The 55,050-nt window shown below is 67.3% G+C and carries 58 protein-coding genes, 1 tRNA gene and 1 pseudogene (1 of these 60 only partly in view); 37 read left to right on the top strand and 23 right to left on the bottom strand.

Features of this window, described 5'->3' with window-relative positions; translation table 11 throughout:
• From fusA to rplR, 20 genes are all read left to right on the top strand, one after another.
• Positions 1-351 carry the end of an elongation factor G gene (gene fusA, locus P7D22_RS07495; protein ID WP_319933600.1) on the top strand. It extends 1,725 nt beyond the left edge of the window, so the window shows 351 of its 2,076 coding nt (coding positions 1,726-2,076); its start codon lies off the left edge, out of view; the stop codon is at positions 349-351.
• Between the two features lie 55 nt (positions 352-406).
• On the top strand, positions 407-1,597 hold the full coding sequence (tuf, locus tag P7D22_RS07490) for an elongation factor Tu (protein ID WP_319933599.1): 1,191 nt from the start codon (positions 407-409) through the stop codon (positions 1,595-1,597).
• 60 nt (positions 1,598-1,657) lie between these two features.
• Positions 1,658-1,966, top strand: coding sequence for a 30S ribosomal protein S10 (rpsJ, locus tag P7D22_RS07485; protein WP_131118053.1), 309 nt, complete (start codon positions 1,658-1,660; stop codon positions 1,964-1,966).
• Between the two features lie 55 nt (positions 1,967-2,021).
• Entirely contained in the window at positions 2,022-2,744 is a 723-nt protein-coding gene (rplC, locus tag P7D22_RS07480) for a 50S ribosomal protein L3 (protein WP_319933598.1), read from the top strand.
• Positions 2,745-2,749: 5 nt separating this feature from the next.
• Positions 2,750-3,370 (top strand): 50S ribosomal protein L4, encoded by a 621-nt coding sequence (rplD, locus tag P7D22_RS07475; protein ID WP_319933597.1) that lies wholly within the window; start codon positions 2,750-2,752, stop codon positions 3,368-3,370.
• Positions 3,367-3,663, top strand: a complete 297-nt coding sequence (locus P7D22_RS07470; RefSeq protein WP_319933596.1) for a 50S ribosomal protein L23 — start codon at positions 3,367-3,369, stop codon at positions 3,661-3,663. The genes rplD and P7D22_RS07470 overlap by 4 nt, the downstream gene beginning before the upstream one ends.
• A 22-nt stretch (positions 3,664-3,685) precedes the next feature.
• Positions 3,686-4,522: a 50S ribosomal protein L2 gene (rplB, locus tag P7D22_RS07465; protein WP_319933595.1), complete on the top strand. Its 837-nt coding sequence runs from the start codon at positions 3,686-3,688 to the stop codon at positions 4,520-4,522.
• A 3-nt stretch (positions 4,523-4,525) separates the two neighbouring features.
• Positions 4,526-4,804 (top strand): 30S ribosomal protein S19, encoded by a 279-nt coding sequence (gene rpsS / locus P7D22_RS07460; protein ID WP_319933594.1) that lies wholly within the window; start codon positions 4,526-4,528, stop codon positions 4,802-4,804.
• A 2-nt stretch (positions 4,805-4,806) separates the two neighbouring features.
• A complete protein-coding gene (gene rplV, locus P7D22_RS07455; RefSeq protein WP_319933593.1) occupies positions 4,807-5,193 on the top strand; it encodes a 50S ribosomal protein L22 in 387 nt (128 codons plus the stop codon).
• An 11-nt stretch (positions 5,194-5,204) separates the two neighbouring features.
• On the top strand, positions 5,205-5,936 hold the full coding sequence (gene rpsC / locus P7D22_RS07450; protein ID WP_319933592.1) for a 30S ribosomal protein S3: 732 nt from the start codon (positions 5,205-5,207) through the stop codon (positions 5,934-5,936).
• A gap of 29 nt (positions 5,937-5,965) precedes the next feature.
• The gene (gene rplP, locus P7D22_RS07445) at positions 5,966-6,379 is read left to right on the top strand and encodes a 50S ribosomal protein L16 (RefSeq protein ID WP_319933591.1); all 414 of its coding nucleotides are present in this window, start codon (positions 5,966-5,968) and stop codon (positions 6,377-6,379) included.
• 13 nt (positions 6,380-6,392) lie between these two features.
• Complete coding sequence (gene rpmC / locus P7D22_RS07440) at positions 6,393-6,599, top strand: 50S ribosomal protein L29 (protein WP_319933590.1); 207 nt, start codon at positions 6,393-6,395, stop codon at positions 6,597-6,599.
• A 13-nt stretch (positions 6,600-6,612) separates the two neighbouring features.
• Positions 6,613-6,876 (top strand): 30S ribosomal protein S17, encoded by a 264-nt coding sequence (gene rpsQ, locus P7D22_RS07435; protein ID WP_319933589.1) that lies wholly within the window; start codon positions 6,613-6,615, stop codon positions 6,874-6,876.
• Between the two features lie 277 nt (positions 6,877-7,153).
• The gene (rplN, locus tag P7D22_RS07430) at positions 7,154-7,522 is read left to right on the top strand and encodes a 50S ribosomal protein L14 (RefSeq protein WP_319933588.1); all 369 of its coding nucleotides are present in this window, start codon (positions 7,154-7,156) and stop codon (positions 7,520-7,522) included.
• Positions 7,522-7,836, top strand: a complete 315-nt coding sequence (gene rplX, locus P7D22_RS07425) for a 50S ribosomal protein L24 (protein ID WP_319933587.1) — start codon at positions 7,522-7,524, stop codon at positions 7,834-7,836. The genes rplN and rplX overlap by 1 nt, the downstream gene beginning before the upstream one ends.
• Complete coding sequence (rplE, locus tag P7D22_RS07420) at positions 7,829-8,476, top strand: 50S ribosomal protein L5 (RefSeq protein WP_319933586.1); 648 nt, start codon at positions 7,829-7,831, stop codon at positions 8,474-8,476. Before rplX ends, rplE begins: the two co-directional genes overlap by 8 nt.
• Before the next feature lie 56 nt (positions 8,477-8,532).
• Positions 8,533-8,838: a 30S ribosomal protein S14 gene (gene rpsN, locus P7D22_RS07415; RefSeq protein ID WP_319933585.1), complete on the top strand. Its 306-nt coding sequence runs from the start codon at positions 8,533-8,535 to the stop codon at positions 8,836-8,838.
• Between the two features lie 12 nt (positions 8,839-8,850).
• Positions 8,851-9,246, top strand: a complete 396-nt coding sequence (rpsH, locus tag P7D22_RS07410) for a 30S ribosomal protein S8 (RefSeq protein ID WP_319933584.1) — start codon at positions 8,851-8,853, stop codon at positions 9,244-9,246.
• Positions 9,247-9,271: 25 nt separating this feature from the next.
• Positions 9,272-9,805, top strand: coding sequence for a 50S ribosomal protein L6 (rplF, locus tag P7D22_RS07405; protein ID WP_319933583.1), 534 nt, complete (start codon positions 9,272-9,274; stop codon positions 9,803-9,805).
• A gap of 11 nt (positions 9,806-9,816) precedes the next feature.
• Positions 9,817-10,170, top strand: coding sequence for a 50S ribosomal protein L18 (gene rplR, locus P7D22_RS07400; RefSeq protein ID WP_319933582.1), 354 nt, complete (start codon positions 9,817-9,819; stop codon positions 10,168-10,170).
• 159 nt (positions 10,171-10,329) lie between these two features.
• On the opposite strand, the gene P7D22_RS07395 is transcribed toward rplR, so the two are convergent.
• Positions 10,330-10,833: a YciE/YciF ferroxidase family protein gene (locus P7D22_RS07395; protein ID WP_319933581.1), complete on the bottom strand. Its 504-nt coding sequence runs from the start codon at positions 10,831-10,833 to the stop codon at positions 10,330-10,332.
• A 101-nt stretch (positions 10,834-10,934) separates the two neighbouring features.
• Between P7D22_RS07395 and P7D22_RS07390 the strand changes: the two are divergent.
• Positions 10,935-12,241: pseudogene (locus P7D22_RS07390) on the top strand (MFS family transporter).
• Between the two features lie 148 nt (positions 12,242-12,389).
• A tRNA-Ala gene (locus P7D22_RS07385) sits at positions 12,390-12,465 on the top strand.
• Between the two features lie 179 nt (positions 12,466-12,644).
• On the opposite strand, the gene P7D22_RS07380 is transcribed toward P7D22_RS07385, so the two are convergent.
• Entirely contained in the window at positions 12,645-13,328 is a 684-nt protein-coding gene (locus P7D22_RS07380) for a DsbA family oxidoreductase (protein ID WP_319933580.1), read from the bottom strand.
• Positions 13,325-15,115: an extracellular solute-binding protein gene (locus tag P7D22_RS07375; protein WP_442916046.1), complete on the bottom strand. Its 1,791-nt coding sequence runs from the start codon at positions 15,113-15,115 to the stop codon at positions 13,325-13,327. Before P7D22_RS07375 ends, P7D22_RS07380 begins: the two co-directional genes overlap by 4 nt.
• Before the next feature lie 222 nt (positions 15,116-15,337).
• Here P7D22_RS07375 and P7D22_RS07370 point away from each other — a divergent pair, with 222 nt between their 5' ends.
• Positions 15,338-16,078 (top strand): invasion associated locus B family protein, encoded by a 741-nt coding sequence (locus tag P7D22_RS07370; protein WP_319933578.1) that lies wholly within the window; start codon positions 15,338-15,340, stop codon positions 16,076-16,078.
• 35 nt (positions 16,079-16,113) lie between these two features.
• On the opposite strand, the gene hspQ is transcribed toward P7D22_RS07370, so the two are convergent.
• Entirely contained in the window at positions 16,114-16,443 is a 330-nt protein-coding gene (gene hspQ / locus P7D22_RS07365) for a heat shock protein HspQ (protein ID WP_319933635.1), read from the bottom strand.
• 238 nt (positions 16,444-16,681) lie between these two features.
• Between hspQ and sufA the strand changes: the two genes are divergently transcribed.
• On the top strand, positions 16,682-17,068 hold the full coding sequence (gene sufA, locus P7D22_RS07360) for a Fe-S cluster assembly scaffold SufA (protein ID WP_319933577.1): 387 nt from the start codon (positions 16,682-16,684) through the stop codon (positions 17,066-17,068).
• 24 nt (positions 17,069-17,092) lie between these two features.
• Entirely contained in the window at positions 17,093-17,707 is a 615-nt protein-coding gene (locus P7D22_RS07355) for a LysE family translocator (protein ID WP_319933576.1), read from the top strand.
• Positions 17,708-17,823: 116 nt separating this feature from the next.
• Here the strand turns inward: P7D22_RS07355 and P7D22_RS07350 are convergent, their stop codons facing one another.
• Positions 17,824-19,416, bottom strand: coding sequence for a DEAD/DEAH box helicase (locus P7D22_RS07350; RefSeq protein WP_319933575.1), 1,593 nt, complete (start codon positions 19,414-19,416; stop codon positions 17,824-17,826).
• Positions 19,417-19,703: 287 nt separating this feature from the next.
• Positions 19,704-21,758, bottom strand: coding sequence for a DNA topoisomerase IV subunit B (gene parE, locus P7D22_RS07345; RefSeq protein WP_442916044.1), 2,055 nt, complete (start codon positions 21,756-21,758; stop codon positions 19,704-19,706).
• 212 nt (positions 21,759-21,970) lie between these two features.
• Here parE and recJ point away from each other — a divergent pair, with 212 nt between their 5' ends.
• Positions 21,971-23,758: a single-stranded-DNA-specific exonuclease RecJ gene (gene recJ / locus P7D22_RS07340; protein WP_319933573.1), complete on the top strand. Its 1,788-nt coding sequence runs from the start codon at positions 21,971-21,973 to the stop codon at positions 23,756-23,758.
• Positions 23,759-23,764: 6 nt separating this feature from the next.
• On the opposite strand, the gene dctA is transcribed toward recJ, so the two are convergent.
• The 4 genes from dctA to P7D22_RS07320 all read right to left on the bottom strand — a co-directional run bounded on the left by dctA (position 23,765) and on the right by P7D22_RS07320 (position 29,470).
• Positions 23,765-25,111, bottom strand: coding sequence for a C4-dicarboxylate transporter DctA (gene dctA / locus P7D22_RS07335; protein ID WP_319933572.1), 1,347 nt, complete (start codon positions 25,109-25,111; stop codon positions 23,765-23,767).
• 183 nt (positions 25,112-25,294) lie between these two features.
• On the bottom strand, positions 25,295-26,434 hold the full coding sequence (locus P7D22_RS07330) for a Gfo/Idh/MocA family protein (RefSeq protein ID WP_319933571.1): 1,140 nt from the start codon (positions 26,432-26,434) through the stop codon (positions 25,295-25,297).
• Between the two features lie 64 nt (positions 26,435-26,498).
• On the bottom strand, positions 26,499-28,052 hold the full coding sequence (locus P7D22_RS07325) for a GMC family oxidoreductase (RefSeq protein WP_319933570.1): 1,554 nt from the start codon (positions 28,050-28,052) through the stop codon (positions 26,499-26,501).
• Positions 28,049-29,470 carry an alpha/beta hydrolase gene (locus P7D22_RS07320; RefSeq protein ID WP_319933569.1) on the bottom strand — a complete coding sequence of 474 codons (1,422 nt, stop codon included), beginning with the start codon at positions 29,468-29,470 and terminating at the stop codon, positions 28,049-28,051. The genes P7D22_RS07325 and P7D22_RS07320 overlap by 4 nt, the downstream gene beginning before the upstream one ends.
• Positions 29,471-29,961: 491 nt before the next feature.
• Between P7D22_RS07320 and trxA the strand changes: the two genes are divergently transcribed.
• Entirely contained in the window at positions 29,962-30,297 is a 336-nt protein-coding gene (trxA, locus tag P7D22_RS07315; protein WP_319933568.1) for a thioredoxin, read from the top strand.
• A 60-nt stretch (positions 30,298-30,357) separates the two neighbouring features.
• Here the strand turns inward: trxA and P7D22_RS07310 are convergent, their stop codons facing one another.
• On the bottom strand, positions 30,358-31,254 hold the full coding sequence (locus P7D22_RS07310; protein WP_319933567.1) for a bestrophin family protein: 897 nt from the start codon (positions 31,252-31,254) through the stop codon (positions 30,358-30,360).
• A gap of 3 nt (positions 31,255-31,257) precedes the next feature.
• Positions 31,258-31,947, bottom strand: a complete 690-nt coding sequence (locus P7D22_RS07305; RefSeq protein WP_319933566.1) for a carbonic anhydrase — start codon at positions 31,945-31,947, stop codon at positions 31,258-31,260.
• 159 nt (positions 31,948-32,106) lie between these two features.
• Here P7D22_RS07305 and P7D22_RS07300 point away from each other — a divergent pair, with 159 nt between their 5' ends.
• Entirely contained in the window at positions 32,107-32,502 is a 396-nt protein-coding gene (locus P7D22_RS07300) for a YbaK/EbsC family protein (RefSeq protein WP_319933565.1), read from the top strand.
• A 91-nt stretch (positions 32,503-32,593) separates the two neighbouring features.
• On the opposite strand, the gene acnA is transcribed toward P7D22_RS07300, so the two are convergent.
• On the bottom strand, positions 32,594-35,290 hold the full coding sequence (gene acnA, locus P7D22_RS07295) for an aconitate hydratase AcnA (RefSeq protein WP_319933564.1): 2,697 nt from the start codon (positions 35,288-35,290) through the stop codon (positions 32,594-32,596).
• Between the two features lie 114 nt (positions 35,291-35,404).
• Here acnA and ccmA point away from each other — a divergent pair, with 114 nt between their 5' ends.
• Together ccmA and ccmB are read left to right on the top strand one after the other, a co-directional pair.
• Positions 35,405-36,010, top strand: a complete 606-nt coding sequence (gene ccmA / locus P7D22_RS07290) for a heme ABC exporter ATP-binding protein CcmA (protein ID WP_319933563.1) — start codon at positions 35,405-35,407, stop codon at positions 36,008-36,010.
• On the top strand, positions 36,007-36,681 hold the full coding sequence (gene ccmB, locus P7D22_RS07285) for a heme exporter protein CcmB (RefSeq protein ID WP_319933562.1): 675 nt from the start codon (positions 36,007-36,009) through the stop codon (positions 36,679-36,681). Before ccmA ends, ccmB begins: the two co-directional genes overlap by 4 nt.
• A 24-nt stretch (positions 36,682-36,705) precedes the next feature.
• Here the strand turns inward: ccmB and maiA are convergent, their stop codons facing one another.
• The 8 genes from maiA to gatC all read right to left on the bottom strand — a co-directional run bounded on the left by maiA (position 36,706) and on the right by gatC (position 45,372).
• On the bottom strand, positions 36,706-37,380 hold the full coding sequence (gene maiA, locus P7D22_RS07280; protein WP_319933561.1) for a maleylacetoacetate isomerase: 675 nt from the start codon (positions 37,378-37,380) through the stop codon (positions 36,706-36,708).
• A gap of 51 nt (positions 37,381-37,431) precedes the next feature.
• Positions 37,432-39,687 (bottom strand): xanthine dehydrogenase family protein molybdopterin-binding subunit, encoded by a 2,256-nt coding sequence (locus tag P7D22_RS07275; RefSeq protein ID WP_319933634.1) that lies wholly within the window; start codon positions 39,685-39,687, stop codon positions 37,432-37,434.
• A gap of 16 nt (positions 39,688-39,703) precedes the next feature.
• Positions 39,704-40,690: an FAD binding domain-containing protein gene (locus P7D22_RS07270; RefSeq protein ID WP_319933560.1), complete on the bottom strand. Its 987-nt coding sequence runs from the start codon at positions 40,688-40,690 to the stop codon at positions 39,704-39,706.
• Positions 40,690-41,349 carry a 2Fe-2S iron-sulfur cluster-binding protein gene (locus P7D22_RS07265; protein WP_319933559.1) on the bottom strand — a complete coding sequence of 220 codons (660 nt, stop codon included), beginning with the start codon at positions 41,347-41,349 and terminating at the stop codon, positions 40,690-40,692. The genes P7D22_RS07270 and P7D22_RS07265 overlap by 1 nt, the downstream gene beginning before the upstream one ends.
• Positions 41,350-41,730: 381 nt before the next feature.
• Positions 41,731-43,221, bottom strand: coding sequence for an Asp-tRNA(Asn)/Glu-tRNA(Gln) amidotransferase subunit GatB (gene gatB, locus P7D22_RS07260; RefSeq protein WP_319933558.1), 1,491 nt, complete (start codon positions 43,219-43,221; stop codon positions 41,731-41,733).
• A gap of 30 nt (positions 43,222-43,251) precedes the next feature.
• A complete protein-coding gene (locus P7D22_RS07255; RefSeq protein ID WP_319933557.1) occupies positions 43,252-43,566 on the bottom strand; it encodes a chorismate mutase in 315 nt (104 codons plus the stop codon).
• Positions 43,563-45,044, bottom strand: a complete 1,482-nt coding sequence (gatA, locus tag P7D22_RS07250) for an Asp-tRNA(Asn)/Glu-tRNA(Gln) amidotransferase subunit GatA (RefSeq protein ID WP_319933556.1) — start codon at positions 45,042-45,044, stop codon at positions 43,563-43,565. The genes P7D22_RS07255 and gatA overlap by 4 nt, the downstream gene beginning before the upstream one ends.
• A gap of 40 nt (positions 45,045-45,084) precedes the next feature.
• Positions 45,085-45,372 (bottom strand): Asp-tRNA(Asn)/Glu-tRNA(Gln) amidotransferase subunit GatC, encoded by a 288-nt coding sequence (gatC, locus tag P7D22_RS07245; protein WP_319933555.1) that lies wholly within the window; start codon positions 45,370-45,372, stop codon positions 45,085-45,087.
• A gap of 150 nt (positions 45,373-45,522) precedes the next feature.
• On the opposite strand from gatC, the gene ruvX reads away from it, so the two are divergent.
• Positions 45,523-46,014: a Holliday junction resolvase RuvX gene (gene ruvX / locus P7D22_RS07240; RefSeq protein ID WP_319933554.1), complete on the top strand. Its 492-nt coding sequence runs from the start codon at positions 45,523-45,525 to the stop codon at positions 46,012-46,014.
• A gap of 7 nt (positions 46,015-46,021) precedes the next feature.
• On the opposite strand, the gene P7D22_RS07235 is transcribed toward ruvX, so the two are convergent.
• Entirely contained in the window at positions 46,022-46,186 is a 165-nt protein-coding gene (locus P7D22_RS07235; RefSeq protein ID WP_319933553.1) for a DUF3309 family protein, read from the bottom strand.
• A gap of 181 nt (positions 46,187-46,367) precedes the next feature.
• Here P7D22_RS07235 and P7D22_RS07230 point away from each other — a divergent pair, with 181 nt between their 5' ends.
• The 6 genes from P7D22_RS07230 (at position 46,368) to P7D22_RS07205 (ending at position 54,434) form a co-directional block, all read left to right on the top strand.
• The gene (locus tag P7D22_RS07230) at positions 46,368-46,652 is read left to right on the top strand and encodes a hypothetical protein (RefSeq protein ID WP_319933552.1); all 285 of its coding nucleotides are present in this window, start codon (positions 46,368-46,370) and stop codon (positions 46,650-46,652) included.
• A gap of 99 nt (positions 46,653-46,751) precedes the next feature.
• Positions 46,752-47,441 carry a TenA family protein gene (locus P7D22_RS07225; RefSeq protein WP_319933551.1) on the top strand — a complete coding sequence of 230 codons (690 nt, stop codon included), beginning with the start codon at positions 46,752-46,754 and terminating at the stop codon, positions 47,439-47,441.
• 112 nt (positions 47,442-47,553) lie between these two features.
• Positions 47,554-48,618, top strand: coding sequence for an alpha/beta fold hydrolase (locus P7D22_RS07220; RefSeq protein ID WP_319933550.1), 1,065 nt, complete (start codon positions 47,554-47,556; stop codon positions 48,616-48,618).
• A 94-nt stretch (positions 48,619-48,712) separates the two neighbouring features.
• Positions 48,713-49,450, top strand: coding sequence for a YoaK family protein (locus P7D22_RS07215; RefSeq protein WP_319933549.1), 738 nt, complete (start codon positions 48,713-48,715; stop codon positions 49,448-49,450).
• 93 nt (positions 49,451-49,543) lie between these two features.
• A complete protein-coding gene (gene glgX, locus P7D22_RS07210) occupies positions 49,544-53,749 on the top strand; it encodes a glycogen debranching protein GlgX (RefSeq protein ID WP_319933548.1) in 4,206 nt (1,401 codons plus the stop codon).
• Positions 53,750-53,840: 91 nt separating this feature from the next.
• Complete coding sequence (locus P7D22_RS07205) at positions 53,841-54,434, top strand: phosphatase PAP2 family protein (protein WP_319933547.1); 594 nt, start codon at positions 53,841-53,843, stop codon at positions 54,432-54,434.
• On the opposite strand, the gene P7D22_RS07200 is transcribed toward P7D22_RS07205, so the two are convergent.
• Complete coding sequence (locus P7D22_RS07200; protein ID WP_319933546.1) at positions 54,431-54,946, bottom strand: A24 family peptidase; 516 nt, start codon at positions 54,944-54,946, stop codon at positions 54,431-54,433. The genes P7D22_RS07205 and P7D22_RS07200 overlap by 4 nt on opposite strands.
• Between the last annotated feature and the right edge of the window lie 104 nt (positions 54,947-55,050).

Raw genomic sequence — 55,050 nt, 5'->3', positions numbered from 1 at the left:
TCGTCGGTTCTGGCCTTCGAAATCGCGTCGCGTGCGGCCTTCCGTGAGGCTCTCCAGAAGGGTGGCTCCGTGCTGCTCGAGCCGATCATGAAGGTTGAGGTCGTGACGCCGGAAGACTACACGGGTTCGGTCATCGGCGATCTGAACTCGCGTCGCGGGCAGATCCAGGGCCAGGACATGCGCGGCAACGCGAATGTCATCAACGCGATGGTGCCGCTCGCCAATATGTTTGGCTACGTCAACCAGTTGCGCTCCTTCTCGCAGGGCCGCGCTAACTACACGATGCAGTTCGACCATTACGAGCAGGTGCCGGCGGGTGAGGCCGCCAAGGTTCAGGCGAAATACGCCTGAGCCACCCGACCCCATCATCCAGCTGAGCCTGTTCAAGGTTTAAGAGGAGCCATTCATGGCTAAGGAAAAGTTCTCCCGTAATAAGCCGCATTGCAACATTGGCACCATCGGTCACGTCGACCATGGCAAGACGTCGTTGACCGCGGCCATCACCAAGGTGCTGGCTGAAAAGGGCGGCGCCACCTTCACGGCCTACGACCAGATCGACAAGGCCCCGGAAGAGAAGGCCCGTGGTATCACCATCTCGACGGCTCACGTCGAATACGAGACCGCAAACCGCCATTACGCCCACGTCGATTGCCCCGGCCACGCCGATTATGTGAAGAACATGATCACCGGCGCCGCGCAGATGGACGGCGCCATTCTGGTGGTGTCAGCCGCCGACGGCCCGATGCCGCAGACCCGCGAGCACATTCTTCTCGCCCGTCAGGTCGGTGTGCCGGCGCTCGTCGTGTTCCTCAACAAGGTCGACATGGTCGACGACGAGGAGCTCCTGGAGCTCGTCGAGCTCGAGGTTCGCGAGCTGTTGTCGAAGTACGAGTTCCCCGGCGACGACATTCCGATCACCAAGGGCTCGGCACTGTGCGCGCTCGAGAACAAGCAGCCCGAGATCGGCCACGACGCCATCCTGAAGCTGATGGAAACCGTCGACGCCTACATTCCGCAGCCTGAGCGCCCGAAGAACCTGCCCTTCCTGATGCCGGTAGAGGACGTGTTCTCGATCTCGGGTCGCGGCACGGTGGTGACGGGCCGCATCGAGCGCGGCATCATCAAGGTTGGTGAGGAAATCGAGATCGTCGGTATTCGTCCGACCGTGAAGTCGACCGTCACCGGCGTCGAGATGTTCCGCAAGCTGCTCGACCAGGGCGAGGCTGGCGACAACGTCGGTTGCCTGCTGCGCGGCACGAAGCGCGAAGACGTCGAGCGCGGCCAGATCCTGTGCAAGCCCGGCTCCGTGAAGCCCCACACCAAGTTCAAGGCCGAGGCCTACATTCTCACCAAGGACGAAGGTGGCCGTCACACGCCGTTCTTCACCAACTATCGTCCGCAGTTCTACTTCCGCACCACGGACGTGACCGGCATCGTGACGCTTCCCGAGGGCACCGAGATGGTGATGCCGGGTGACAACATTTCCATGGACGTGGCGCTGATCGTGCCGATCGCCATGGAGGAGAAGCTGCGCTTCGCTATCCGCGAGGGTGGCCGCACGGTTGGCGCCGGCGTCGTCGCGACGATCATCGAGTAAGAGGCGATCTAGGGGAGCGGGAGCCCTGCTCCCGCTCCACCTTGATCAAAGGATGAGAACATGAACGGTCAAAACATCCGTATCCGCCTCAAAGCCTTCGACCATCGCGTCCTCGACGCGTCCACGAAGGAGATCGTGTCGACTGCGCGTCGCACGGGCGCTCAGGTGCGCGGCCCCATTCCGCTGCCGACCCGGATCGAGAAGTTCACGGTGAACCGTTCGCCCCACGTCGACAAGAAGTCGCGTGAGCAGTTCGAGATCCGCACCCACAAGCGCGTGCTTGACATCGTCGACCCGACCCCGCAGACGGTCGACGCTCTGATGAAGTTGGATCTGGCTGCCGGCGTAGACGTCGAAATCAAGCTCTGATCCCTGATTTGAACCGACACCTCTCCATGTGATGTGTCTTGAAGGATTTCTGACAATGCGGTCAGGCGTAATCGCCCAGAAGGTCGGGATGACCCGCATCTTCACAGATGCTGGCGAACATGTTGCGGTCACGGTGCTGAAGCTCGAGGGCTGCCAGGTTGTGGCGCATCGCACGGAAGCCAAGAACGGTTACACGGCGCTGCAGCTCGGCTTCGGCAAGGCCAAGGTGAAGAACGTCACCAAGGCCGAGCGTGGTCATTTCGCAGTGGCCAATGTCGAGCCGAAGATGGAAGTCGCCGAGTTCCGCGTCACCCCGGATCTGCTGATCCCGGTCGGTGCGGAGATCACGGCCGATCATTTCGTCGAGGGGCAGTTCGTCGACGTGACAGGCACCGCGACCGGTAAGGGCTTCGCCGGCCCGATGAAGCGCTGGAACTTCGGCGGTTTGCGCGCCACGCACGGTGTGTCGTTGTCGCATCGTTCGCACGGTTCGACCGGTGGTCGTCAGGATCCTGGCAAGACTTTTAAGAACAAGAAGATGGCCGGTCATCTTGGCACCGACCGCATCACCACGCTAAACCTCAAGGTTGTGAAGGCCGATGTGGCCCGTGGCTTGCTGCTGGTCGAAGGCGCTGTTCCCGGCGTCGCAGGTGGCACCATTTATGTGCGGGACGCCATCAAGCGCCCGCGCCATGCCGATGCCCCCCTTCCTGGCAAGTTCCGGTCGGCTGGCGACGCCACCCCGGCTTCCGCTGAAACCGCTCCTGCGGAGGCCTGAGACCCATGAATATCGACATCACCTCCCTGGACGGGCAGTCGTCCGGCTCGCTCGAGCTGAATGATTCCATCTTTGGCCTCGAGCCGCGTCCCGACCTGATCTCGCGCATGGTTCGCTATCAGTTGGCGAAGCGTCGTGACGTGGCGGCCGCCGCCATGGGCCGCGCCGAAGTCTGGCGCACCGGCAAGAAGATGTACAAGCAGAAGGGGACGGGTTCCGCGCGTCATGGATCGGCCCGCGTGCCGCAGTTCCGCGGCGGCGGTAAGGCTCATGGCCCTGTGGCTCGTGCTTTCGCGCATGATCTTCCCAAGAAGGTCCGTGCCCTGGCGCTGAAGCATGCTTTGTCGGCGAAGGCCAAGAGCGGCGAGATCATCATTTGGGACAAGGCTGCGCTCGACGAGGGCAAGACCAAGCTCCTGAAGGAGCGCTTCGGCGCTTTGGGCCTGACCAACGCCCTGATCATCGATGGTGCCGAGCTGCACCAGGGCTTTTCGCTCGCGGCGCGCAACATCCCGCAGATCGACGTCCTGCCGATCCAGGGCATCAACGTTTATGACATTCTGCGTCGGGAGAAGCTGGTGTTGACCCGGGCTGCCGTGGACGCTCTGGAGGCCCGCTTCGCATGAGCCATTCCCTCACCCACTACGACGTCATCGTCTCACCGATCATCACCGAGAAGGCGACGCTCGCCTCCGAGTACAATCGGGTGACCTTCAAGGTTCATCGCGAGGCCACCAAGGCGCAGATCAAGGCTGCCATCGAGGCCTTGTTCAACGTCAAGGTCGAAGGCGTGAATACGCTGGTCCGCAAGGGCAAGACCAAGTTCTTCCGTGGTCGCCGGGGCACCCAGGCCGACCTGAAGAAGGCCATCGTCCGTTTGGCCGAAGGTCACACGATCGACGTCACCACCGGCCTCTGACCAGGGAGCAAGGAACGCTGTCATGGCATTAAAAACCTACAAGCCAGTCACGCCGAGCCTCCGCCAGTTGGTGCAGGTCGATCGTTCGAGCCTTTGGAAGGGCAAGCCCCTCAAGGTGCTGACTGAAGGCATTTCCGAGAAGGGTGGCCGCAACAACACCGGCCGCGTGACCGTCCGTTTCCGTGGTGGCGGTCACAAGCAGACCTACCGCATCATCGACTTCAAGCGTCGCAAGCTCGACATGTCGGCGACGGTGGAGCGGCTGGAATACGACCCGAACCGCACGTCGTTCATCGCCCTCATCAAGTATGAGGACGGCGAGCAGACCTACATCATCGCGCCGCAGCGGTTGAACGTCGGCGACAAGGTGGTGGCTGGTGCACAGGTCGACGTGAAGCCCGGCAATGCGATGCCGTTGTCGGCGATCCCGGTCGGGACCATCGTCCACAACGTTGAGATGAAGATCGGCAAGGGTGGCTCGATCGCTCGCTCGGCCGGCACCTACGTGCAGATCGTCGGGCGCGACCAGGGTTATGTCAGCATCCGCCAGGCGTCGGGCGAGACGCGACTGATCCATGGTCAGTGCTTCGCCACCGTCGGCGCGGTGTCGAACCCCGATCACATGAACATCAATCATGGTAAGGCGGGCCGGTCACGCTGGCTCGGTCGGCGCCCGCATAACCGCGGCGTCACCATGAACCCGATCGACCATCCGCACGGTGGCGGCGAAGGCCGCACCTCGGGTGGCCGGCATCCCGTCACGCCCTGGGGCAAGCCGACCAAGGGTAAGAAGACCCGTACCAACAAGCAGACCGGCACGTTCATCGTGCAGTCCCGTCACGCGCGCAAGAAGGGCTAATCCATGTCACGCTCGATCTGGAAAGGTCCGTTCGTCGACGGGTATCTGCTGAAGAAGGCAGAAACCTCGCGGGCGTCGGGCCGCAGCGAAGTCATCAAGATCTGGAGCCGTCGCTCCACCGTCTTGCCGCAGTTCGTGGGTCTCACCTTCGGCGTCCACAACGGTCACAAGCATGTGCCGGTGCAGGTGAACGAGGACATGATCGGTCATAAGTTCGGCGAGTTCGCGCCGACCCGGACCTTCCACGGCCATGCGGCCGACAAGAAATCCAAGAGGGGCTGAGCATGGGCAAGCAGAAGGCACCCCGCGACCTCGGCGAGACGGAAGCCAAGGCGGTTGCGCGAATGATCCGCATCAGCCCCCAGAAGCTTAACCTGCTGGCCCAGCTGATCCGCGGCAAGAAGGTTGAGACGGCGTTGGCCGATCTCCAGTTCTCGCGCAAGCGCATTGCCCTCGACGTGAAAAAGACGCTCGAAAGCGCGATCGCCAACGCGGAAAACAATCACGACCTGGACGTCGACGATCTCGTCGTGGCCCAGGCCTTCGTCGGCAAGGCTCTCGTCATGAAGCGCTTCAGCCCGCGGGCCCGCGGCCGCGCCGGGCGGATTGAGAAGCCCTTCTCGAACCTGACCATCATCGTGCGCGAAGTTGCGCAAGACGCCGCGGCCTGAGGACCAATACCATGGGTCAGAAAGTCAATCCGATCGGTCTGCGTCTCGGTATCAACCGGACGTGGGACTCGCGCTGGTTCGCCACCAAGGGCGAATACGCAAAGCTCCTCCATGAGGATATGAAGATCCGCGAAGCCTTGATGGCTGCGCTGAAGCAGGCAGCGGTCTCCAAGATCGTCATCGAGCGCCCGCACAAGAAGTGCCGCGTCACTATTCAGTCGGCACGTCCGGGTGTGGTGATCGGCAAGAAGGGCGCCGATATCGACAAGCTGCGCAAGATGGTGTCGAAGATCACGGCCTCCGAGGTGGTGATCAACATCACCGAGGTGCGGAAGCCAGAAGTCGACGCCACCCTGGTGGCGGACTCTATCGCGCAGCAGCTCGAGCGTCGCGTCGCCTTCCGTCGCGCCATGAAGCGGGCCGTTCAGTCGGCCATGCGTCTCGGTGCACAGGGCATCCGCATCAACTGTGCGGGTCGTCTCGGCGGTGCCGAAATTGCGCGCCTTGAGTGGTATCGCGAAGGACGGGTGCCGCTGCACACGCTGCGCGCCGATGTCGATTACGGCGTGGCGACGGCCAACACGGCTTACGGCACGTGCGGCATCAAGGTGTGGATCTTCAAGGGCGAGATCCTCGAGCACGACCCGATGGCGCAGGACAAGCGCGCCGCGGAACAGGACCATTCGGGCGGTGGTGGCGATCGTCGTCGTCGGGACCGCGATCGCGACAACCGCGCCGCCTGAGCGCAGCCGAGAAGAGTTAGAGAAACCCCATGCTGCAACCGAAACGCACCCAGTTTCGCAAGGCGTTCAAGGGCCGCATCCACGGTGCGGCCAAGGGCGGCTTCGAACTCAACTTTGGCCAGTTCGGCCTCAAGGCTCTCGAGCCGGAGCGTGTCACCGCGCGCCAAATCGAGGCTGCCCGCCGTGCCCTGACGCGTCATATGAAGCGCGCCGGTCGCGTGTGGATCCGTATCTTCCCGGACGTGCCGGTGTCGAAGAAGCCGACCGAAGTCCGCATGGGTAAGGGCAAGGGGGCTCCGGAATTCTGGGCCGCCCGCGTCCATCCCGGCCGCATCATGTTCGAGCTCGACGGCGTGCCGGTCGAACTCGCTCGTGAGGCTCTGGCCCTCGCGGCCGCCAAGCTGCCGATCAAGACCAAGTTCATCGAACGCATCGCCGAATAAGGGAGCAGGCACCATGAAATCCTCTGAGCGCCTGTCCGACATCAAGGCGATGTCCGATGACCAGCTTTCGGACGAAGTCCAGAAGCTGAAAAAGGAACAGTTAAACCTCCGCTTCCAGCGCGCCACGGGCCAGCTGGAAAACAGCTCCCGTGTCCGGGTCGTCCGCCGCGATATCGCGCGGGTCAAGACCATTGCGGCGCAGAAGCGCAGCGCCAAGTAACGGGTGATTTGAGATGCCGAAGCGTATCCTCCAGGGCACTGTCGTCAGCGACAAGCAGGAAAAGACCGTGGTGGTGAAGGTGGAGCGCCGCTTCACCCATCCGCTGCTGAAGAAGACCGTGCGTCGGACCAAGAACTACCACGCGCATGACGAGGGTCGTCAGTTCAAGGTCGGCGACATGGTGTCAATCGAGGAAACCCGTCCGATCTCGCGTTTAAAGCGCTGGGCCGTGCTGCCGCGCGCCGCCGTCGCCACTTCGGGCGAGACACAGGCGTAATTCTCTTGTATGAGGCGGCAACCCCGCCTTAAAGCAGGTTGTGGCCTCCCTCCTTTGCGACAGCAGGGGAGGGCGGTTCGCGTTAGGCGGTCGGTCCTTTCGTGATTGTACGACATGTGGAGCCGAGGCTTGCCCCGACGGCTTCACGTTCGCTTGCTCGTAAGAGCAGGCCGAGAGGGCACCTCGCGCCGGGCAACCGGGGCGACAACAATCATCTGAGTTTCCCTCCGTGGCCTTCGGGTTCACAGGGTCCGGGAAAGATCGAAAGGCTTGAGCCATGATTCAGATGCAGACAAACCTGGACGTCGCGGACAATTCCGGCGCGCGCCGAGTTATGTGCATCAAGGTGCTGGGTGGTTCCAAAAGGAAGTACGCCGGCGTAGGTGATATCATTGTGGTCTCCATCAAGGAGGCCATTCCGCGCGGTCGCGTGAAGAAGGGTGATGTCATGAAGGCCGTGGTGGTTCGGACCGCCAAGGACATCCAACGCGCTGACGGCTCCGTCATCCGCTTCGACACCAACGCCGCCGTACTGATCAACAATCAGTCCGAGCCGGTTGGCACCCGCATCTTCGGACCGGTGCCGCGCGAGCTTCGCGCCAAGAACCACATGAAGATCATCTCGCTCGCGCCGGAGGTGCTGTAATGGCTGCCAAGATCAAGAAGGGCGACAAGGTCATCGTTCTTGCCGGACGCGACAAGGGTCGGGACGGCGAAGTTCTTGAGGTTTACCCCAAGGAGGACCGGGCGCGTGTCGGTGGCATCAACATGGTGAAGCGCCACACGAAGCAGACCCAGACCGAACAGGGCGGCATTATCTCGAAGGAAGCCCCCATTCACCTGTCCAACCTCTCGCTGATGGATAAGGCCGGCAAGCCGGTCCGCGTCGGCTTCAAGGTGATGGATGACGGCCGCAAGGTGCGGGTTGCGAAGAAGTCGGGAGAGTTGATCGATGGCTGAGGCGAAAACCAAAAGCTCCGCCCCGGCCCCCGGCAAGATTGCCCGTGGCTCGGTCGGTCAGTTCGACACCTCCGTCGCGTCCGCTCCGCCGCAGGGCTACCAGCCCCGGCTGAAGCAGCTCTACCAGGACGAAATCCGGCAGAAGCTGACGCAAGAATTCGGTTACAAGAACGTCTTCGCGGTGCCGAAGATCGACAAGATCGTGCTCAACATGGGCGTTGGCGAGGCGGTGAGCGACACCAAGAAGGTGTCGACCGCAGCAGCCGACCTCGCGCTGATCGCCGGTCAGAAGCCGGTCATTACCCACGCCCGGAAGGCCATCTCGACCTTCAAGGTGCGCGAGAACATGCCGCTCGGCGCCAAGGTGACGCTGCGTGGCACTCGGATGTACGAGTTCCTGGACCGTCTGACCACGATCGCGCTGCCGCGCGTGCGTGACTTCCGCGGCCTGAACCCGAAGAGCTTTGATGGTCGTGGCAACTACGCCATGGGCATCAAGGAACATATCATCTTTCCCGAGATCGACTACGACAAGGTCGAAACCGTCATCGGCATGGACGTGATCGTGTGCACCACCGCCAAGACCGATGAGGAGGCTCGCGCGCTCCTCAAGGCCTTCAACTTCCCGTTCCGGCAGTGAGCGGCGGCCCTGAGGGGTCGCACCACGCTCAAACGCGGACACCAAGGACGTAGGACATGGCAAAGAAAAGTTCAGTTGAGAAGAACAACAACCGCAAGGCTCTCGTCGAGCGTCTGGCGCCCAAGCGTCTGGCCCTGAAGAAGGTCGCCGCCGATCAGAGCCTCTCGATGGAAGAGCGGTTCGAGGCACGCCTCAAGCTTGCCGAGATGCCGCGGAACTCGGCGTCGATCCGGGTTCGGAACCGTTGCGAAGTCTCGGGCCGGTCGCGCTCGGTGTATCGCAAGATGAAGATGTCGCGCATCGCGCTTCGGGAATTGGGCAACAAGGGCCTGATCCCGGGCCTCGTGAAGTCCAGCTGGTAAGGGGAGCCTCAGATGGTCAATGATCCACTGGGCGATATGCTCACCCGCATCCGCAACGCCGGGATGCGCCGCAAGGGGAAAGTTTCGACCCCGGGTTCCAAGCTGCGTGCGTCCGTGCTCGATGTGCTCGAGCAGGAAGGTTACATCCGCGGTTATTCGCAGACCGACCTCGGCAACGGCCGGACGGAATTCGATATTGAGCTGAAGTACTTCGATGGCCTGCCGGTCATCAAGGAAATCCAGCGCGTGTCGAAGCCCGGTCGCCGGGTCTACTCGGCCGTCACCCAGATGCCGCGCGTCGCCAACGGCCTCGGCATTACCATCATGTCGACGCCCAAGGGCGTCATGGCGGATCACATCGCTCGCGAACAGAATGTTGGCGGCGAAGTGCTCTGCAAGGTGTTCTGAGCGAACGGCCGGGAAGGATCACATCATGTCTCGAGTCGGAAAAAAGGCGGTCCCGGTGCCCAAGGGCGTCACCGCAACCGTCACAGGCCAGACGGTGTCCGTAAAGGGCGCCAAGGGCGAGCTCAGCTTCACGGTGCCGGACGATTGCTCCGTCACCTTCGCCAATGACGAGATCAAGGTCGACCCGCGCTCGGATTCGAAGCGCGCGCAGGCCATGTGGGGTACGTCGCGCGCGCAGATCAACAACATCGTGACCGGCGTCACCGCCGGATTCGAGCGGAAGTTGGAGATCACCGGCGTCGGCTACAAGGCGGCTGTTGCGGGCAAGAACCTGCAACTGTCGCTCGGCTACAGCCACGACATCACCTTTCCGATCCCGGAAGGCCTGACCATCGTGGCGCCGCGTCCGACCGAACTGATCATCAGCGGCAACGACAAGCGCACCGTGGGCCAGACGGCCTCGGAGATCCGCGCCCTGCGTCCGCCGGAGCCCTATAAGGGCAAGGGTGTGAAGTATGCTGGCGAGTTCATCTTCCGCAAGGAAGGCAAGAAGAAGTAAGGAGGCCTGATATGACCAAGCTCAACCAGGCCGAACGGCGCGCCCAGCGCGTCCGCCGCGCCATCAAGGCCACGGGGCGGCTCCGCCTTTCCGTGCATCGTTCGTCGAAGCAGATCTATGCGCAGATCATCGACGACGCCAAGGGTGAGACCCTGGTGTCGGCCTCGACGCTCGAGAAGGGGAACCGCGAAACCCTGAAGACGGGTGCCAATGTCGAGGCCGCTAAGGTGGTGGGCGAGCAGCTCGCCAAGAAGGCGATCGAGAAGGGTATCTCGGAAGTCGTCTTCGATCGTGGGCAGTTCATGTACCACGGCCGGATCAAGGCTGTGGCCGAGGGGGCCCGCGAGGGTGGCCTGAAGTTCTGACGCCACGTTTTCTTCGGGGCGCTACAATACCAAAAGGGAGTTCAGGCCGTAGCCTGAGCTCCCTTTTTTGTGTCAGGTGTCTTAGGGCGCTGTCCTGCGTGGGTGTCAGGAGTGGGGCGGCCGATCGAGGACCGCCCGTCGTTTTGCGACTGTCAGCGATCAGGCGGCGAGGCGATTGACCTCCGCGTCAGCCAGGGCGGTCAGCTTGGCGTCCGCATCCTTCTCGTCCTTCAGGTTCTTCTCGAGCACGGCAGCACAATCGGCGCGACCAAGCCTCTTGGCCCAGGCGACGAGCGTGCCGTAGCGCGTCATCTCGTAATGCTCGACCGCCTGGGCGGCCGCGATCAGCGCCGCATCCAGCACCTGCTTATCGGCCACCTCGCCAGCCACCTCTTCGGCTTCCTTGATGATGCCGTCGATCGCCGGACAGGTCACGGCCTCGACCGCGACGCCATGCATGCGGAACACCTCTTCGACGTTCTTGATATGCGTTTCGGTCTGGGTCAGGTGCAGCTCGAACCCTTCCTTCAGCGCAGCATTCGTCGCCTTCTTGATCATCTGGGGCAGCGCCTTGGCGATGCGATTTTCGGCGTAATAGATGTCCTTCAGCTGATGGACGAAGAGGTCGTTCAGCGTCTTGATGTCCTTGGTGAACAGGCCCATGCTCGTACTCCAATGGCAGCACATCGTGCGCCGCGTGCACGACTTCAATCGCCACGCTGGCATTCGGTTACCCGCCTCTCGACAACGTGACGGCTGGCGACATGGGTTTGCAAGACGCCAGCGTGGCCGATCCGATGGCCGGAGCGTCCCAACGACGACGCGTCGGTGCGGTTCTGGGCAGTTCCGCCGGCAATCTCATCGAGTGGTACGACTTCTACGCCTACGCCTTCACCCAATTGTATTTCGCGGCAGCCTTCGTGCCAGGCGGCGATGCGACGACCCGGCTACTCTACACCTCGGGCATCTTCGCGGTCGGCTTCTTCATGCGTCCCGTGGGTGGTTGGCTGTTCGGCAGCTTGGCTGACCGGTACGGCCGGCGTACCTCCATGATGGTGTCGGTGTTGTTGATGTGCGGCGGGTCGTTGGCCGTGGCGGTGCTGCCCACCTACCAGCAGATCGGTATGGCGGCGCCGGTGTTGCTGTTGCTTGCGCGCCTGCTGCAGGGACTGTCGGTCGGCGGCGAATACGGTACGGCGGCCACCTACATGAGCGAGGTGGCGCTGCCTGGCCGGCGCGGATTCTATAGCTCGTTCCAATACGTGACGCTGATCGGCGGCCAGTTGCTGGCCTCTCTCGTGGTGGTGGGGCTCCAGCAAGGCCTGTCGGACGCGGCCTTGCAGCAATGGGGTTGGCGCATCCCCTTCGCGCTCGGGGCTGTGGGTGCCCTCGTGGTGTTCGTCTTGCGACGCGCCCTGCCGGAAACCCTGACCGAGACCGGGCGAGACAGCCGGGAGGCGGGGTCGGTCCGAGCCCTGTTCCGATATCATCGCAAACCCTTCCTGGTCGTGCTGGGCTACACGGCCGGTGGCTCGCTCAGCTTCTACGTTTTCACCACCTACATGCAGAAATATCTGGTCAACACGGCCGGGATGAACGATCGCACCGCCAACTGGGTCATGACGGCGGTGTTGTTCACCTACATGCTGCTGCAGCCCGCCTTCGGCCTGCTGTCCGACCGTATCGGTCGGCGCGCTTCGATGCTGACCTTCGGCGCGTTGTCGACCTTGGGAACGATCCCGCTGATGCTGGTGATCGGCCATGTGACGCAGCCGTGTTCGCCTATGGGCTCGTCACGGCGGCGCTCTGCATCGTGTCGTTCTACACGGCGATTGCCGGCATCGTGAAAGCCGAGATGTTTCCACCCGAGCTCCGCGCCCTCGGCGTGGGCCTGTCCTATGCGGTGGCCAACGCGCTGTTCGGCGGCACCGCCGAATATGTGGCGCTGCCGTTCAAGGGCGCCGGCCACGAGTCCTGGTTCTTCGGCTATGCGACTGTGCTCTGCGGCGTTGCCTTCGCGACCGCCTATGCCTTTCTGCCGCGCCGGGCTGCCCACCTTCAGGATGTTTGATCGCCGACCAATGTGGGGTTCCAACCGCCAAATCGATTTTGGGGCTTGAGCTTCACCCAGCCTCCCGCTATACACCCGCCATCGCCGGCCGTCATCGAGACGCCCGCCGCATCGCAGATCGTCCCAACGATCATTGCGTCAAGACAGTGGGGCCATAGCTCAGTTGGGAGAGCGCTTCAATGGCATTGAAGAGGTCGTCGGTTCGATTCCGTCTGGCTCCACCAATCATCAGCTCTTCTGATAGTTAGCCGCTACTAGTTCGCGGCGTTTGTTGCTTGTGTGTTAAGCCCTGGCTCTTCACTTTTGCAATGCCGCTGCCCGCTGAAATACCTTCAGCCAAGCGCCTTGCGACACCGTATCGACCTCGTGTGCCCATGATGGCCTTGGCTGGGCTCAGCTTAGTCTAGGCGAGCGATTCGGTTCTCGCCTTGGCGATGGCTCCGGCCAACACGGAGGCGTCCTGAGCGCCCGGTACGGCATATTTCCCGGCAAAGATGAAGAACGGCACGCCGCTGACACCGAGTCGCACCGCGCTGGCGATCTCGGCCCGGGTATCGGCCTCGTCGGTCCCGCTCATCAACAGGCGATGCACAAGGGTCGCATCGAGGCCCGCAGTGCCGGCCAGGCCCACAAGGATCTTCCGGTCGCCGATGTCCTGGCCTTCGATGAAGTAGGCCGAGAACAGGGCCTCCACCACGGCCTCCTGCCGGCCGGTCGTGGCGGCCCAGCGGATCAGGCGGTGGGCATCGAGCGTGTTGGGCGCGCGGCTGATACGATCGAACGCGAAGGGGATGCCGACGGCGGCGCCGGTCTCGGTCAGGCGATCGTGGATCGCGTCGATTTTGACTTGGTCGCCCAGTTTGTTCTGCAGATAGGCCTGCCGCTCGAGCCCTGTCGGCGGCACGGTCGGATCAAGCTGGAAGGGCCGCCAGTGAATGGCGACCGGGCCGTCGGCCATGGCCACCGCAGCCTCTAGCCGACGCTTGCCGAGATAGCACCAGGGGCAGACCACGTCCGACACGACGTCGATCGTCACGATGCCGCCGTCGAGTGCCGCGCGGGCCGGGGAAGGGTCTGGTTCGGTCATGGCTGGCGCCACCAGGTTTCGCTCGGCGTCACATTGGAGACCCCGAACAGCGGGAAGCGCTCAGGATGGCCGAGCCGCGACCAATAGGCGATCCATTGCTCCTTCGTGTGGTACAGCGGCACGATATAGAAGCCCGACAACAAAACCCGATCATAGGCCCGCACAGCGGCCACGAAATCCTCATGGGTACGGGCCGCCAGCATGGCGGCGATCAGGGCATCGAGGGCGGGTGAGCGGGCACCGGCGAGGTTGTAGGAGGCCGGCTGGTCGGCGCTTGCCGAAGACCAGCGCGAGCGCTGTTCCATGCCGGGCGACGGCGACGCCGTCCAGGTGCCGAACATCAGGTCGAACTCGAAGCTTTGCCGTCGCCGCTGATATTGCACCTCGTCGACGGTGCGCACCGTGAGCGTCACGCCGATGCGGCGCAAGCTGTCGGCGTAGATCAGGGCCAGCCGCTCCTGATGCCGGTCGGCCGCCATGATCTCGAGGGCGAGCGGAGTTCCTTTGGCATCGACCAGCGTCGAGCCATTGAGCCGGTAGCCGGCCTTTCCCAGCAGGGTCAGGGCCGCCTCGGCCTGGTGCCGGTCGCGGCCGGAGCCATCGGAGCGCGGCGGCGTCCAGGTGCCGGCCATGATGTCGGGTCGCACGGCATCCGGGAAGGGCGCCAGCAGGGCCCGCTCGCGGCCGTCGGCGGGGCGCCCGGCCGACGACAGTTCGCTATCGGCGAAGAAGCTGCCGGTGCGGGTGTAAAGGCCGCCGAACAGGTTCTGGTCGAGCCACTCGAAATCGAACATCTGGCCGAGCGCTTCCCGGACCCGGATGTCGTCGAGCGGCGCCCGGCGCGTGTTGAAGGCGATGCCCTCCATGCCCTTCGGCAGGCCGGATGGGATCGCCTGCTTGGTGATGCGACCGTCGCGCACCGCCGGAATGTCGTAGCCGGTCAGCCAGCGGGTCGGCTCGGTCTCGATGCGATAATCGCAAAGGCCGGCCTTGAAGGCTTCGAACAGGCCGTTGGCGTCGCGGTAATAGGTCAGCGCGACCGTGTCGAAATTGAAGAAGCCGCGCCGCACCGGCAGGTCCTTGGCCCAATAATGCGGGTCGCGCGTCAGCGTCAGCTTCTGGCCCGGATCGACCGCGGTGATCCGGTAGGGGCCGCTCGACACCGGTGGCACCAGCGTGGCGTTATCGAAATGCCCGGCATCGGTGTGCTGCTTCGACAACACCGGCATCAACCCGAGCGTCAACGGCATCTCGCGGTCGTCGAGGCCCGTGAGGTCGAACCGCACCGTGAGGGGGTCGGGTGCCGAAACGGTGTGAACAAGCCCGAAGGCGGCGCGTTGCTGCGGCCGCCCATGCCGCTTCAACAGGTCGAAGCTGAACAGCACGTCCTCGGCCCGGATCGGCGTGCCGTCCGAAAAATGTGCCGACGGATCGAGGTGGAAGGTGACGAACGAACGGGCCTCGTCGGTGTCGAGCGATCGGGCGATCAGGCCGTAGAGCGTGAACGGCTCGTCGGGCGAGCGCGTCATCAAGCTCTCGTAAACGTTGGTCACCATGCCCTGGGCGGTGGAGCCCGCCTTCAGGTTGAAGGGATTCAGGCTGTCGAACGTCCCCAGGAAGCAGAGCGACACGCGACCACCCTTGGGGGCCGCCGGATCGACGAACGGGAGCGCCGCGAAGGGGGCCATCAGGGCCGGCGTGCCATGCGACGCGATCGCTTCATCGGCCATGGCGCGGCCCGCGAGCCCGGTCGCGATCACCCCGATTCCCAAAAGACCGCGAAGCATCACCATGCCCCGCCTCATGGCCTGCGCGACCCGGTCGTGCAAGGGATTTGCGGGCTCTGGCCACGCCCCGCCCGACCCGCTAAGACAGCCGTCACCTTATCGCCTCATTGGCGGATGAAGAGCACGCGATTCCCCGGGACGGACGGCACGACACACGTCTCGACGTGGTCGGCTCCGACCATCCGGCGCCGGACCACCAAGGTTTTTTGAGAAGGATCAGGGATGCAGTTTCGTTCAACCTGCTTGGCCGTCACGGCCCTCGCGGGGCTTGCCGGCCTCACCGGCCAGGCCTTTGCCCAATCGAAGCCCGCCGCCGCGCCGGCCGCGGCAGCCCCGGCCCCTGCGGCCGGCCAGCAGCCGCAAGGCCCGGTCAAGCTCGACCTCATCTCCACCGGCTCCGACTGGGTGAAGGTGTGCGGTCAGGATTCCGGCAACGGCAAGAAGATCTGCTACACGACGCGCGACTTCTCCACCGCGGCCGACCAGCCGCCCGCCATCGCGCTCGCGGTTTACGACGTGACGGGCGACGACAGCCGCGTGTTCCGCCTGCTGACGCCGGTCGGGCTGCTGATCAAGCCCGGCTTCCGGTATTCGGTCGACAAGGGCGCCCAGGTCGACGGCCAGTTCGAGATCTGCATGCCGAACGGCTGCTTCGCGGAAACCCGCATCAAGGGCCCGCAGGTCGACGCGCTGAAGAAGGGCACCACGCTGAACGTCGCGTTCAAGAATTCGGCCAACAACGAAGTGACCTTCACGATGCCGCTCGCCGGCTTCGGCAAGGCCTTCGACGGCGCCGCGATCGACCCGAAGGTGCTGCAGGCCAAGCAGGAGCAGATGCAGCAGGACCTGCAGAAGCAGCTGGAGGCCAAGGCCCAGGCGCAGCGCCAGCAGCTCGAGCAGAGCGGCGCCGCCAAGCCCGCGACCCCGGCCGCACCTGCCGCCGCCGCCCCGGCCGCGAAGTAAGGATTGGGTGGGCGGCTACAGGCCGCCCACCACCCTTAATGGCCCTGTGCGGCCTTGACCTGGTAAGACCCGTCGTCCCGTCGCTCGAACATTTCGCCGATCTGCGGATGGCGCAGCGGCTCCGCCGAGGCGTCGGGCAGCAGGTTCTGTTCCGACACGTAAGCGACGTATTCGGTGTCGTGGTTCTCGGCGAACAGATGATAGAACGGCTGGTCCTTGATGGGCCGCATGTTCTCGGGGATGGCAAGCCACCATTCTTCCGTATTGGCGAAGACGGGGTCCACATCGTAGATGACGCCGCGGAAGGGGTAGCGCCGATGGCGGACCACCTGTCCGATGCCGAATTTCGCCAACCGCTCCTGCATCACGTACTCCGCCACTCGGGGTTTGCCAGCAGCCAGCATCGTGAGGGTTTTCGATAAACCCTCGATCGCCGGTGCGGCCATCCGCATCCGTCAGGATGGCGATCACGCGACCATGATGCAACCTCCTCCGGCCCGTGGCGTGCCCGGGTGGCGCGACGGTCGCCGATCTGGCACAATCGGATCCGCACACCCATTTGGGAAAGGTCGGCGTCACGCCGGCACGCACAGGAGCCTGTTCATGGCCGGCAAGCCGTCCTTCAAAGTCATGACGCTGACCGACGCGGCGGCGGAGCGCATCCGCGAGATCGTCGAGGATGCCGATCGGCCACTGTTCGGCCTGCGGGTGGGGATCAAGAACGGCGGCTGCGCCGGCATGTCCTACACGATGGATTTCGCGGAAAGCGCCGAGAAATTCGACGAGGTGGTGGAGGACAAGGGCGCCCGGGTATTGATCGACCCGAAGGCGATCCTCTTTCTTCTCGGCACCCGTATGGATTTCAAGCGGGACAAGCTGGCGTCGGGCTTCGTCTTCGAGAACCCGAACCAGACCTCGGCCTGCGGTTGCGGCGAAAGCGTCGCCATCACGCCGGCCCAGCCCGAAGCCTTCGCGGCCGCAGCCTCGTAGTCTCGACCAAAGGCGGCAGGCTGTATGGACCCCCGCCTTTGGTCTGCCTTCCTGGGCGCCGTGACGGTGTTGATGCTGATCCCCGGGCCGAACGTCGCCCTGCTCGTGGCCAATACGGTGCGCCACGGGCTACGGCACGGGTTGACCACGATGGCAGGCGCCAACCTCGCCAATGGCACCCAGGCCGCCCTGGCGGGCCTCGGCCTGTGTACGCTGCTGGCCCAGCTCGGCGCCTGGTTGACGCTGTTGCGCTGGGTGGGCGTGATCTATCTTGTCGGCCTCGGACTGCGCGAGTGGCGCAGACCGCCGCTTGATCTAGCCTCCGTGGCGGCTGGCGACCAGCCGCTTGGCCCGACGTTCCGCCGGGCCGTTGTGGTGGGCGCCACCAATCCGAAGACGCTGTTCTTTTATGGCGCCTTGTTTCCGCAATTCATCAATGCCGGCGCGCCGCTCGGCCCGCAGGTCGCCATCCTGATCGCGACGCTGCTGGTCACGGCAGCCCTGGTGGATACGGGCTGGGCGCTGCTGGCCACCCGCCTGCGGCCGTGGCTGACGCGTCGCGCCCGGTTACGCAGCCGGATCACGGGAAGCCTGATGATCGGCGCTGGCGCGGCTCTCGCCCTGACCCGCACCAGCTAACAGGGCAGGCGGGCACAGCTTCCGGGGCCAACGAAGCCGTTTCATCGACTTCGCGCCCGTGACCGCATCGCCCTTTCGTTGATCCCGAACCGCGCTGTGACGCGGTTCGGGCCGTATCAGCTGTCCTTGAGGGGCGGCAGCTTGACGGCGCGCAACAGGAAGGACGGCACATGGTCGCCGAGGCCGACCACCGGCACGTCGTCCTCATCCTGCCAGCGGGACCGGCCGCGCGGCGCTTCGTGGCGCGCGCCGTCCGACCGCGACGCCTCACGGCGGGGCGCTTCCTGGCGTGACGCCTCTTGGCGGGGGCCCTCCTGGCGGGGTGCGTCCCGGCGGGGTGCCTCGCGGCGTGCGGATTCCCGGCGCTGCGGCTTCTCGCTATCCTGCGGCTTGCGGGTTTCCTTCTCCTCGGGCAACGCCGCCTCGACGCTGCGCTCGCGCTCCTTGCGGGGCGGGGAAGCCGAACGCTCGCCGCGGCCACCGTCTCGGGCCGTCCGACCCTCGCCGCGTCCCGATCGGGCGCTGTCGCGATGGCGCCGGCTGCGGGGCGGCCCCTCGGCTTCGACCTCGCCCTCCGGCGTTTCGGCCAGCGTCGCGCCTTCCCAGTCGATCTTGCGCTCGATCAGCTTTTCGATGTCGTCGATGTAACGGGTGTCGTCGCTGGTCACGATCGAATAGGCCGTTCCGAGGCGACCGGCGCGGCCCGTGCGGCCGATGCGGTGGACATAATCCTCCGGGTGGTGCGGCACGTCGAAGTTGAACACGTGGCTGACATCCGGAATGTCGAGGCCACGCGCCGCCACATCGGAACACACCAGCAGCGCCACGTCGCCGTTCCGGAAGGCGTCGAGCGACGCCATGCGGGACCGCTGGTCCATGTCGCCATGCAGCGACCCGACCGAAAACCCATGCTTCTCGAGCGACTTCGCCAGCAGCGCCACGTCGCGCTTGCGGTTGGAGAAGATGATGGCGTTCTTCAGGCCCTCGGCGCCCCGGATCAGGCGGCGCAGTGTTTCCCGCTTGGCGGCCCCGGAGGCGGAAGCCACGAGGCCCTGCGTGATGGCCGGGGCGGTCGAAGCCGCGCGGGCGATCTCGATCCGCACCGGATTCTGCAGGAACTGTTCGGTAATGCGGGTGATCTCGGGCGGCATGGTGGCCGAGAAGAACAAGGTCTGCCGCGTAAAGGGCACCAGCTTGCAGATCTTCTCGATGTCGGGGATGAAGCCCATGTCGAGCATGCGATCGGCTTCATCGATCACCAGAATGTCGATGCCGTTGAGCAGCAGCTTGCCGCGCTCGAAGAAGTCGATGAGGCGGCCCGGCGTTGCGATCAGCACGTCGGCGCCGCGCATGATCTTCTGTTCCTGCTCACCGAAAGCGACGCCGCCGATCAGCAGAGCCACGTTGAGCTTATGCTGGGCGCCGTATTTGTTGAAAGCTTCCTCGACCTGCGCGGCGAGTTCGCGCGTGGGTTCGAGGATCAGCGTCCGGGGCATGCGGGCCCGGGCGCGGCCCTGCTCCAGCCGGGACAACATCGGCAGCGTGAAGGCCGCCGTCTTGCCGGTCCCGGTCTGCGCGATGCCGAGAATGTCCCGGCCCTTCAACGCATGCGGAATGGCTTCCTGCTGGATCGGGGTGGGCGTCGTATAACCGGACGCCTGGACGGCCTGAACAACCTTGTCGCTCAATCCGAGGTCTTGAAAGCTCATGTGTCGCTATTCTGGCAGAGCCGATGCGGCGCCTCAAAGGTCGGGCGCGCCTGATAGCCGGCCATTTCTGCCAGCCGCGAAAACGGCGGAACCCCTCGTCCACACCGTCCCGGCCGACATAAGTGTTCTACCGTCAAAGTCAAGAATTAGGTTGACCTCGGCGCGGTTTTGCGTCTCGGCGCTGTGGATGGATCGCCGGCTGCTTCGGGACCGCACGGTCGAGCCGCCGGCCCAGCGAAGCGTCCTCGACGGACGGTGTACTGAATGTCGGCCGCCGACGGCGAGCCTTACAGGTCCACCAGCGCCGCCGCCTGCGGGGCGCGTTCCTGGATAAAGGCAAAGCGGGCTTCGGGCTTGTTGCCCATCAGCCGCTCCACGGCTGCCGCCGTGGTGTCCTCGCCTTCTTCCCGAGCCACCGCGATCTTCAACAGACTGCGCCGCATCGGATGCATGGTGGTGTCGCGCAGGTCTTGCATCGGCATTTCGCCGAGACCCTTGAAGCGGCTGATCTCCACCTTGCCCTTCATGGCTTTGATCAACCGGTCCTTGTCGGCATCGTCGCGGGCGTAGACGGATTTCGTGCCCTGGGTCAGCCGGTAGAGGGGCGGCAGCGCGATGAACAGGTGGCCGGCTTCGATCAACTTCGGCATCTGCCGGAAGAAGAAGGTGATCAACAGCGACGCGATATGGGCGCCGTCCACGTCAGCGTCCGTCATGATGATGATCTTGTCGTAGCGCAGGTCGCCGTCGCGGTAGTGTTGGCCGGTGCCGCAACCGAGAGCCTGCGACAGGTCGGCGAGCTGCTGGTTCGCGGCGAGCTTGTCCTTGGTGGCCGAAGCGACGTTGAGGATCTTGCCCCGGAGCGGCAGAACCGCCTGGCTGGCGCGATCGCGCGCCTGCTTGGCCGACCCGCCGGCCGAATCGCCTTCGACGATGAACAATTCCGACCCTTGCGCGGCGCTCATCGAGCAATCGGCCAGCTTGCCGGGCAGCCGCAGCTTGCGGGTCGCGGTCTTGCGGGCCACGTCCTTTTCGGCCCGGCGGCGCAGGCGCTCGTCGGCGCGCTCCAGGCTCCATTCAACGAGCTTCAGGGCCTGCGACGGCATCGAGGCCAGCCAATGGTCGAAGCTGTCCCGAAGCGCGGCATCGACGATGCGGGCCGCCTCGACGGTCATCAGCCGGCCCTTGTTCTGTCCCTGGAACTCCGGTTCGCGGATGAACACCGACAGGAGCGCGGCGCAATTCAGCATCACGTCGTCGGCCGTCACGGTGGCGAAGCGCTTGGCCTGTCCGATGCGCTCGGCGTGGTCCTTCAGCCCGCGCAACAGCACGGCCCTGAGGCCCGTTTCGTGGGTGCCGCCAAGCGCGGTCGGGATGGTGTTGCAGTAGGAATGCACGAAGCCGTCGTCGTCGGCGAGCCAGGCCACCGCCCATTCGACCGAGCCATGGCCGGCGGGCTTCGTCACCTTGCCGGCGAAGAACTGGTCGGCCACGAAGCTGCGGCCTTCCGTGTCCTGGGCCAGGTAGTCCTTCAGCCCGGCCGGGAACTTGAAGGTGGCCTCGGCCGGGATCGATTTGCCGGCGACGAGCTCCGGGGCGCAATGCCAGCGGATTTCGACGCCGCCGAACAGATACGCTTTCGAGCGCGACATGCGGAACAACCGCGCCGGGTCGAGCGTCGCCTCCGCGCCGAAGATCGTCGGATCGGGGGTGAAGCGCACCCGGGTGCCGCGGCGGTTCGGCGCGCGGCCGACCGTTTCCAATGGCCCCAGCACCAGGCCGCGGGCGAAGCTCTGGCGATACAGCATCTGGCCGCGCGCCACCTCGACGTCGAGCCGCTCGGACAGCGCATTCACCACCGAAACGCCGACACCGTGCAGGCCGCCGGAGGTCTGATAGGCGCCCGAGTCGAATTTGCCACCCGCATGCAGCGTCGTCATGATGACTTCGAGGGCGGATTTGTCGGGAAACTTCGGGTGCGGGTCGACCGGGATGCCGCGGCCGTTGTCGGTCACAGTGACGCGGTTGCCGGGCTCGATCGTCACCTCGATGAAGGTGGCGTGGCCCGCCACGGCCTCGTCCATGGCATTGTCGATCACCTCGGCGAACAGGTGGTGCAGCCCCGATTCGTCGGTGCCGCCGATATACATGCCGGGCCGCCGCCGCACCGGCTCAAGCCCTTCCAGCACCTCGATGGAGGCGGCCGTATAGCCGGCCTCGCCCGGCGTTCCGGTGGCGATCGGCTCGACCGGGCGGCGCGCGCGCGCCGGGGCGGGACGTGTTTCGCGTGCCTCCGGGCTCCGCTCACCTTCGCCGAACAGGTCGTTGTCGTCCATCGCCATCCTACTTCCGCAGCGTCCTTACCATCTAGGGGATCGTGTTGCGCGGCCCCGCTTCCTCATTCCGGGGCGGCAAAGCCGGGTCCGGCTCTGCGCTTCGCTCCGGCCGGAATGAGGGCCAGGGCCCGCTTCGCCCTCGCGGCCCGCACGCAAATCCACTATGCCACACATCGGTGCGAAACAGTGAACAAATCGGAAACGAAGGCCGGAGATCCGTGACGTCCCACCCGTTCTTCCTGAATGTCGAGCAGTCTTTCCTCGGCGCCTCCTGGCGCGAGCGGCTGGATGCCGGCGGCCTCGGCCAGGCGCTGGCGCTCAGCCAGCATCATGGCTTGAGCGATCTGCTGGCCCGGGTGCTGGCCGGGCGCGGCGTCACGGTGGAGTCGTGTTCGAGCCATATGGCCCCGACTCTGCGGGCCCTGATGCCGGACCCCGACACGGTGGTCGACATGCCGGCCGCGGTGGAGCGGCTGGCCGCCGCCGTGACCCGGCGCGAGCGGGTGGCGGTGTTCGGCGACTACGATGTCGACGGCGCCACCTCGGCGGCGCTGTTGGCCTCCTATCTGCGGCGGGCTGGGCTCGACCCGATGGTCCACATCCCCGACCGGGTGTCCGAAGGCTACGGCCCCAACGGCCCCGCCATCGGGCGGCTGGCCCAGGCCGGCGCCACGCTGCTGGTCACGGTGGATTGCGGCACCGGCAGCCCGGAAGCCCTCACTGAGGCGCGCCGCCTCGGCCTCGACACGGTGGTGATCGACCATCATCGCGCCACGGCGGCGTTGCCGCCGGCGGTCGCGGTGGTGAACGCCAACCGGCAGGACGACCTGTCGGGCCTCGGTCACCTGTGCGCCGCCGGCATGGTGTTCATGGTGCTGGTGGCGCTGCAGCGGCGGTTGAAGGCACAAGGGTTCTGGAACAAGCGCCCCCTGCCGGACCTGTTGGCGGAGCTCGACCTCGTGGCGCTCGGCACGGTGGCCGACGTGGTGCCGCTCACCGGGCTCAATCGCGCCTTCGTGGCCCAGGGGCTCGCGGTGATGCGGGATCGCGCCCGACCGGGCCTGCGGGCCCTATTCGACGTCGCGGGGGCCGATGGGCCGCCCACCGCCTATCATCTCGGCTTCCTGATCGGGCCGCGCATCAACGCGGGCGGCCGCATCGGCGATGCGGCGCTCGGCGCCCGGCTGCTGATGACCGACGACCCCGTCGAGGCCGCCCGCATCGCGGCCGACCTCGACCGCCTCAACCGCGAGCGCCGCGTCGTCGAGGGCGCGGCCGTCGACGAGGCCGAAGCCGATGCCATCCTGGCCTTCGCGGGCGACGCGCCCGAAGGCCGGACGGTCGTCTGCGCCGGCGAATCCTGGCACCCCGGCGTCGTTGGCCTGGTGGCGTCGCGGCTGCGTGAGCGCTTCAACCGGCCGTGCTTCGCCTTGGCGGTCGATGGTGCGCGGGCCACCGGCTCGGGCCGCTCGATTCCGGGCGTCGATCTCGGCCGTGTCGTGCACGAAGCGGTGGCGTCGGGCTTGTTGATCAAGGGGGGCGGCCACGCCATGGCGGCCGGCGTGACGCTGATGACCGACCGCATCGACGCGTTCCGCGCCTTTCTGGATAGCGCCGTGGGCGACGCGGTGGCGCAAGCCCGTCAGGCTGCGGCGCTGCAGGTCGACGCCGTGCTGACCGCGCGGGCGCTGACGACCGAGCTCGTGGGCACGCTCGACGGCGCCGGGCCTTTCGGGGCCGGCAATCCCGAACCCGTCATCGCGCTGGCGACGCACCAGCTGCGCGCCGTGCAGCCCGTCGGCACCGACCACCTGCGCTTGACCGTCGAGGCCGGCGACGGCGCGCGGTTGTCGGCCATCGCGTTCCGGTCCGCCGGCACGGCTCTCGGCGAAGGGCTGCGGGCGGCGCTCGGCCGCCCGGTGCATCTCGCCGGCACGCTGACGGTCAACCGCCACGGCGGCGCCGGGCGGGCGGAGCTGCGGGTGCTGGATGCCGCGCTCGCTTGAAACCGCTCAGGCGCCTTCGGGAAGCGGATCGCCCGCATCGGTTCGCAGCAGGTCGCCCGCGACCGTAGGGTCGCTCAGCACGGCCTTGGCCCGTGCCCGGTCGAGGTCGCCCTCCCAAGCGGCCACCACGATGGTTGCGACGCAATTGCCCAGCAGGTTGCCGGCCGCGCGGGCCATGCCGATGAACCAGTCGACCGACAAAACCAGTACCAGGCCGATGGCCGGGATGCTCGGCACGGCATTCAAGGTCGCGGCCAGGATCACGATGGCCGACCCCGGAATGCCGTGAGCGCCCTTCGAGGTGACGAGCGAGATCGCCAGGACCAGCAGCAGGTCGCCGAGCGACAGCGGCGTGTTGGTGGCCTGGGCAATGAACACCACAGCGAGCGTCAGATAGATCGAGAAGGCGTCGAGATTGAACGAATAGCCGGTCGGCACCACGAGGCCGACCACGGAGGGCTTCACGCCAAGGATCTCGAGCTTGCGCATCACCTGCGGCAGCACCGCATCCGACGAGGCGGTGCCGAGCACGATGGCGAGTTCGGCCCTGAAGAAGGCGATAAGGCGAAGGATGCTGAGCCCGGTGAGCCGCATCACGGCCCCGAGCACGATCAGCACGAACAGCGCCACGGCCGCATAGAACAACGCCACCAGCGACAGGAGTTGGGCCAGCGACCCCGCCCCGTAGCGGCCCACCGTATAGGAGACGGCGCCGAACACCCCGAGCGGCGCCACCCTGACGACGAGCCCCATCGCCTTGAACAGCACGGACGAGAGCGCCCCCACCATGTCGGTGACGGCCTGCCCGGCGCGGCCGCCGACGAGCGACAGGCTGACGCCGAACAGGATTGCGAAGACCAGCACCTGCAGCACGTCGTTGCGCGCAAAGGCGTCAAAGGCCGTGGTCGGGATCAGGTTGAGCAGAAAGGCGCCCACCCCGCCGCCCTGCAGGTGGCGGGCATTGTCCTGAAAGGTGCCGAGCGCCTTTCCGTCAAGGGACGCAGGGTCGATGTTCATGCCCCGGCCCGGGCCGACCAGATAGGCCAGCAGCAGGCCGAGTCCGAGTGCCACCGTGGTCATGGCCTCGAAATACACCAGCGCCTTGAAGCCGACGCGGCCGACCTTCTTGAGGTCGCCCGTCGCCGCGATGCCGTGCACCACGACACAGAACACGATCGGCCCCACGATCATGCCGATGAGTTTCAGGAAGGCGTCGCTGAGGACCTTCAGGGTTTGAGCGCCCTCGGGAGCCACGATGCCGAACGCGACCCCCAGCACGAGCGCGACCGCCACCTGGGCGAACAAGGACGTGTGGAGCGACCGGGCCTTGGCGGGCGGGGCGGGGACGGACATGGGGCTTCCGGGGTTTCGAGCGGGTTTGGCCGCCAAGCAAACCCTACGCCATCGTGGGTCGATCCGGCGCCGCCGCTGAAAGACGGTCGGGCCAAGTGGGAAACCACGTGGCCCGATCAGGTCGTCGATCTCGCGGGACGTGAAGATCCGTCTCCGTCTCCGTCAGCAAGACCCAGACAGCTGCTAGCCTTCGCTCAAAGCCGGTCCCCGGGTCGCGTCTTCCTTCTCGATCGGGTCGAGCTTCACCACCTGTCCGCTGCTGGCGGCCCGGTAGATGGCCTCCATCAGCTTGTGGTCCTGCACGCCCTCTTCCCCCGGCGTGCGCGGCACTCGGCCGGTCCGCACGCATTCGGCCATGTGGTCCATCTCGAGGGCGAACTGGTTCTTGGCCGCGAGCCGGCGCTCGTCGACCGACTCGGCCTCGCCGTCGCGATGGGCGACGCTCAATCGGTGGCCCGTATACGCGAAGGCATTGTCGAACTGGATGGCGGCGCCTGGGGCGTGCAGCCCCATGCGGCGGCTTTCGTGCAGGCCGTAGCTGGCGAGGCAATTGGCGATGAGGCCGCTCGGGAAGCGCAGCGTGAAGCTGACCGTTTCCTCGACCTCCTTGAAGCGCGGATCGTTGGCACTGCTCCAGATGCGGGCCGAAATCTCCACCGGCTCCTCGCCCGAAATGAAGCGGGCACCGTTGAGGCAGTAAAGGCCGATATCCGGCAGGGCGCCGCCGCCCGCCAGGGCCTTGTTGAAGCGCCATTGGTCGGGCGCCGCCATGTTCTGCACGTTGACGGCGTCGATAAAGCCGGTGGCGCCGAAGGTCTTGCCGCGCACCAGCTTCTGGACGGCGCGGTTATAGGGCTCGTATTGGCAGCGATAGGCGATCATCAAGGTGCGGTTCGCCGCCTTGGCGGCGTCCACCATGGCCTGGGCATCGGCCGACCCGGTCGCCATCGGCTTTTCGCAAAGCACGTGCTTGCCGGCCCGGACGGCGCCGACAACGTACTCCTTGTGCAGCCCGTTGGGCGTCACGACGTAGACGACCTGGATCGCGGGATTGTTCTTCAGCCCGTCGAAATCGGCATACCCGTAGAGGGCCTCCGGCGAAACGCCATATTGGGCCGCCACCGCCTTGGCCTTGTCGGGCGTGCCGCTGACGAGCGCCACGAGCTTGGCCTGCTTGGTTTCGCCAAAGGCCGGCAGGATTTCCTCCAGCGACAGGCGTCCGAGGCCCACCACCGCGAAGCCGACGCGCTCGCCCGGCGGCAAGGGCGCGGGCGGCGGCCCGGCCGGGCGTTCTGTCGGGGCCGTCCAGGCGGGGAACTCCACCGTCCCGCCTTCGACCTTGCCGGTGTCGATGACGGGGGCGGCGAGCCCGCGCCGAAGCGTCGCGTCACCGCAGGCCGTCGCGCAGCATGGCGTCGGCGGTGCGCAAGCTGAGCGCCATGATGGTCAGGGCCGGATTGGCGGCCAGCGACGACGGGAACACCGAATTGTCGCAGATCCACAGGTTCGGCACATCGAAGGAGCGGCCCTCGGAGTCCACCACGGCACCGTCCCGGTCGTGCCCCATGCGGCAGGTGCCGATGGTGTGGGCGGAGCGCTCGAAGGTCCAGATGTCGCTGGCGCCCGCGGCTTCCCAGATCGATGTCATCAGCTTGGCGGCATGGCGGCTGATGGCCTTCTCGTTGTCGTGGTAGCCGAAGGTGATCTTGGGCTTCGGCAGGCCGATCGGATCGACCTCGTCCGACAATTCCAGCCGGTTGTCGTCATGCGGCAGGCATTCGCCGTTGATGCCGATGCCGGCCACGTGGTTGTAGCGGTGCAGGTAATCGAACAGGCTCTGGCCCCAGAGCCCCCGACCGCGCGTCACCTGGGCGGCCCAGGTGACCGGCAGGATGCCGAGGCTCTGCACCAGATAGCCGGCCTGAAAGTCGGCATCCTGCGGGCGCAGCATGTCCTCGGTGATCAGCGACGAGGGATAACCCTTGTTGGGCCGGGTCTCCGCCTCGAAGGTGCCCCACACCTGGGTGGCCACATGGGCCATGTAGTTGCGCCCGACCTGGCCGGAACTGTTGCCAAGGCCGGCATGCAGCATGAGGCGCGGCGTCTCGACGGCGCCGGCGCTGAGGATCAGGGCGGCGCAACGCTGGCGATGATCGGTGTCACCCTGCCGGTACACGACCGCGGTGATGCGACCGGCCTTATCGCGCTCGATCGTGTGGACGATCGCTTCGGGCCGGATCTCGGCCCCGTGGCTCACCGCCACCGGCAGGTAGGTGACGTCCATGCTGACCTTGGCGCCGTTGCGGCAGCCCTGGTGGCAATGGCCGCAATTGACGCAGGCCTGCCGCAACGGGCCGCCCTCCTGCTCGAAATCGCGTGACACCAGGGCGGCGGGCGCGTCGGCGGTGCGGATGCCGAGCCGCGAACAGGCCTCGGCCATGATCTCGGCCGAAGCGTTGCGCGGCACCGCGGGCAGCGGATAGCGCCGTCCGGGGTCCCACGGATAGTCGGCGGGCCCCGACACGCCGATGAAGCGCTCCACGTCCACGATGTAGCGGATCAACTCCTCATGGGCGACCGGCCAGTCGGCCCCGACGCCGAGCTCCGTCTTCAGGCGCAGGTCGCGGGCATCGGGCCGGGGCGTGAAGGCACCCCAGTGCAGCGTCGAGCCGCCGACTCCGACGCCGCTGTTGTTGCCGCCGAAGGCTTCCGGCATCGGGCCGCCCGACAGGCGCTCGCCGGTCCAGTAGATTTCGCTGGCCGCCACTTCGTCGGCCGGGTGCTGGTGCGGCTCCCAATTGGGGCCGGCTTCGAGCGCCACGACCTTCAGGCCGGCACGGGCCAACCGGGCCAGCAACGGCGCGCCGCCGGCGCCGGTGCCGACCACCACCGCATCGACGACCTCGTCATGGCCATAACGGCGTTGCGCGTCGAGCTTCATCGGTCGGTATCCATGGCGTGTGGTTCCCAGGGCTCGACCTTGCCGAGCCCGAGGGTGTGGAAGCCCTGCAGGCGAGGGCCGTCGCCGCCATAGCCGATGCCGCTATAGCCGTAGCGCGCCATGGCGAGCGGGTGAGACATGTAGACCCGCACGACATTGGCCCGCAGGTCTTCGAACCACAACGCCATCTGGTGCGGGCTCAGACGGTCGGGTCCGGGCGCCGGCTCGGTCGAGGCCTTGCCGTCGACCAAAGCCGACAAAAGGTCGTCCTGCCGTTCGGCGTCGAGCGCCTCGAAGCTAGACGCAAAGGTAGCCCGAGCCCGCTCCGCCAAAGTGTCGAGGCCGTGCCGATAGCTGTTCTGGTCGGACGGCAGGTCGGCGAAGCGCCAGCCGTCGCCCGGCTCGGTGGCGAGGCCCTCGTCGATCTCGGCCGCGATGTCGATGCGGGGCGCAGGTTGCGGCAGCACGCGGTCGACCACGGCGCGCAGCACCGCCATCTGGGCCGGCGTCATGGCCTTGGGGGAGCGGTTCGGATCGACCGGCTTTGCGCGGTCAAGCAGCAGCCCCCGCGTACGGGCGCTGACGCGATCGGAGGCGATGAACCGTCGGTAGTCCGGTGGGATCGCGGTGCCGCGCCCCAGCACATGGGTGGCGATCAACCCGGCCACCGCATCGGGGGCTTCGATCGGCAGCAGGTGGCCGACACCCGGCAGCACTTCCAGGGTCACGTCGGCGAAATGCCGGACCATCAAGCGTTGCTGCCCGTCCGGCCCGAGGTCGGCGTCCTTGTCTCCCGCGATCACCAGCGCGGGGGTGCGAAGGGTGCCGATGCGCTCTACCCAGTCTTCGCGGCTGCCGCTTTCGAGCCAAGCCGTCCAGGCGTCGCGGCTGAGGCGCAGGATCTCTGCGGCGGCGTGCCCGTTCGGCTCGGCATCGAGCGGCGCACCGACGGAACCGTCGATCAGGGTCTGGGCCTCCGTGCGGCTTTGCTCGGCATCGCCTGCGAACCAGGTAAGCATTTCGGCGCGCCGCGCGTCCTCCATGGGCTCGGGCGCCGGAGGGGACCCGGCCAGCAGCACCAGATGGGACAGGCCGGACAGTTCTGGCGCGCCGGCTTCGGCCATCTTGGCCACGGCGAGCGCCACCTTGGCGCCCATGCTGTGGCCGGCCAGCATCCAGCGGGCTGGCGCTTCTGCGCGAATGAGCCCGGCGACATGCTCGGCCATGGCGGCGACCGACGCACCCGGTTGATCGGCAGCGTCGCCGAAGCCCGGCAGGTCGAGGGCGAGAACGCGGACCTTAGGGGCGAGCCGCGCGGCCAAGGCATCCCAGCTGCGCCGGCTGCCGCCGAGCCAGTGGAGGCACACCAGCACCGGAGGCGCTTCCGGGTCCGACATCTGCGTGGTCTTTTGAGGCATTCCAACATCCCTGCGAGCGGCAACTAACGCGCGGCAGTCCGGGATGGTTGGGGCCTTAACAAATGCAATTCGCCGCACCCTGGCGGGCATCGGCGGCGAAAACTGCGATCGGGCGCTACAGAGAAGCACGCCGAACATGCAAGTTCGGTACGGAGGTCATACCTATCCGGCGTGCTTCACGGTAGCGCCCGAGATCAGTTTAGAGACCAATGATTAACATCCAATTGGAATTGACGGAAGCCGCAAGGTAGCAACCGCACCCCGATTTCTTGCCTTGGCACAGTTAAGTCAGTCGGGTGATGCAGTGATGGGCCAAGAGTGCACAGCAAATTGATGGTGCGCTGCGGTCGGGCCTTGCATCCGTGGTGGAACGGTGATGGCGAGCGAGCCGAAGCCCTGCCGTCTGCGCTTCCTTGACGCGGTTCCGGCCCGATCCTACCTGAAGGACAACGGCGCCGCAGATCGCGGCACCCATGCGAGCGAGGTTCATCATGGCCGATGCGAATGGCGCGACCCTGAAGGTCACGGATGCAAGCTTCCAGCAGGATGTCCTGCAATCGAGCGAGCCCGTTGTGGTCGATCTTTGGGCGGAATGGTGCGGCCCCTGCCGCATGATCGCTCCGGCGCTCGAGGAGATCGCGGGCGAGATGAAGGGCAAGGTGAAGGTGGTCAAGCTCAACATCGACGAGAACCCGGACACCACCACGCATTACGGCGTCCAGTCGATCCCCACCCTGTTGTTGTTCAAGAACGGCGAAGTCTTCTCCAAGAAGGTGGGCGCCGCGCCGAAGGGCGAGCTGCAGCGCTGGATCGCCTCGGCCATCTGAGCCCACGGGCGTCACCGAAAAACGAAAAGCCCGGCCTCGTGCCGGGCTTTTCGTTGATGCTCAGGTCAGCACGCCGAAGACCGGGCGCAAGGGTGCGGGCCGGTTCTCGTCGCCCAGCGTCTGCTTGAGGTCGATCTCGATGGTGCGGGTGATGGCCGTCATCGGGATCTCGTGCGTCGAGCGCGAGAACGGATCCTCAAGATGACGGCCGGACATGTCGAGCGTCAGGAACATCAACCCGATCACGGCCGACCCCAGGGGGGTCAGAAGGTTGAGTTCGGGCACGAAGCCGAACGGCAGCGCCAAACAATAGATGCTGACGAACACCCCGGGCAGCGCCGAATATTGGCGCGGCATCGGTGTGTTGCGGATGCGCTCGAGCCCGCCTTGCGCATTCGACAGGTCGCTCATGATGTCGTTGATGGCCGTCGCCTCGATCGAGTCGATGCGGTTCGCCCGCAACTCCTCCCCCACCATCTCGGCCATCCGGATGTGGAGCGCGAAGGGCACATTGGTGGCGCACTTCACGGCGTCGAGGTCGGCGTCCGACAGGAAGCGGCGAAGCTTGCGCGGCACGTCCTCGCGCCGCAGCGACATCCGCAACGCATGCACGAAGGCGATCTGGTGCTGGATGATGCGATGGCGCGCCTGCTGCGAGGCCGGGTTGGTCATCATGGCCGACAGCGAGCGCGCCAGGCTGCGGGAATGGTTTACCACGGCGCCCCAAAGGGTGCGAGCCTCCCACCAGCGCGCATAAGCGGCATTGTTGCGCAGGCCAAGGTAAACCGCGAGCCCGGTGCCGAGCAGCGGCAGGGGGATGGAGTTGGGCGTGATCCACGTCCAGCCCAGGCCCACATAGGCGATCGTCACCAGCAGATCGAGCACGAAGAACACGGCCAGGGGACGCCATGTCTCGTGAAGGATCTCACCAAAGCTCAGGTTCGGGCGAACCAGCATGGATCACGCGTCCTGTGACGCCGCAGCCTGCCCGATCGGCATGAAGCTCCGGGTGTCCGCATCGTAGCCGCGAACCTCGCCGTTGCCGATGCCGTAAACCCAGCCGAACAGCGCGACCTGATCGGTCGCCAGCGCAGCCGCGACCGACGGATGGGTGCCGAGGTGCTGCAGCTGGGTGACGACGTTCTGCTCGACCAGGGCCTGCACCTTGTCGTCATCCCCGAGGTCGCCCTGCGTCGCCTCGACCACGGTGCGGGCCGCCTCGGCATTGCGCAACCAGGACCGCACCGTCGGCATGTTGGCCAGGGCGGGATCGTCGATGTTCATCAGCCCCTTCATGGCACCGCAGTTCGAGTGACCGCAGATGACGATGTTCTTCACCTTCAGGGCCACGACCGCATATTCGATCACGGCCGACACGCCCCCCAGCATCTCGCCATAGGGCGGCACGATGTTGCCGATGTTACGACAGACGAAAAGGTCGCCGGGATCGGTCTGGGTCAGCATCTCGGGCACCACGCGGCTGTCCGCGCAGGTGATGAAGAGCGTGGCCGGGCTTTGGCCTTCGGCCAACTTCTCGAAGTGTTCGCGCTGTTCGGGAAAGACCTCCTCACGAAATGTCCTGACCCCGTCGAACAGTCGCTCCACCGCGGACTTATCATGGGTCTTGGAACGGTCGGTCGAGGTCGGCATCGATGGCTCCTGAACAGTCTATCGCGATGCACAATACCAGAGACCGCGCGCTTGTTGCGGCGTCCCTGGGATCCTGACAGAGATTTAATCGCTGCCGCTCATTTGGAAAGCCTTTTCCGGTCGGGACATGGCAGGGCAGAAAGCCTCGGGAGCTTGCCGATGCGTGTTGCGTCCGTCCGCGCCTTCCTGGCCGCGCATGCGCCCGACATCGCGATCCTCACCGTCGAAGGCAGCAGCGCCACCGTGGTTCTGGCGGCCGCGGCGCTTGGGGTGGAGCCGGCCCGCATCGCCAAGACCTTGTCGCTGCGTGTCGGCGCGGACGTGCTGCTTGTGGTCATGCGCGGCGACGCCCGGCTCGACAACGCCGAGGTGAAGGCGGCCTTCGGGGCGAAGCCGAGATTCCTCGACGCGAACGAGGCCCAGGCCCTTACCGGGCATCTCTTCGACAGCGTGCCCCCCGCCGCGGGCGCCACCAACACCGCGCTCCGCATCGCGCCCGAGCGCCTGGCGGGCTTGTCCGCGGCCACCTGGGTCGAGCTTTGCCGAATCACGTGAGCCCTCGGGCGACGCGGCCCGGTCCTTGTCTCGAAGACCGGCGTCATCTTAGCCCCCTCCGCCCGCTGGCGGGCGAAAGGAGCATTCCGGCTCAGGCTGCGAGGTTACGCAGCACGTAGGGCAGGATGCCGCCGTTGTTGAAGTATTCGAGCTCATCCATCGTATCGATGCGGCAGATCAACGGCACGCGATCCTGGCGACCGTCGCCGTGGGTGATGATCGCCTCCATCTCCATGCGGGGCTTCAGGCCGGACGACAGGCCGGCGATCGACACCGTTTCGCCGCCCTTGAGGTCGAGCTTGGCCCAGGTCATGCCGTCCTTGAAGGTCAGCGGCAGCACGCCCATGCCGACGAGGTTCGAGCGATGGATGCGCTCGAACGACTCGGTGATGACGGCCCGGACGCCGAGCAGCTTGGTGCCCTTCGCGGCCCAATCGCGCGACGATCCGGTGCCGTATTCCTTGCCGGCGAAGATGACCAGCGGCACGGCCTCCTGCTTGTAAAGCATCGCCGCATCGTAGATCGGCATCTGCTCGCCCGACGGGAAATGCTTGGTGAGGCCGCCTTCGACGCCCGGCACCATCTGGTTCTTGATGCGGATGTTGGCGAAGGTGCCCCGCATCATCACCTGATGGTTGCCGCGGCGGGTGCCGTATTGGTTGAAGTCGGCCGGGCGCACCTGATGCTCGAGCAGGTACGAGCCGGCCGGCGATGCCGCCTTGATGGAGCCTGCGGGCGAAATGTGGTCGGTGGTGATCGAATCGCCGAGCAGCGCCAGGATGCGGGCACCCTCGATGTCGGCCACAGGCGCCGGCGCCTTGGTCAGGCCCTCGAAATAAGGCGGGTTCTGCACATAGGTGGAGCCCGGCATCCAGCGGTAGGTTTCCCCTTCCGCCACCTCGACCTGCTGCCAGTGCTGGTCGCCCTGGAACACGTTGCCGTAGCGGTTGTGGAAGATCTCCTTGGTGACGGACTTCCTGTGCAGGTCCTCGACCTCCTGCTTGGATGGCCAGATGTCGCGCAGGTAGACGTCCTTGCCGTCCGAGCCCTGGCCGAGCGGCTCCGTGGCGAGGTCGACGTTGAGCGACCCCGCCAGCGCATAAGCCACCACCAGCGGCGGCGAGGCGAGATAGTTGGCCTTCACGTCCGGGTTGACGCGACCCTCGAAGTTCCGGTTGCCCGAGATCACGGCGGCCGCCACGATGTCGTGGTCGTTGATGGCAGTGGAGATCGCCGCCGGCAGCGGGCCGGAATTGCCGATGCAGGTCATGCAGCCGTAGCCCGTGAGGTTGAAGCCGAGCGCGTCGAGGTCGCCCTGCAGGCCGGACTTCTCGAGGTACTCGCCCACCACCTGAGAGCCGGGGCTGAGCGAGGTCTTCACCCAGGGCTTGGTCTTCAGGCCCTTGGCGACCGCCTTGCGGGCCAGGAGGCCGGCGCCCATCATCACGTTGGGGTTCGAGGTGTTGGTGCAGGACGTGATGGCGGCGATCACAACGTCGCCATGGCCGAGGTCGAAATTCGCGTCGACGACGGGGAAGCGCTCGGCGCTCTTGCCCGGCTTCTTGAACTCCTTCTCGAGCGATACATGGAAGCCGTTCTTGGCGGATTCGAGCGTCACCCGGTCCTGCGGCCGCTTCGGGCCGGCGAGCGAAGGCACCACGTCGCCGAGATCGAGCTCCAGCGTTTCGGTGAAGACCGGTTCCGGGCTTTCGGGCAGGCGGAACAGGCCCTGCGCCTCGGAATAAGCCTTCACCAGCGCGATGCGCTCGGGCGCCCGGTTCGAGGCGTCGAGATAGTTCAGCGTTTCGCCGTCGACCGGGAAGAACCCGCAGGTGGCGCCATATTCAGGCGCCATGTTCGATATGGTGGCGCGGTCGGCGAGCGACAGCGCATCGATGCCGGGGCCGAAGAACTCGACAAACTTGTTAACCACGCCGAGCTTGCGCAGCATCTGGGTGACGGTGAGCACCAGGTCGGTGGCGGTGCGGCCCTCCTTGAGGGCGCCCGTCAGCTTGAAGCCGACCACCTGGGGCAGCAGCATGGATAGCGGCTGGCCCAGCATGCAGGCCTCCGCCTCAATGCCGCCGACGCCCCAGCCCAGCACCGCGAGGCCGTTGACCATGGTGGTGTGGGAATCGGTGCCGACCAGCGTGTCCGGGTAGGCCACGGTATGCTTGCCGTCAAAACCGTCCTCCTCGCGGAGCCACACGGTCTGCGACAGATATTCGAGGTTCACCTGATGGCAGATGCCGGTGCCGGGCGGCACCACGCGGAAGTTGTCGAAGGCGCTCTGGCCCCAGCGCAGGAACTGGTAGCGCTCGATGTTGCGCTTGTATTCGAGGTCGACGTTGTCGTCGTAGGCCTTGGGCGTGCCAAATTCATCGACGATCACCGAATGGTCGATCACGAGGTCGACCGGCACCAGCGGGTTGATCTTCTCGACCGGACCGCCGATCTTCGCCATGGCGTCCCGCATGGCCGCGAGGTCGACCACGGCCGGCACGCCGGTGAAATCCTGCATCAGCACGCGGGCCGGGCGGAAGGCGATCTCGGTTTCGTCCCGGCCCTGGCTCGTCAGCCACGTCACGAATTCCCCGATATGGGCTTTGGTGACCGAGCGGCCGTCCTCGTGGCGCAGCAGGTTCTCGAGCAGCACCTTCATCGAATACGGCAGCTTCGACACCCCGGTGAGGCCGTTCTTCTCGGCCTCGGGGATCGAGAAGTAGGTGTAGGTCTTGTCCCCCACCTGGAGCGTCTTGCGGGACTTGAAGCTGTCGTGCGAGGTCATGGGTGTCCTGGCCGGTGCGGAACGGGCGGAATGCTCTTCTTATAGATAATTCCAAACTAGCCCGATACCAAAGCCACGGCGTGACGATTTTTTCTGAAGCGGGAGCGCCGGGGGGTGCAGGATGGCGGCCTTCATGTGCGTGGCCTCGCGGTGGCCCGCAACGGCCAGCCGATCCTGACGGACCTCGGCTTCACGCTGGCACCCGGCCGGGCGCTGGCCGTCACGGGCCCCAACGGCATCGGCAAATCGAGTTTGCTGCGCGCGCTGGCCGGCCTGCTGCCCCCGGCGGCCGGCGAGGTGGCGCTGCGGCTTGGCCGCGACGACGACCGTGCCCTCGGCGAGCGCCTGCACTACCTCGGCCACGGCAACGGCGCCAAGGCGGTGCTGACCGCGGGCACCAACCTGCGCTTCCTGCGCCGCTGGGGCGGGGGCGGGGGCCTTTCCCCTGCTGAGGCGCTGGAGGCGGTCGGTCTCGGTGCCTGCATCGACATCCCGCTCGGCTTCCTGTCGGCCGGGCAACGGCGCCGGGTGGCGGGCCTGTTGGTGGCGGATCGGCCGCTGTGGCTGCTCGACGAGCCCGCCACCGCGCTCGACCGCGACGCCGAGGCCATGCTGACCGACCTGTTGACGCGCCATCTGTCGAGCGGCGGCCTCGCCGTGCTGGCCCTGCACGCGCCGCTGGCGCTGCCGATGGCACAACTGCGGCTGAGCCCCGCATGAGAGGCGCGCTGTGGGCGCTGTTCCGGCGCGAGGTCGCGGTGGCGCGCCGCCTTGGGGGGGGCGGCTTGACCGGGGTCAGCTTCATGCTGGCGCTCGTCATCGTGGTGCCGTTCGCGGTCGGGCCCGACCTGAACCTGCTGCGCCGCATCGGCCCGGCGATGTTGTGGATCGCGGCCCTGCTGGCGACGCTGCTCGGCCTCGACCGGCTGTTCCAGGCCGATCTCGAGGATGGCAGCCTCGACGCGCTGCGGCTCGGCGGGGTGCCGCTGGAACTCGTCGTGGTGGTGAAATGCGCCGCCCATTGGTGCACCACCGGACTGCCGCTGCTGCTCGTGACGCCGGTGTTCGGCCTGTTGTTCGCCCTCGACGGTGCGGCGCTCGCCGGCGTCGCGGCGAGCCTCGCCGTGGGGACGCCGGCCTTGACGCTGGTCGGCGCCATCGGGGCCGCCTTGACGGCGGGGTTCCGCCGCGGCGGCCTCCTGCTGGCCGTGCTGACGGTGCCGCTGGCGATCCCGGTGCTGATCTTCGGGGTGGCGGCGGCCGGGGCCGCGAGCCCGGGCGCCATTGTGCCCTTCCTCATGCCGTTCCTGGTGCTCTGCGGCCTCAGCCTGCTGGCGCTTGCGGGCGCCCCCTTCGCGGCCGCGGCGGCGCTGCGGCTGATGGGGGAATGACGCCCGGAACAGCAGGGCGCCCCGTCAGGCGGGCGCGCCCTGCTGCCGCATCGGCTCCGCCCGCGCAAAAGCCTCGATGGCCTCGCAGCGCGCCATGATGCGGTCGATGGTCGGGATCTCCGGGACGCTGATCTTGAACACCCGCATGACCACGATGAGGCTCGCCAAACACACATCCGCCATTGTCACGCGGTCGCCATGGCAGAAGGTGCCCGTCTCGGCGTCGGACGCGAGCCGCGTCTCGATCGCCTGCAGCCCGGTGGTGAACCAATGTTCCTGCCAGGCCCGCCAGGCGGCATCGTCGAAGCCGCCCGGGCCCGTCAGATATTTCTTGATCCGAGGCGTGATGAGCGGGTGGGTGTCGGCCGCCGCCATGGCGGCGATCGATCGCACCCGGGCCCGGCCGAAGGCGCCGGTGGACAGTAGCGCCGGCTCGGGCGCCGCCTCCTCGAGGTAATCGAGGATCGCCAGCGATTGGGTCAGCACGCCATCCGGCGTGTCGCCCATGCGGTCGATCAGCACCGGCAGGCCGCCGAGCGGATTGAGACGTAGGAAGTCCGGCGAACGGTTCTCGCCCTTGTCGTTGTCGACGAAGCGTTCTTCCCAGGCGAGGCCCTTGAGGGCCAGGGCCACCCGGACCCGATAGGCCGCGGAGGTGCGCCAGAAGGCGTAAAGCAGGAAGCGGGGCGTGTCGGTCATGGCTACGTCCTGTCGGCCCGGGCCACACGGGCCCGGGCGGCCGGATGCGTGTCACCCGGCCTTCTGCATCGGCAACGCTTGACCGGTCTTGTTGGCTTCCGCCCAGCCGCTCAACACCTTGTCGAGCGTCAGCGGATAATCGCGGATGCGAACCCCGGTGGCGTTGTAGACCGCATTGGCCAGCGACGCCCCGGCGCCGCAGATGCCGAGTTCGCCGACGCCCTTGCTCTTCATCGGGCTCGAATGGGCGTCGAGCTCCGGCAGGAACACCGCCTCGATGGCCGGCACGTCGGCATGCACCGCGACATGGTATTCGGCGAGGTTCGCATTGGCGAGCCAGCCGTCGCGCTTGTCCATCACCAGGTCCTCCATCAGGGCCGCCCCGATGCCGAACGTCATGCCGCCGATCGCCTGGGAGCGCGCCGTCTTGGCATTCAGGATACGCCCAGCCGTGAAGACGCCGAGCATGCGCCGCAGCCGAATCTCGGCCGTATCGACGTCGACCCCGACCTCGACGAAATAAGCGCCATAGGATTCCTGGCTGAAGGCCTGCCGCGAATCGCCGGGATCGGCCGCACCCTGGGCCACCAGGCCGTTCGGGCCGGCCGCCGCCGCGAGGTCGGCCAGCTTGGCGCTTTGCCCGCCCGCCTTTACCACGCCATCGGCGAATTCCGCTCCCTCGCTCGGAAAGCGCGCCGCCTGCAGCAGACTGGTCCGCAGAACCGTGCAGGCGTCATATACGGCGGCACCGGCCGAATTGGCCCCGAAGGATCCGCCCGAGCCGGGTGCCGGCGGCAGCGTGGTGTCGCCAAGCTCCACCCGCACCTTGTCGATCGGCAGGCCCAGCATGTCGCCGGCGATCTGGGCCAGGATCGTATAGGACCCGGTGCCGATGTCCGTCATCGAGCTGCGCACGGTCGCGACGCCGTCGCGGTCGAGCGTGACGCTGGCCTTGGCGGCCAGCATCGGGTTGCCGCGGGTGGCACCCGCCATACCCATGCCGACCAGCCATTGCCCGTCGCGTACCTGGCCAGGTTTGGCGACACGCTTCGACCAGCCGAACAATTCGGCACCCTTCTCCAGGCAGGGCACGAAGGTGCGGCTCGAATAGGGTTTGCCGGACTCGGGCGCGACATGCGGCTCGTTCTTGATGCGCAGCGCCACCGGGTCCATGTCGAGCGCCACCGCGAGCTCGTCCATGGCGCATTCGAGCGCCAACAGGCCCACGGCCTCGCCGGGTGCCCGCATCGACGAGGCATGCGGCACGTCGAGCGCCACCAGCCGGTGCGCCGTCATGCGATTGGCGGCCGCGTATAGCGTGCGGGTGGCGTTGGCCGCGGTTTCGTAGAACTGGTCATCGGGAGTGTTACCCGACCAGGACTCATGGCCGATGGCCAGAAGCGTGCCGTCGCGCTCGGCCCCGAGGCGCAGCCGTTGCACCGTGTCGGTGCGGTGCTTGGTGACTGGGAACACCTGCGGCCGCGTCAACACGACCTTCACGGTTTGTCCGGTCAGCTTCGCCGCCATGGCGGCCAGGATGGCATCGGCCTCCACCTGCAGCTTCGACCCGAAACCGCCACCGACATAGCGGCTGATCAGGCGCACCTTGTCCTTCGGCATCTGCAGCGTGCCGGCCACCATGTCGGTGCCGCGCATCAGCATCTGGTTGGCGGTCCACAGGGTCAGCGCATCGCCGTCCCAGCGGGCGATGGTGCCGTGCGGCTCCATCATGGCATGGCTCTGCAGCGGGGTCGTATATTCGACATCGAGGCGCACCGGCGCGCGGGCGAAGACCGCATCCATGTCGCCGGTGGTGGTGTCCGGCGGCTGGCCGTTGTTGGATTTCGGCTTGAAGGCCTCAGTGCGATTGGAGCCGAGGTCGAATTTGGCGCCGGCTTCCGCTCCATAACGCGGCTTGATCAGATAGGCGGCTGCCCGTGCGGCTTCGAAGCTGTCGGCCACCACGAGCGCGATGGGCTGGCCACGATAGGCGATTTCCGGCCCGTTCAGCTGCGGGTTGGTGGTTTGCCCCCGCGGTCCCTGTTTCGGGGCGTTCTTATGGGTCATCACCAGCTTGACGCCCGGTGCCGCCTCGGCGGCGGCCGTGTCGAGGGCATCGAGCCGGCCTTTGGCGATGGCCGACAAGACGAGATAGCCGGTGAGTGCCGGGCCGATATCCCGGTATTCCGCCGCATAGGTGGCGTGGCCCGTCACCTTGAGGGGGCCGTCGATGCGGTCGAGCGCCTGGCCGACAAGGCCGGCGCGTCCGTCGAGCGGGGTGTCGCCGACGGGCTTGGACATGGAGATCATGCGGGCGCTCCGGTCAGGCGTTCAGGGTGGCTTGGGTCAACACCGCCGACAGCGTGCGCTGCACCAGCGGAATCTTGAAGTCGTTGTGGCCGGAGCCTTTGGCGCCCTGCACCAGCGCCTCGCCGGCTCCGGCAAAAGCCGGCGCCCCCGCCTTCTGGTTGGTCAAGGCAGCCTCGGCCGACGCCGACCGCCAGGGCTTCGGTGCGAGCCCGCCGAAAGCGAGCCGGGCCGAGCGCACCTGGCCATCGGCCGTGTCGACGATGGCCGCCACCGACACCAGGGCGAATGCATAGGAAGCACGGTCGCGGACCTTGCGGTAAATCTGCACGCCGGGCGGCGGTGGCGGCAGCGTCACGGCCGTGATGATCTCGCCCGTCTTCAAATTCGTTTCGAGCTGCGGCGTCGCTTCGGGCAGCCGATAGAACTCCGCCAAGGGGATCGTACGGGTGGCCCCATCGGCCGCCGTGGTTTCCACCTTGGCGTCGAGCACCTGCATGGCGACCGCCATGTCGGACGGGTGGGTGGTGATGCAATGATCCGAGGTGCCGAGCACGGCCAGCACCCGGTTGAAACCGCCAATGGCCGAGCAGCCCGAGCCAGGCTCGCGCTTGTTGCATGGCTGGGTGACGTCATAGAAATAATAACACCGCGTGCGCTGCAACAAATTCCCGGCCGTGGTGGCCTTGTTGCGCAATTGCCCGGAGGCGCCGGCCAGCAGTGCCCGACCGAGCACCCCGTAGGATTTGCGCACGCGCGGATCGGCCGCGAGGTCGCTGTTGCGCACCAGGGCGCCGATCCGTAAGCCACCGTCCGGCGTATCCTCGACGGCATCGAGCGGCAGCTTGTTGACGTCGATCAGGTGGGCCGGGGTCTCGACCTCGAGCTTCATCAGGTCGAGCAGGTTGGTGCCGCCGGCGATGAACTTCGAGTCCGGTTTTGCCGCAAGGGCCTGAGCGGCGGCCGCGACCGTGGTGGGGCGCTCGTAAGTGAAGGTTTTCATCAGGCGGCTCCCTTCGCGTCCTGGATGGCCGCCACGATGTTCGGATAAGCGCTGCAACGGCAGATGTTGCCGCTCATGCGCTCACGGACTTCGTGGTCATCGAGTTCGGGGTGTGCCTTGAGGTCGGCCGTCACCACGCTCGGAAAGCCGCGTTTCGCTTCGTCCAGCATGCCGACCGCCGACATGATCTGACCCGGGGTGCAGTAGCCGCACTGATAGCCGTCGTGATGAACGAAGGCGGCCTGCATCGGATGCAGTTGCTCGCCGGTGGCCAGCCCCTCGATGGTGGTGATGTGGTCGCCATCATGCATGGCCGCGAGCGTCAGACAGGCATTGATGCGCCGGCCCTCGACCAACACCGTGCAGGCGCCGCACTGGCCGTGGTCGCACCCCTTTTTGGTGCCGGTGAAGCCGAGGTGTTCCCGGAGCGCGTCGAGCAACGTCGTACGGGTGTCGAGGCTGAGGGACTGGGCCGTGCCGTTGACGGTGAGGTGCACGTCCATCGTCGAGATGCCGGGATCGGTCGGGGAGATCGGCGGTGCCTGGGGCATCGCCTCGGCCGCAAGGCCGGGCCGGACCGAGCCGAGTACCGCCAATGCGGCCCCGCCTTCGAGGACACGCCGCCGCGTGACCCCACAACATTCGTGGTCTGCACTCATGATGTGCGCCTTGAACCTGATCAGAAGCGAGCCGCTCCCATCGCCAACCGGCATATCCGGCGTGCAGGCGAGTGAGCAGTTCCGAACACTTCTAACGTAGGAAGAGCGCGATCAGGTCCGGCTTGCGGCAGAACGACGCCGCGCGCCTGCGTCCGGCAGCCTTGCCGCCACCCCCAAGACAAAAAAAGAGCCGCCCGAAGGCGGCCCAAGTCTAGGGAGGAAACGCCCAAGAAGGGCATACGACCGAAGTCGTGAGAAGACATTACCATGCACCGCAGCATTGTCTAGCCGAAAACAGCCTCATTTGCGCTGCACTGCCCCGTGCCGAGCGCATAGCGCATGCAGTCGTGCATAGCTTCCGGCGACGCAGCTCAGCGTTGCTCAGATCCCCAGCTTCGCCTTCAGGATCTCGTTGACGGCCTGGGGGTTGGCCTTGCCGCCGGTCGACTTCATCACCTGGCCGACGAACCACCCCAGCATGGTGGGCTTGGCCTGGGCCTGAGCCACCTTGTCGGGGTTGCCGGCCACGATGGCATCGACGGCGGCCTCGATGGCGCCGGTGTCGGTCACCTGCTTCAGATTGTGCTTGTCCACGATGGCCCGTGGCAGGCTCGCCTTCTCGTCCCCCACCATCAGCAGCAGCACATCCTTGGCGATCTTGCCCGAGATGGTGTTGTCCGCGATGAGGTCGACGAGGTCGGCCACCTGTTCGGGACTGATGTGGGTGTCCTGCGCCGACAGCCCTTGCGTGTTGGCATAGGCCGCAATGTCGCCGGTGATCCAGTTGGCCACGAGCTTGGGGTCGCGGCGGCCGGGCGCAACCTTGACGGCGGCCTCGTAATAATCGGCCAGCGCGCGCTCGGCCACCAGCACGCTGGCGTCATAGGCCGACAGCCCATAGGCGGCGATGAAGCGCGCCTTCTTGGCATCCGGCAATTCCGGCAGCGCCGCCGCGAGGTCGTCGATGAAAACGTCGTCGAATTCGAGCGGCAGCAGGTCGGGGTCGGGGAAATAGCGGTAGTCGTGCGCTTCTTCCTTCGAGCGCATCGAGCGCGTTTCGCCCCGGCCGGGATCGAACAGGCGGGTTTCCTGGTCGATGCTGCCGCCGTCCTCGAGAATGGCGATCTGCCGCCGCGCCTCCGTGTCGACCGCCTGGCCGATGAAGCGGATCGAATTGACGTTCTTGATCTCGCACCGGGTGCCGAGCGGCTCGCCCGGCCGCCGCACCGACACGTTGACGTCGGCCCGGAGGTTGCCTTTCTCCATGTCGCCGTCGCAGGTGCCGAGATAGCGCAGGATGGTGCGGAGCTTCGTCACGTAGGCCTTGGCCTCGTCGGCCGAGCGCATGTCGGGCTTCGACACGATCTCCATCAAGGCCACGCCCGACCGGTTGAGGTCGACGAAGCTCGACACGGGCGACTGGTCGTGGATCGACTTGCCGGCGTCCTGCTCGAGGTGCAGGCGCTCGACCCCCACCGTGAAGGATTCGGTCGGCGTCAGGTCGACCGTGACCGCGCCCTCGCCGACGATCGGATATTTGTATTGCGAGATCTGATAGCCCTGCGGCAGGTCGGGGTAGAAGTAGTTCTTCCGATCGAAGACCGACCGCTTGTTGATCGCGGCCTTGAGGCCAAGCCCGGTGCGGACCGCCTGGGCGACGCAGAAGGCATTGATCACCGGCAGCATGCCCGGCATGGCGGCATCGACCAGCGACACCTGGGCGTTCGGCTCCGCCCCGAACCCGGTCGCGGCCCCCGAAAAAAGCTTCGACTTCGAGGTCACCTGGGCATGGATCTCCATGCCGATCACCACCTCCCAGTCGCCCGTGGCGCCGCGGATGAGGTTCTTGGGGTCGGAGGCCGTGGCGGTCATGGCAGTCTCGATCGTGTTGGCACGGCAGAATTATTCCCCTTCGCGGAGGCGAACCGGAGGGGGCAGGTGGCGCTCTTCATGGGCGATCACCCAGGCGATCATGCTTCGATAAACGGTTTCGGCCAGATCCGGTGGCGCGCCGACGCCCTCGGCCCCGGCCCGGACGTTCGCCACCACTTCCTCGACCCGCGACTCGATGCGGGCCGGCAGGCCGTGGGCCTGCTTGATGCCGATCACCTCGCCGACGCAGTCCATGCGCTTGGCCAGTAGCTCGACGATGGCCGCATCGATCGCGTCGATGCGGAGCCTGAGCGGCGCCAGGACGTCGTCGGTCGATGCCGTCACGACCACCAGCGCTCCGGCAGCACCACCTTGGGGGCCGCCTGCTCCATCACTTCGCCGAGGGCGAACAGGGTATCCTCGTCGAAGGGGCGGCCGATCAACTGCAGGCCGAGCGGCAGCCCGTCGGCCGAGGTGCCGGCCGGCACCGCAAGGCCGGGCAGGCCCGCCATGTTCACCGTCACGGTGAAGATGTCGTTCAGATACATTTCGACCGGGTCGCCCGAGCCCTTTTCGCCGATGCCGAAAGCGGCCGAGGGCGTCGCGGGCGTCAGGATGGCGTCGACCCCATCGGCATAAACGGCCTCGAAGTCGCGCTTGATGAGGGTGCGGATCTGCTGCGCCTTGACGTAGAAGGCGTCGTAATAGCCAGCCGACAACACATAGGTGCCGATCATGACGCGGCGGCGCACCTCGCGGCCGAAGCCTTCGGCGCGGGTGCGGCCGTATTGGTCGGCGATGTCACGCCCCGGCACCCGAAGCCCGTATCGCACGCCGTCATAGCGGGCGAGGTTCGAGGAGGCTTCCGCCGGCGCCACGATGTAATAGGCCGGCAGGGCGTATTGCGTGTGCGGCAGCGTGATGTCCCGGATCTCGGCGCCGGCCGCCTTCAGCCAGGCGATCCCCTGCTGCCACAGCGCCTCGATCTCGGCCGGCATGCCGGCGAGCCGGTATTCCTTCGGGATGCCGATCACCTTGCCCTTGACCGAGGTGCCGACCGCGGCCTCGAAGTCGGGAACTGCCACGTCGGCCGAGGTGGAATCCTTGGGGTCGTGGCCCGCCATCGAGCGCAGCAGGATGGCGCTGTCGCGCACCGTGCGGGTGATCGGGCCGGCCTGGTCGAGCGAGGACGCGAAGGCCACAACGCCGAAGCGCGAACACCGGCCGTAAGTGGGCTTGATGCCGACCGTGCCCGTGAAGGCGGCGGGCTGGCGGATGGAGCCGCCCGTGTCGGTGGCGGTGGCGCCGAGGCAGAGCCGCGCCGCGACGGCCGCCGCCGAACCGCCCGAGGAGCCGCCCGGCACGAGGCCCGCGTTGCTGCCGCGCCGCTTCCACGGCGACGTCACGGGGCCGAAATACGAGGTTTCGTTCGACGACCCCATGGCGAATTCGTCGAGGTTGAGCTTGCCCAGCATCACGGCGCCGTCACGCCACAGCTGCGTCGTGATGCTCGACTCGTAGGGCGGCACGAAGCCGTCGAGGATGCGGCTGCCCGCCGTGGTGCGGGTGCCCTCGGTGCAATACAGGTCCTTGATGCCGAGCGGGATGCCTTCGAGCGGCCCGGCGTCGCCCGTGGCGAGGCGACCGTCCGAGGCCTTCGCCATGGCGCGCGCCATCTCGGGCGTTTCGGTGATGAAGGCGTTCAGGCTGCGGGCGCCTTCCATCGCGACAAGATGCGCGTCCGTCAGCTCGGCGGCCGAGAAGGCTTTGGCCTTGAGGCCGTCGCGGGCGGCGGCGAGGGTTTGGCCGAGGAGGTCCGTCATGGCTGTGTGCGGTTCGGGCAAGAGGTCGGGGCGGCGCGGGTCACTCGATCACCTTGGGCACGACGAAATAGCCATCCTCGCTGGCCGGCGCATTGCGCATCACCTTGTCGGCGATGCCGCCGGCCGTCACGGCGTCGGGGCGCAGCGGCAGCGCCATCGGGGTGACGGAGGTCATCGGCTCGACGCCGGTCACATCGACGGCATCGAGCTCGGCGACGAACCGCAGGATGGCGTTGAGCTCGCCCTGCAGGTGAGGCACCTCCTCGTCCGTGACCGCGATCCGCGCCAGGGTGGCGATCCGGCGGACCGTCGCTTGATCGACCGACATGGTTGTTCCTCGAAGCCCGCGGGGGCGGCCCGGATGCGGGCGCGACAAAAGGGTGCCGTCCGGGGTAGATCCGGCAACGGCGGCGGTTCTATCACCCGTGGCTTTCGCGATGCAACGGGGTCGCGCCCGACCCGACCCGAGTGAGGCCCGATGCCCGTCCGCCTGCTAAGCCTGCCCGAGCTCGCGGCCGAACTGCCGCCGAAGGGGCGCCTGCTCGGCCTCGACCTCGGCACGAAGACCATCGGGCTCGCGTTGAGCGACGTCGAGCGCCGCCTGGCGTCGCCGTTTGAGACGATCCGCCGGGTGAAGTTCACCCGCGACGCCGAAGTGTTGTTGGCGACGGCCGCCAAATTCGACATCCAGGCGCTGGTGCTGGGCCTGCCGCTCAACATGGACGGCACCGAAGGGCCACGGGCCCAGGCGACGAGGGCCTTCGTGCGCGCCCTGACGCCGTTGACGGCGCTGCCGTGCTGCTTCTGGGACGAGCGGTTGTCGACCGCCGCCGTGCAGCGCGACCTGATCGCCAGCGACGTGTCGCGCGCCAAGCGGGCCGCCGTCATCGATCAGATGGCGGCCGCCTATATTCTGGAAGGCGCCCTGGCGCGCCTCAACCGCCTTGCGGCCGAAGCGCGACAGGACTGACCCGTCCTCACATGTGCATGCCGGAGCCGAACAGCAGCCACAACACGATGAGCACCAGCACGATGCCGCCGATGCCGAGCCCGCCACCGCCGTAATAGCCCGCCCGGTGCCCGTAATAACCGCCGCCGCCGAACAGCAGCACCAGGACGATGATGATCAGCAACAAGGACATGCGGAAACCTCCAGGGTAGCGGAAGCTCGAGCTTCGCTGTTACGAGCAATGCGCGTCGGGGCAGGCCGGGTCAATGGTGCCTGCAGCGGTCGGCACGGAGGCGAACGGAACCGCGGGCCTGCCGGGGCGGTTGCGGTTGGCAGGCCCCGGCGTGACGGCCCCGCAACCAGGATGAACTCGCATGAGCCGATTGCCTCCCGTCCCTCCGGCCAGCAAGCCCGTTCATGGCCCGGACGGCGCCCCGAAAACCTCGGTCGACATCTCCCATCGGCTGCGCCATCAGGCCGACAAGGCGCGCCGCAGCGCCGCCATGGCGGCATCGACGACGCCGGTGCCGCCGGCCAAGGGGTCCGATCTCTGGCTGCTGGCCGCCACGGGGGCCGTGGTGGCCGCCATCGTGTGGCTGTCGGGCAAGCAGCGCGCCGGTGCCGCCGTGGCTGTGCCGCCGAAGCGCCGCTGGCAGTAATCGAGGCCGCAAACCCGCATGGGCGCGGCCCAGCTCCCCATTGGGGTCGGATGGCCAAGCAAGTGCGGGTTGGATGGCGTCGCCAGACCAGGGTGTGGCATGACCAGTGAAATCGATTTCCGACACGGGTTCTTTGGGCGCCTGCGCGCAGCGGCCGGCGACCAGTGGACCGGCTATGTGGGGCATCCGTTCGTGCGGCAGCTCGGTGCCGGCACGCTGCCGGAAGCCTGCTTCCGGCGGTTCCTGGTGCAGGATTACCTGTTCCTGGTGCAGTTCGGCCGCGCCTACGGGCTCGCAGCCTATAAGAGCACCAGCCTGGCCGACATCCGTGTGGCGGCGGCGGGCCTTGGGGCCGTGCTGGCCGAGATCCCCCTGCATGTCGGCTATTGCGCCGGCTGGGGCCTGAGCGAGGCCGAGATGGCGGCCGAGCCCGAGGCGGCCGAGACCATGACCTACACCCGCTATGTCACGGACATCGGCCACACCGGCGACCTGCTCGACCTGACGGTGGCGCTGATGCCCTGCGTGGCCGGCTATGCCGAGGTGGGCCAGACCTTGCTGGCCGATCCGGCCACGGTGCTGGAGGGCAGTCCCTATGGGGCCTGGCTGCGCAACTACGATTCGGAGGACTACAAGGCCGGGGTGCGGCTGGCGCTCGACAAGCTCGAGGACTTGAGCCGCCGCTACGCGGGCGAAGCCCGCTTCGCTTCCTTGTCACGCATCTTCACCACAGCGACGCGGCTGGAATCGGCCTTCTGGCAGATGGGCCTCGATGCGGCGCCCCGTTGAGCCGAGGCTGGCTCGACGGCTGTCGGCCTCCATATAGGTCTGTGGTCCTGAGGCCTGCGAGCCGGTGGACCGCGAACCGGGACACGCGATGATGCGACCACCATCTTGTTCCATGCTGATCGGCACCGCCCTGGCGGTGGTCCTGCAGGTCGGGGCCTGCGCCGCCGCCACCGGGCTTCCAGTGGCGGAAGGCGATTACGTGGCGCATGACTTTCGATTCGCCGACGGCCATGACCTTCCGGCCTTGCGGCTGCACTACGAGACGCTCGGCACCCCGCGCCGCGATGCCTCGGGTGCCATCGTCAATGCCGCGATGCTGCTGCATGGCACCACCGGCACCGGCCGTCAGTTCCTGTCCGAGGCCGACGAGCGGGACCTGTTCGGACCCGGCAAGCCGCTCGATGCTTCGCGCTTCTATGTCATCCTGCCGGACGGCATCGGGGCGGGCGGCTCGGCCAAGCCCAGCGACGGCCTGCAGGCCCGGTTTCCCCATTATGGCTATGGCGACCAGGTGGAAGCGCAGCGCCTGCTGCTGGAGCAGGGGCTCGGGGTCAAGCACCTGGCGGTGCTGCTCGGCACCTCGATGGGCGGCATGGAGGCGTGGCTCTGGGCCGAACGCCACCCCGCCATGGCGGATGGGATGGTGGCCATCGCGGCGACGCCGGCGCCCATCGCCGGCCGCAATATGATGTGGCGCGCCATGGTGATCGACGCCATCAAGGCTGACTCGGATTTTCACGGCGGACTCTACGGCGCCGAGCCGCAAGCCTGGCGGGCCGTGCTGCCGTCTTTCACCATCATGACGGGCGACGCCCGCCACCTCGAGGCGGACGCGCCGACCCGCGGTGCCGCCGAGGCCGAGGACGGCCGCCTGGTGGCCGGTGGCGCCAAGATCGACGCCGACGACTACCTCGCCACCTTCGAAAGCTCGTGGGATTACGACCCGTCGGCGGCTCTCGACCGGATCGCGGTGCCGCTGCTCAGCATCAACTTTGCCGATGATCTCCTCAACCCGGCCGAACTCGGCGTCACCGAAGCCGCGATGGCTCAGGTGAAAGGGGGCGCCGCAGTGCTGCTCCCGGCTGGGCCGAACACCTTTGGGCACCAGACGCTCGGCCATCCGGAGGTGTGGGGACCACCCCTGGCGGCCTTCATGGCGCGGCTGCCGCAGCGCTGAGTTGCCGATGAGGCTTCACGCGTCAGGCGCAGCAGCCGCGACCGGTCCTGAGCCGCTTGCGGCAAGGCTCTGACGATCGCGGCACGATGAACGCTTGCGGAGCCGCCCTGCTGACAAGCCGCGCGGGCCGGCCTATGGCTCGCGCGACGCGGGGCGTTGTCCGATGATCCACTACGACAGGCACTCGCAGGCGCTGGCGGTGGGGCTCGCGGCCGTGGCGGGCTTCGTCGATGCACTCGGCTACCTGCATTTCGGCGGCTATTTCGCGTCCTTCATGAGCGGGAACTCGACGCGCTTCGCCATCGGACTCGCGCGGGACCGGCATGCGGCCGCGGTAGCGGCCGGTTTGATCGGCACCTTCCTGCTCGGCACCATGCTGGGCGCCGCCGTGGGCCAGTTGGCAGGCCGGCGGCGGCCGCCCGTGGTGCTGGGGCTGGTGACGGTGCTGCTCGTCGCGGCGGCCGGGCTCGCCCATCTGGGCAAGCCCTTCGCGGCCGTGCCGATGGTGCTGGCCATGGGAGCCGAGAACGCCGTGTTTCAGCGCAACGGCGATGTCAGCATCGGCCTCACCTATATGACCGGCACGCTGGTGAAGTTCGGCCAGCGCCTCACCGCGGCCCTGATGGGCGGCGATCGGCTTGGCTGGCTGCCCTACGCCACCCTGTGGGGTGGCCTCGTGGCCGGCGCCACCGCGGGCGCCTTCACGTACGAGGCGCTGCGGCTCGCGGGCCTTTGGGTCGCGGCCGCCGCCATGGCGGGATTGACGGGGGCGGCCTTGGGGCTGCCGCGCCGCGCCCGGGCCGCCATCGCGCCACCGGAGGCGCCGCCCTAATGGCATCGGCCCGCGGCCGATAACCGGCGCCGCGCCTGTTCCCGCGCGAGCCCCTACGTCCTATACCGGCCTTGGCGAAACGGGAACGAGTCGATGGTGTCGGATCAGGCGCGGGTACGAGAAGGCAGTCCCGAGCCGCGGGGCGTCAGCCTGCAGGGCAGGGGCGTCAACGTGTCGGTCTATTCCGCCCACGCCGAGGCGGTGTGGTTCTGCGTGTTCGACGAGGCCGGGGAGGCCGAGGTCGAGCGCATCCGCCTGCCGGGGCGCAGCGGCGACGTGTTCCACGGCCTCATCGACGGCATCGCGGCCGGCGCCCGCTACGGCTTGCGGGTCGAGGGGCCCTACGATCCCGGCGCCGGCCACCGTTTCAATGCGGCCAAGCTGCTGCTCGACCCTTACGCGCTGGCGGTCGACCGGCCCTTCGCGCTCGCGCCCGAGCATTTCGGCTTCGTGTCGGGCGAGAACCGGCCCGATGACCGCGACAGCGCCGCCGTGACCCCGAAGGCGATCGTGGTCGATCCCGTGCTGGCCGAGCCTGCTTCCTCCCTGCCCGGATGGGACAGGCTGGTGGTGGCCGAGCTGCACCTGCGTGGCGCCACCAAGCTGCATCCCGGCGTGCCGGAAGCCCTGCGCGGCACCTTTGCGGGCCTCGCGTCGCCTGCCATGCTGGACCATCTGACGGAGCTGGGCGTCACCGCCGTCGAGTTGCTGCCCACAGCGGTCGGCCTCGACGAGCGCCACCTCGCCCCGCTCTGGCTCACCAATTATTGGAACTACAATCCGGTCGGCTTCATGGCGCCCGACCCGCGCCTCGCGCCGGGCGGCTGGGACGAGGTTCGCCGCGCCACCGCCTCGCTCAACGCCGCGGGGCTCGCGGTGATCCTCGACGTGGTGTTCAACCATTCCGGCGAAAGCGACGCCGAGGGCCCGACGGTGGCGTTCCGCGGCCTCGACAACGCCTCCTATTACCGCCTCGCCGAGCATGATCGCGGCCAATACGTCAACGACGCCGGCTGCGGCAATATCTTGCAGGCCGACCACCCCGAGGTAGTGCGCCTCGTGCTCGACAGCCTGCGGGCCTGGGCGCGCTACGGCGGCATCAACGGGTTCCGCTTCGACCTCGCCCCCACGCTCGGCCGCAGCCGCAAGGGTTTCGACGCGGCGGCGCCGCTGCTCAGCGCCATCGTCCAGGACCCGGTGCTGCGCACCCTGATCCTCATTGCCGAGCCGTGGGACATCGGCCCCGGCGGCTACCAGCTCGGCGCCTTCGGGGCCGCTTGGGGCGAATGGAACGACCGTTACCGCGACGACGTGCGCCGCTTCTGGCGTGGCGACGGCACCGTGGCGGCGCTGGCGACGCGCCTTGCCGGCTCGGCCGACGTGTTTTCGGCAAAAAGCCGCCCGTCGCGCAGCATCAACTACGTGACGTCGCATGACGGCTTCACTCTGCGCGACCTCGTGTCCTACGCGTCCAAGCACAACGAGGCCAACGGCGAACACAACCGCGACGGCACGACCGACAACCTGTCCTGGAACAACGGGGTCGAAGGCGTCAGCCACGACCCGGCCATCGAGGCGGCGCGCCGGCGCGATATGCGGGTCCTGCTGGCGACGCTGTTCGTGTCGCGCGGCACCCCGATGCTGGGTCCGGGCTCGGACACCGGCCATAGCCAGGACGGCAACAACAACGCTTATGCGCAGGACAACCCGGTGTCCTGGACCGATTGGGGCCGGGCCGACGCCGAACTTCCCGGCCTCATCGCGGCGCTGGCGGCATTGCGGGCCGCCCATCCGGCGCTGCATCGCGATCGCTTCCTGACGGGTCGTGACCGTGATGGCATCGGCCTCCCCGACGTGTCCTGGCACCGCCCCGATGGCGCCCCGCAGGAGGGTAACGACTGGCAAAGCCACGACACCCTGATGGCCGTGCTGGCGGCCCCCTGGCCGGAGGGCCCGGACGCGATCGACCGCGTCGCGACGGTGTTCCATGCCGGCCGTGAGCCGGTGCAGGTGACGCTGCCGGCGCCGCGCCCGAACCGCGCCTGGCGGCTCGCCTTCGATTCAGGCATGCCGGTCGACGAGCGGTCGGATGTTCTTGTGGGCGACGCGGTCGCGGTGGCGCCGCGCAGCGTGCTGGTGTTCGCCGAAGAGAAGCTCGGTGCGGGCCCGGGCGGCGGCCGCACGGTCGCGCCCGAGGTGCTCGACCGGCTCGCCGCCACGGTCGGCATCGCGCCCGAATGGACCCAGATCTCGGGTGAGGTCCACCGGGTGACGGCCGACACCAAGCAGGCCTTGCTGGCCGCCATGGGCCTGCCGGCCCGCACCACGGCCGAGGCCGAGGACGGCCTGCACCAGGTCGCGGCCATGCGGGACCGGCGGGTGCTGCCCCGCGCCAGCGCGGTGCGGGACGGCGCCGCCTTGACGCTGCGGGTGGCGGGCGAAGGCTTCGCCGGCCGCAGCCTCGCCCTGTCGATCCGCCGCGATGACGGCAGCCGCGAGCGCCTCGTGGTCAAGGCCGAGGCCGAACAGGCTCGGGTCGAGGCCGGGGCCGATGGCCGCCCGGTGACGTGGTTCGAGGTGCCGTTGCCGCCGCAGCCGATCGGCCGTCACCAGGTGACGCTCGAGGAGGCGCCCGACCAGCCCTGCAGCCTGACGGTGGCGCCGGGTCGCTGCACCTTGCCGTCCGACCTGCGGGACGGCGGCTCGGCCTTCGGGATCGCGGCCCATCTCTACAGCCTGCGGCATGCGGGCGACGCCGGCATCGGAGATTTCACCACCCTCGGCGCCTTCGGGGCCCGGGCGGCCCGCAGCGGCGCCCGCATCCTGGGCATCAATCCGATCCATGCGATGTTCGCGACCAATCGCGACCGCGCCAGCCCCTACAATCCGTCCGACCGGCGCTTCCTCGACCCGATCTACCTCGACGTCGGCACGCCGGACATCCTGGGCGGCGCGCCAACCGTGCAGGCGGCCTTCGACCGACAGGCCCCGACCTTCGCGACGTTGAGCGAGAACCGCTACGTCGACTATGCCAAGGTGTGGGCCGGCAAGCGGGCGGTGCTGGAAGCGGCCTTTGCGGCCTTCGAAAGCCGCCACGACGGGGAGCCCGGTGCCCTCGACCAGACCGGCTTCGCCGCCTTTCTGACGCGCGGAGGCACGGCGCTGCAGCGCTTCGCCACTTTCGAGGCGATCGCCGAAACCCTTCCGGACAAGCATTGGCAGATCTGGCCGGACGCTTTGCGGCAGGCCGGGGGCAAGGTTGTGGCGGATTTCGCGGCCGCCCATGCGGATCGGGTTCGCTTCCACGCCTACCTGCAATGGTTGAGCGACAGCCAGCTCGGCCGTGCTGCCGCCACCGCCACGGCCGGCGGCTTGTCGCTCGGGCTTTACCGCGATCTCGCGGTCGGCTGCGCGCCCGACGGGGCCGAGGCCTGGGCCAACCCGCTCGACTACGCCCATGGCGTGTCGGTCGGGGCGCCGCCCGATCCCTTCTCGGCCAGCGGTCAGGTGTGGAGCCTGCCGCCGCCGAGCCCGCTCGGCCGCTACCGCACCGGCGGCGCGCTGTTCGGCGAATTGCTCGAGGCCAACATGCGCCACGCCGGCGCCCTGCGGATCGACCATGCCATGGGCTTGTCGCGGTTGTTCTGGGTGCCGGACGGCATGCCGGGCTCGGCCGGCGCCTACGTGGCCAACGATTTCGAGGCGAACCTTGCCGATGTGGCGCTGGCGAGCCACCGGGCGCAGTGCCTCGTCATCGGCGAGGACCTCGGCACCGTGCAGGAAGGTTTTCGCGAGCGTCTGGCCGACAACGACATCCTGGCCTATCGGGTGTTGTTCTTCGAACGCGACGAACGCGGCTTCACGCCGGCCGAACGCTATCCCCGCAAGGCGGTCGCCTGCGTGGCCACCCACGACCTCGCGCCCCTGGCCGGCTGGTGGCGGAGCCGCGACACCGACGAGCGGCTGCGCACCGGGCAGATCGATGAGGCCGCGGCCGCGGCCGCCCGCGACGAGCGGGTGCGCGAGCGCGTTATGCTGGCCGAGGCGGTGGGCCAGCCGCAGCTGGCCGAGGGCGATGACTTCCCGGCCTTGTCGCGGGCCGTGCACGATTTCGTCGCCGACGCGCCCTCGATGCTGGTCGTCACCCAGGCCGAGGACCTGGTCGGCGAGGAGGAAGGCGTCAACCTGCCGGGCACCGACCGCGAACGCCCGAACTGGCGACGCCGGTTGACGCTCGACGCCGATGCGATCTTCGACCGGGCCGACCGGGAGGGCACCCTGCGGAAGGCCGCCACCTGACCCATGCTGCGGCGCGGTATCGTTTACCGCGCTTGCGAGAAACAAGGGCGCCTCGCTTTACACGGGCGCCCTTTGCGGGTTGATGGCCCGCATGGCGCCCCTTGAATATGTGACGGATTTCGCCGATCAGGCCGTGATGCTGCCGCTCGCGCTGGTGGTCGGCATCGCCATGCTGGCGGCCGGCTGGCGACGGGGCGCCTTCGCCTGGGCGGTCGCCATCGGCGGCATGCTGGGCGTGATGCTGGTGTTGAAGCTGTGGGCCGGCACCTGCGGCGTCCTGGTGTTCGGCGACCAGATGCAGAGCCCGTCCGGCCATACGGCGTCGGCCGCCGCCATCTATGGCGGGGTGCTGGCCCTGCTGCTGCGCCGCGCCTGGCCGGGCGTGCCGCTGGCGGTGCCGTGCGCCGCCGCCTTGGCGGTGCTGATCGGCACCACGCGCGTGCTGCTCGGCGCCCATAGCGTGCCCGAGGTCGTGGTCGGCGGCATTGTGGGCATCGTGGCCGCCACGGTGCTGGTGCGCCTCGCCGGCCCCGTGCCGCCGAACCTCAAGCTGCGTGCCCTGCCGAGCGCGGCCGCGATCCTGGGCATCCTGCTGGTGTTCCACGGCCTGCACATGCCGGCCGAGGCGGCGATCCGCAAGGTCCGCATCACCTGGCTGCCCTTCGGGCTGTGCCGAGGCTCTTAAAGTCGGGCGAGGCCGAGCGCTGCCATAAAGCCGAGCACCAGGAACGGTCCGAACGGCACCGCGCGGCGCGCCGACACCGGGCGACCCCGCAGGTGTTCGAGGCCGAGATAGGCCAGCGCGGCCCCGCAGGCCACCAGCACCAGCGGCGGCAGGCCGCCAAGGCCGACCCACACGGCAGCGGCGCCCAGGAACTTGACGTCGCCGAGCCCGAGCCCGTGCCGGCCCCTGAGGGCGCGATAGGCGGCGCGAAGCAAGAAGAACACCAGGACCGCGAGCCCACCCTGCAGGGCGGCGGCCGCCACAGCCATCCTGCCGTCCTGGACTGCGGCCACGAAGCCGAGCGCCGCCACGGCGCCGTTGCATTCGTCCGGGATGATGCGGAAGCGCGCGTCGACGATCGCCAGGATGGCGCAGGCCACCAGCAGCCCGAGCAGCGTCGCAGAATCGATCCAGCCAAAACCATGCTGCGGCCACGGGGGCGCCAGCAGATCGAGCAGCCAGTCGCTCGTCATGGTTTCGCGGGGTTGACCGGATCGGGGGGCGCCAGGGTATCGACCGGGGCGCCGCCGGGCGGGCCTCCGGCCGGCGGCGCTGCCGTCGTATCGCCACCCTCGGC

The sequence above is a fragment of the Lichenihabitans sp. Uapishka_5 genome (assembly GCF_033947565.1).
In the GTDB taxonomy this organism is placed as follows: Bacteria; Pseudomonadota; Alphaproteobacteria; order Rhizobiales; family Beijerinckiaceae; genus Lichenihabitans.
This window is presented reverse-complemented; position numbering and strand designations above follow the sequence as displayed.

Bases quoted from the DNA above. Each gene is read 5' to 3' on its own strand.
- P7D22_RS07325 (WP_319933570.1), bottom strand. From the start codon at position 28,052: ATGAAGCTCGACGCGCAACGCCGTTATGGCCATGACGAGGTCGTCGAT.
- tuf (WP_319933599.1), top strand. From the start codon at position 407: ATGGCTAAGGAAAAGTTCTCCCGTAATAAGCCGCATTGCAACATTGGC.
- P7D22_RS07235 (WP_319933553.1), bottom strand. From the start codon at position 46,186: ATGTCCTTGTTGCTGATCATCATCGTCCTGGTGCTGCTGTTCGGCGGC.
- dctA (WP_319933572.1), bottom strand. From the start codon at position 25,111: ATGTCCGTCCCCGCCCCGCCCGCCAAGGCCCGGTCGCTCCACACGTCC.
- parE (WP_442916044.1), bottom strand. From the start codon at position 21,758: ATGGCGATGGACGACAACGACCTGTTCGGCGAAGGTGAGCGGAGCCCG.
- P7D22_RS07230 (WP_319933552.1), top strand. From the start codon at position 46,368: ATGAGCCGATTGCCTCCCGTCCCTCCGGCCAGCAAGCCCGTTCATGGC.
- gatC (WP_319933555.1), bottom strand. From the start codon at position 45,372: ATGTCGGTCGATCAAGCGACGGTCCGCCGGATCGCCACCCTGGCGCGG.
- rpsH (WP_319933584.1), top strand. From the start codon at position 8,851: ATGGTCAATGATCCACTGGGCGATATGCTCACCCGCATCCGCAACGCC.
- acnA (WP_319933564.1), bottom strand. From the start codon at position 35,290: ATGACCTCGCACGACAGCTTCAAGTCCCGCAAGACGCTCCAGGTGGGG.
- rpsC (WP_319933592.1), top strand. From the start codon at position 5,205: ATGGGTCAGAAAGTCAATCCGATCGGTCTGCGTCTCGGTATCAACCGG.
- rplD (WP_319933597.1), top strand. From the start codon at position 2,750: ATGAATATCGACATCACCTCCCTGGACGGGCAGTCGTCCGGCTCGCTC.
- sufA (WP_319933577.1), top strand. From the start codon at position 16,682: ATGGCCGGCAAGCCGTCCTTCAAAGTCATGACGCTGACCGACGCGGCG.
- rplN (WP_319933588.1), top strand. From the start codon at position 7,154: ATGATTCAGATGCAGACAAACCTGGACGTCGCGGACAATTCCGGCGCG.
- rplX (WP_319933587.1), top strand. From the start codon at position 7,522: ATGGCTGCCAAGATCAAGAAGGGCGACAAGGTCATCGTTCTTGCCGGA.
- rplV (WP_319933593.1), top strand. From the start codon at position 4,807: ATGGGCAAGCAGAAGGCACCCCGCGACCTCGGCGAGACGGAAGCCAAG.
- gatA (WP_319933556.1), bottom strand. From the start codon at position 45,044: ATGACGGACCTCCTCGGCCAAACCCTCGCCGCCGCCCGCGACGGCCTC.
- P7D22_RS07355 (WP_319933576.1), top strand. From the start codon at position 17,093: ATGGACCCCCGCCTTTGGTCTGCCTTCCTGGGCGCCGTGACGGTGTTG.
- P7D22_RS07205 (WP_319933547.1), top strand. From the start codon at position 53,841: ATGGCGCCCCTTGAATATGTGACGGATTTCGCCGATCAGGCCGTGATG.
- ruvX (WP_319933554.1), top strand. From the start codon at position 45,523: ATGCCCGTCCGCCTGCTAAGCCTGCCCGAGCTCGCGGCCGAACTGCCG.
- rpsQ (WP_319933589.1), top strand. From the start codon at position 6,613: ATGCCGAAGCGTATCCTCCAGGGCACTGTCGTCAGCGACAAGCAGGAA.
- P7D22_RS07225 (WP_319933551.1), top strand. From the start codon at position 46,752: ATGACCAGTGAAATCGATTTCCGACACGGGTTCTTTGGGCGCCTGCGC.
- P7D22_RS07395 (WP_319933581.1), bottom strand. From the start codon at position 10,833: ATGGGCCTGTTCACCAAGGACATCAAGACGCTGAACGACCTCTTCGTC.
- P7D22_RS07200 (WP_319933546.1), bottom strand. From the start codon at position 54,946: ATGACGAGCGACTGGCTGCTCGATCTGCTGGCGCCCCCGTGGCCGCAG.
- ccmB (WP_319933562.1), top strand. From the start codon at position 36,007: ATGAGAGGCGCGCTGTGGGCGCTGTTCCGGCGCGAGGTCGCGGTGGCG.
- maiA (WP_319933561.1), bottom strand. From the start codon at position 37,380: ATGACCGACACGCCCCGCTTCCTGCTTTACGCCTTCTGGCGCACCTCC.
- rpsN (WP_319933585.1), top strand. From the start codon at position 8,533: ATGGCAAAGAAAAGTTCAGTTGAGAAGAACAACAACCGCAAGGCTCTC.
- P7D22_RS07265 (WP_319933559.1), bottom strand. From the start codon at position 41,349: ATGAGTGCAGACCACGAATGTTGTGGGGTCACGCGGCGGCGTGTCCTC.
- rpmC (WP_319933590.1), top strand. From the start codon at position 6,393: ATGAAATCCTCTGAGCGCCTGTCCGACATCAAGGCGATGTCCGATGAC.
- hspQ (WP_319933635.1), bottom strand. From the start codon at position 16,443: ATGCAGGAGCGGTTGGCGAAATTCGGCATCGGACAGGTGGTCCGCCAT.
- rplB (WP_319933595.1), top strand. From the start codon at position 3,686: ATGGCATTAAAAACCTACAAGCCAGTCACGCCGAGCCTCCGCCAGTTG.
- rplP (WP_319933591.1), top strand. From the start codon at position 5,966: ATGCTGCAACCGAAACGCACCCAGTTTCGCAAGGCGTTCAAGGGCCGC.
- P7D22_RS07300 (WP_319933565.1), top strand. From the start codon at position 32,107: ATGCGTGTTGCGTCCGTCCGCGCCTTCCTGGCCGCGCATGCGCCCGAC.
- glgX (WP_319933548.1), top strand. From the start codon at position 49,544: ATGGTGTCGGATCAGGCGCGGGTACGAGAAGGCAGTCCCGAGCCGCGG.
- P7D22_RS07220 (WP_319933550.1), top strand. From the start codon at position 47,554: ATGCTGATCGGCACCGCCCTGGCGGTGGTCCTGCAGGTCGGGGCCTGC.
- rplE (WP_319933586.1), top strand. From the start codon at position 7,829: ATGGCTGAGGCGAAAACCAAAAGCTCCGCCCCGGCCCCCGGCAAGATT.
- P7D22_RS07310 (WP_319933567.1), bottom strand. From the start codon at position 31,254: ATGCTGGTTCGCCCGAACCTGAGCTTTGGTGAGATCCTTCACGAGACA.
- P7D22_RS07320 (WP_319933569.1), bottom strand. From the start codon at position 29,470: ATGCCTCAAAAGACCACGCAGATGTCGGACCCGGAAGCGCCTCCGGTG.
- P7D22_RS07350 (WP_319933575.1), bottom strand. From the start codon at position 19,416: ATGAGCTTTCAAGACCTCGGATTGAGCGACAAGGTTGTTCAGGCCGTC.
- P7D22_RS07305 (WP_319933566.1), bottom strand. From the start codon at position 31,947: ATGCCGACCTCGACCGACCGTTCCAAGACCCATGATAAGTCCGCGGTG.
- P7D22_RS07370 (WP_319933578.1), top strand. From the start codon at position 15,338: ATGCAGTTTCGTTCAACCTGCTTGGCCGTCACGGCCCTCGCGGGGCTT.
- rplC (WP_319933598.1), top strand. From the start codon at position 2,022: ATGCGGTCAGGCGTAATCGCCCAGAAGGTCGGGATGACCCGCATCTTC.
- rpsS (WP_319933594.1), top strand. From the start codon at position 4,526: ATGTCACGCTCGATCTGGAAAGGTCCGTTCGTCGACGGGTATCTGCTG.
- P7D22_RS07375 (WP_442916046.1), bottom strand. From the start codon at position 15,115: ATGCTTCGCGGTCTTTTGGGAATCGGGGTGATCGCGACCGGGCTCGCG.
- gatB (WP_319933558.1), bottom strand. From the start codon at position 43,221: ATGACCGCCACGGCCTCCGACCCCAAGAACCTCATCCGCGGCGCCACG.
- P7D22_RS07470 (WP_319933596.1), top strand. From the start codon at position 3,367: ATGAGCCATTCCCTCACCCACTACGACGTCATCGTCTCACCGATCATC.
- rplF (WP_319933583.1), top strand. From the start codon at position 9,272: ATGTCTCGAGTCGGAAAAAAGGCGGTCCCGGTGCCCAAGGGCGTCACC.
- P7D22_RS07270 (WP_319933560.1), bottom strand. From the start codon at position 40,690: ATGAAAACCTTCACTTACGAGCGCCCCACCACGGTCGCGGCCGCCGCT.
- trxA (WP_319933568.1), top strand. From the start codon at position 29,962: ATGGCCGATGCGAATGGCGCGACCCTGAAGGTCACGGATGCAAGCTTC.
- rpsJ (WP_131118053.1), top strand. From the start codon at position 1,658: ATGAACGGTCAAAACATCCGTATCCGCCTCAAAGCCTTCGACCATCGC.
- P7D22_RS07380 (WP_319933580.1), bottom strand. From the start codon at position 13,328: ATGACCGAACCAGACCCTTCCCCGGCCCGCGCGGCACTCGACGGCGGC.
- rplR (WP_319933582.1), top strand. From the start codon at position 9,817: ATGACCAAGCTCAACCAGGCCGAACGGCGCGCCCAGCGCGTCCGCCGC.